A 57,347-nucleotide genomic window follows, 5' to 3' on the forward strand; every position below is an offset into this window, starting at 1 on the left:
CCCGCCCGCGCCGCGGCCGCCCTGTTCGCCGGAGCCGGCGACACCCGCCGGGCCCACGGGATGCGCCTGCTGGACGCGCTGCTGCACGACGAGGAGCTCGAGGACGGCCGTCGCGTGCGCGTGCTCGCGACGCGGGCTCGGCTCCACGGCGTCGCCGAGGAGTTCGCCGACGGTGCGGCCGCCGCCGATGAGGCGGCACGGGTCGCGGTGTCGATCGGCGTGGACGACGCGATGGTCTCGGAGATGTTCCTGCTGGCGGCCATGCTGCACGAGGACGACGGACAGCCGGCCGCCGCGGTGAGCCGCTACCGCGTCGCGGCCGAGCGGCGCGACGCGGTAGGTCTCTCGAGCGTCGACGTGCGTTTCCGCCAGGGCCGCGCGATGCTGGCCGCCGGCTACGCCGCCGAAGCGGTCGACACGCTCAACGAGGTGCTGCGCGAAGAGAGCGGGAGCGGCGTCGAGCCGGGATCGCGCGCCCTGACCGCGGTGCTGCTGGCCCAGGCGCTGCACGCCGCCGAGGAGTACGGCAACGCCGTCGGCGCGTGGGCGTACGCGGCCGACCTCCGAGAGGAGGCCGAGGATGCCGTGGGACGCGCGTACGCACTCGTACAGCAGGGTCGCCTGCTCGCACGCTTCGGCGCCACGGACGACGCCATCGAGGTTCTCACCGAGGCGGTCGGCCTCGTGCGCGGCAACGACGATGAGGTGGGGCTACTCGCCGACGGGCTGCACGTGCTCGCGCAGGCGCATCAGCAGCGCGGCGACGAGGCGGCGGTGACGCTCATCGACGAAGCGCTGGAGCTCGGCCGTCGGCACGAGGCGACGTGGTTCGTGGCCGACGTCCTCGACACGCGCGCCCGGCTGCTCGTCGGTCAGGGACAGACGGATGCCGCCGTGGCCACCGCGCTGCAGGCCGCCGACACCTTCACGGATGCCGGCGATCCGGCATCCGCGGGAGGCTCCGAACTGCTGGCGGCACGGGTGCTGCGCGAAGCCGAGCGCGCCGACGACGCCGTTGCGCTCTATCGCGCGGCGTTCGAGCACGCCAGCGACGCGGAGCCGCTGCGGCAGGCGGTCGCGCTCGAACTCGGTGACCTGCTCGAGGCGCTCGGTCGTCACGGCGAAGCCGCCGCGGTGCGCGCGGTGCTGCCGGCCTGAGCCGGGCCGGCAGCACCGCGGCGTCAGCCGGCGATGCGGATGAGCTTCTTGTTGACGAACTCCTCGGCGGCGAGCAGACCCATCTCGCGTCCGGTGCCGCTGCGCTTGATGCCGCCGAAGGGCAGCTCAGGCGAGTCGGCGAGGACGATGTTGACGTAGACCATGCCGGCCTCGATGCGATCGGCGACGCGGGCCGCCTGCTCCTCGTCGGTGGTGAAGAGATAGGAGCCGAGTCCGAACTCGGTGCCGTTGGCGATCTCGATCGCCTCCTCCTCACCACTGACGCGATAGACGACGCCGACGGGTCCGAAGAACTCCTCACGGTATGCGTCCATCTCCGCCTTCACGCCCGTGATGACCGTTCCGGGGAAGAAGGCCCCGTCGCGCGAGCCGCCCGTGACCACCGTCGCTCCCTGCGCGACGGCGCGATCGACCTGGTCCTGCAGCCGCTCGGCGGCGGCGAGCGAGGACAGCGGCCCCAGCACGGTGTCCTCGGCGAACGGATCGCCGACCTTCGCCGCGTCCATCGCGGCGGCGAACTTCTCGACGAAGCCGTCGTAGAGGTCGTCGGCGACGAGGAAACGCTTGGCGCCGTTGCAGGACTGCCCGTTGTTGTCCAGGCGTGCGTCCACGGCAGCCTGCACCGCCGCGTCGAGATCGTCGGTGGACAGCAGGATGAACGGGTCGGAGCCGCCCAGCTCGAGAACGACCTTCTTGAGGTTGCGCCCCGCGATCTCGGCGACGGCGGCGCCCGCGCGCTCGCTGCCGGTCACCGAGACGCCGTGCACACGCCGATCGGCGATGACCTCGGCGGCCTGGTCGTTGGTCAGACGGACATCGACGTACGCGCCGACGGGGAAGCCCGCATCGGCGTAGATCCGGGCGATCGCGGCGGCCGACTGCGGGCACTGCGGCGCATGCTTGAGCAGGATGGTGTTGCCGATCGCAAGGTTCGGCGCCGCGAATCGCGCGACCTGGTAGTACGGGAAGTTCCACGGCATGATGCCCAGCAGCACGCCCAGCGGCGAGCGGCGGATCACCGCGGTGCCCTCCCCGAGGATGTCGATCGGCCGGTCACCGGTGATCTCGCCGATGTGATCGGCGTAGAACTGCGTGATGTCCGCGGCGAAGTCGACCTCGCCCTCCGCCGCGGCGAGGGGCTTGCCCATCTCCCGCACGATGATCGCGGCCAGCTCGTCGCGCCGCTCGCGGTGCAGCTCGGCGACGCGGCGCAGCAGTGCCGCACGATCGGCCGGCGTCGAGGTGCGCCCCCACGTCTGGGCCGCCTCGTGCGCGGCCGCGACGGCGGCCTCGACCTCGGCGGTCGTGAAGTCGGGGTAGGTGGCGAGCGTCTCGCCGGTGGCGGGGTTCACAACCGCATACGTCATCGTCGTTCTCCGTTCGTGTCGACCGAGGGTCGGGTGGCGTCAGGGGCAGGGATCAGGCGGGGATCAGCGTGTACTTGGTCGAGAGGAACTCATGGATGCCTTCGAGGCCCCCCTCACGGCCCACTCCGGACTGCTTGACACCGCCGAACGGCGCCGCCGCGTTGGAGACGACGCCCGCGTTCAGGCCCATCATGCCGGTTTCCAGACGGTCGATCATCCGCATGCCGCGCGCGAGATCCTCGGTGAAGACGTAGGACACCAGACCGTACTCCGTGTCGTTGGCGAGGCGCACGGCCTCCTCCTCGTCGCTGAACGTGGCGATCGCCAGCACCGGGCCGAAGATCTCCTCGCGGAGGATGTCGCTGCCGCCGGCCACGTCCGTGATCACGGTGGGCTCGAAGAACGTCCCCGGGCCATCGATGGCCGATCCGCCGGTGAGCAGGCGTGCACCGCGCGCGACGGCATCCGTGACGAGCGCCTCGGCGCCCTCGACGGCCTTGCGGTCGATGAGCGGACCGATCTGCACGCCGTCCTCGGTTCCGCGGCCCACGCGCATCGCGGCGACCCGCTCGGTGACGCGACGGGCGAACTCCTCGGCGACGGACGCGTGCACGATGAAGCGGTTGGCGGCGGTGCACGCCTGGCCGATGTTGCGGAACTTGGCGAGCAGCGCGCCGTCGACGGCCTTGTCGAGGTCGGCGTCGTCGAACACGACGAACGGGGCGTTGCCGCCCAGCTCCATCGACACGCGCAGTACGCCCTCGGCCGCCTGGGCGATGAGCTTCTTGCCGACCGGCGTCGAGCCGGTGAAGGAGAGCTTGCGCAGGCGCGGGTCGGCGATGATCGGCGCCGAGAGCGCCCCCGAGCGGGTCGTGGTGACGACGTTGACGACCCCCGCCGGAAGGCCCGCCTCGACCAGGATGTCGACGAAGGCGAGCGTCGTCAGTGGGGTGAGCTCGGCCGGCTTGATGACCACCGTGCAGCCGGCGGCGAGCGCCGGGGCGATCTTGCGGGTGGCCATCGCGAGCGGGAAGTTCCACGGGGTGATGAAGAAGCACGGTCCGACGGGGCGCTGGCTGACGATCATGCGTCCCGTGCCCTCGGGGTTCGAGCCGAACCGGCCCGAGATGCGCACCGCCTCCTCGCTGAACCAGCGCAGGAACTCGCCGCCGTAGGTGATCTCGCCGCGCGCCTCCGCGAGAGGCTTGCCCATCTCGAGGGTCATCAGCAGGGCGATCTCGTCGGCGCGCTCCATCAGCAGGTCGAATGCCCGCCGGAGGATGTCGCTGCGGCGCCGCGGCGCGGTCGCCGCCCACTCCTCCTGAGCCGCGACCGCCGCGTCCAGGGCGCGGATGCCGTCTTCGGGCGACGCGTCGGCGATCTCGACCAGGGTCTCACCAGTCGCGGGATCGACGACGGGGAAGGTGCCGGCCGAGCCGGCGACCCACTCGCCGCCGATGAACAGCCCGCGGGGAACCTTCTCGAGCAGTGCGCTTTGCGTGATCAACGTGCGGCCTCCTTCAGGCGACGGGTGCTGGCAGGGGCGTCCGTGGCGAGGGTCTCGCCGCGGAAGAACGCGGGACGTGTCACCGACTGCCAGATCATGAGGGCGATACCCACCACGATGATGAGCATGCCGAGGATGAAGACGATCCCGACGCCGCCGACGTTGGCGCCGGAGCCGTACTCGGGTTTCATGGAGTCGATGAGCGTCGTGAAGAACAGGATGCCGAGGATCACGCCGCCCACGAGCGGGAACAGGAACGTGAAGAAGACGGTGCGCACCGAGTCGAACCACTGCTTGCGGAAGTACCAGACGCACGCGAAAGCCGTGATGCCGTAGTAGAAGCAGATCATCATGCCGAGCGTGAGGATCGTGTCCCAGAGGGTGTTCTCACTCACCACGCGCATGACCGCGTAGAACGCGGAGGCGACCACTGCCGACACGATCGTGGCGAAGCCGGGCGTGAAGAAGCGCGGGCTGACCCGCGCGAACGCCGGCGGGAGCGCGCCGTAGTGTCCCATCGACAGGAGCGTGCGCGCCGGTCCCACGAACGTCGACTGCAGCGACGACGCCGACGAGGTGAGCACCGCGAGCGACACGAGGAAGGCGAGTGGCCCGAGGATCGGTCCGGACAGGTGGAAGAACACGTTGCCCTGGATGTCCTCGTTGCCCAGGCCCAGCTCCCCCGTGCCGACCCCGGCGTACATGATCATCGCGACGGCCAGCAGAAGGTAGATCGAGACGATCGTCAGCACCGTGATGGTCGCCGCACGACCCGGCGTCCTCTCGGGGTCCTTCGTCTCCTCGTTCATCGTGAGGGTGACGTCCCACCCCCAGAAGATGAAGATCGACAGCGACAGGCCCGCGGCGAACGCGCTGAACGAGCTGACGGCGAACGGGTTGAACCAGCCGATGTCGAACGGCTGGACGTCGAAGCCCTTGCCGCTGACGGCCTCGACGATGGCGGCGATCGCGAAGAACAGCAGCACGGCGACCTGGAAGGTCACGAGCACGTACTGCAACTTCTGGGTGGTCTGCATGTCGCGGTAGGAGATGAAGGTGGCCGCGAGCACGAACAGAAGACACACGCCCACGTTGATCCACGTGTTCGACGCGAGGTCGGCGATCTCGGCGTTGCCCGTCACCTGCGACAGCAGCAGGAAGAGGAAGTCCACGGCGACGCCGGCCAGGTTCGACAGCACGAGGATCGTGGCGACCACCAGTCCCCACCCGGCCATCCAGCCGACCCACGGTCCGAAGGCGCGCGCCGCCCAGGTGAAGCTGGTGCCGGCATCCGGCATGCGGTTGTTCAGCTCGCGGTAGCCGAAGGCGACCAGGAGCATCGGGATGAATCCCACGAGGATGATCGCCGGGATCTGCGCGCCCACCGCGGATGCCGTGGGGCCGACGGCCGCCGTGAACGTGTACGCCGGGGCGATGCAGGAGATCCCGATGACGACGGCGCCGATCAGGCCGATCGTGCCAGCGCTGAGCCCCTTGCTGGAGAGGGCCCCGGTCGTGGAGGCGGCGTCGGTCGTGGAGGGTGTGCTCATCGTCGAGACTCCTCGGAGTGGGTTCGGGGCACGACGATCACCGGCACGGTGATCTCGTGCAGCATCTTCGCCGCGGTCGAGCCGAGGAACAGGCGGCGCGGCTGCGCGAGTCGGCTCGATCCGACGAGCACCACCTCGCCCGGCTGCCAATCGAGGTAGGACACCGCCTCCTCGATGCTCTCGCCGGCGGCCACCGCGACGTCGGTGTGCAGGCTGCCAGGAAGCTCCGCCCGAGCCGCCGCGAGCACCTCATCGGCCTTCGTCGTGCCGGCGAGGCGGATGGCACCCGTGTCGGCGGACGGCGGAAGATCGACCGGCAGCAGGGAGAGCAGTCGGACGGGCACGCCGAGGGTCTCCGCGAGCGCTGCGGTCTCGGCGATGAGGGCGTCGGCCCCGGGCCGCGTGCCGATCGCGACCGTCAGCCGGGTGATGCCGGTCTCGGGCGCGATCTTGCGTGCCCCCCGCGGGACGAGGACGACCGGCACATCCGATGAGTGGAGCAGCTCGCTCGTCGTCGAGCCGAGGCGGTGCCGGCCGCGCGAGGCGCCGTCGGCGGCGCCGACCACGATGTACGAGGCACCCAGCTCGTCGGCGATCTCGATGAGGCCCTCGGCGAACGACTCGGCCGGGCGCACATGGGCGTGCGCGACGACGTCGGCGGGGATCCGGTCGATCGCCTGGGCGATCCAGGTCTGCGCCTGCGCGTGCAGGTGCCGTTCGTACCCGGCATCCGGGGGCGTGATGACGCTGCGGTCGGAGCTGGGCAGGATGATCGCGACGTCGAGCACGGCGTCGAGGGCCGCCGCGAGCCGCGCGGCGAACGCGACGGCGTCGCGTCCGGGCTTGGTCGCGGTGTATCCGACGACGACGTGCCCGCTCATGTGTGGATCTCGTCCAGGATCTGCTGCGCCGCGAGGCGCCCCATGCGGATGGCTCCGTCGACGTGCTGGTAGCCGGCGCCGGCCATGTCGCTGCAGGCGAAGTGGATCGGTCCGACGGGGGTGCGCAGGTCGGCCCCGTAACGGTGCAGGCCGCCGAGGTCGAACGATGCCGCGTACGCGCCGCGCGTCCACTCCTCGCTGCCCCAGTCGCTCTCGTAGTAGACGACCGGATCCTTCGCCTCGGGTCCGTAGTAGTGACTGAGGGACTCGAGGATGCGCTCCTTGCGCTCCTCGGCGCTCAGACGGAACAGGTCATCGGCGGTGCGGTCGGAGACGAAGCCCACGAGGGTTCCGCGCTCGTCGCCGTGGTTCGTGTTGTCGTACGCCTCGTGCGACAGCTCGTACGGGCTGAACGCGGTGCCGGACAGTCCCTTGTCGCGCCAGAAGGGCGTCTCGTACACGGCGTGGACCTTGATGACGAAGCCCATCGAGATGTGCTGGTGCATCTGGTGCTGAAGGCGCGGCAGCGGCGGCACGAACGAGATGCGGTTGTACAGCACCGGCGCGAGCGCGAGGATCGCGTGGCGGGCGCGGACGGTGACACCGTCGGCGACGGCCACGACACCCTCCCCCTCGGTGTATTCGAGGGTGCGCACCGGCTGACCGAGGAAGACGTCGTCGCCCAGGCGCTCGGCGAGCAGCAGCGGGACCTGCTGCAGGCCGCCGACGACGCGCTTGTCGAGGATGAAGTCGGCATCGACGAGGTGGGTGTAGCTGCCGGCGGATGCCGCCATCAGCAGCGACTGCAGCAGGGAGAAGGCGTGCGTCGGCTTCGTCAGCATCGCCGACCCCGTCGGGAATGCGAGGTTGCGGATGGCCTCGTCGTCGTCGGTCTGCTCGCGCAGCCAGGCATCCCACGAGACGGTGTCCCACTCCGCGGCCTTCGGGTGTGCCCACGGGCGGTCGGGATCGATCTCGGCGACCATCGCGTCCAGGCGCGCGGTGACATCCGCGATGACCTTCTCGGTCTCGGCGCTCACGGGGAACATCTCGCCGGTGTAGCGGTGGGCGATGCCGTCGGGGCCGATGTACACGCTGTCGCCGTCGCGGTAGCGGTCGAAGGTCTCCAGCCCCAGCTCCGCGATGGTCTCCTTGAGAGCATCCTGGTCGGGCGAGACCCACTGGCCGCCGATCTCGAGCATCGCGCCCTCGATCGTGTCGGTCCACAGCCGCCCGCCCACGCGGTCGCGGGCTTCGAGCACGGCGACCGACAGGCCCGCCTTCTTGAGCTGGTTGGCGGCGGTCAATCCCGCCGCACCGGCGCCGATGACGACGACGTCGCGCGTGATCTCGGTCATTGTGTCTCCTCTATCGTGAATCCGGATGCGTGGTGCTCCCGCAGCATGTCCCGATAAGCGCTGTCAGAGTGGCCTCGAGGAGACCGAAAGTGGGACATCGCCGGGCGCAAGTGGGACATGGGGCGGGGTGTGGGTGGGATGCCGGGGCGGGGTCAGTGGGCGGCGAGGGCGGCGGCGACGACGTCGACGCCCTCGGTGAGCAGCTCGTCGGAGATCGACAGAGGCGGCAGGAAGCGGATGACGTTGCCGTAGGTGCCGCAGGTGAGGACGATGACGCCCTCCGCGATCGCCGCCTTCGCGACGGCGGAGGTCAGGGCGGCATCCGGGGCCTTCGTCTCGGGGTCGACGAACTCGACCGCGATCATCGCGCCGGCTCCGCGCACCTCGCCGATGCGCGCATCGGACTGCTGCAGGGACTCGAAGCGGGCGCGGAGGATCCCCCCGATCTCGCGCGCCCGCTCGAGCATCCCGTCGTCCTCGAAGGCGTCGATCGCGGCGATCGCCGCCGCGCAGGCGACCGGGTTGCCGCCGTAGGTGCCGCCGAGGCCTCCGCCGTGGGTGGCATCCATGATCTCGGCGCGACCGGTGACCGCCGCCAGCGGCATGCCGCCCGCGATGCCCTTGGCCGTCGTGATGAGGTCGGGAACGATGCCGAACAGCTCGCTTGCGAACATCGCGCCGGTGCGGGCGAAGCCGGTCTGCACCTCGTCGGCGATGAAGACGACGCCGTTCGCACGGCACCAGTCCACGACCGCCGGCAGGAATCCCTCCGCGGGGACGATGAAGCCGCCCTCGCCCTGGATCGGCTCGATGATCACGGCCGCCAGGTTGTCTGCGCCGATCTGCTTCTCGATGAGCGAGATGGCCTTCGCCGCGGCATCCGCGCCGCTCAGGCCGTCGCGGAAAGGGTAGGAGGCCGGCACGCGGTAGACCTCGGAGGCGAACGGACCGAATCCGCTCTTGTACGGCATCGACTTCGCGGTGAGGGCCATCGTGAGGTTGGTGCGGCCGTGGTAGGCGTGGTCGAACGCGACGACGGCCGGGCGGCCGGTGGCCTTGCGGGCGATCTTGATCGCGTTCTCGACGGCTTCGGCGCCGGAGTTGAACAGCGCCGACTTCTTCGCGTGGTCGCCGGGGGTGAGGCGGTTGAGCTTCTCGGCGACGGCGACGTACGACTCGTACGGCGAGATCATGAAGCACGTGTGCGTCATCTGCGCGACGGCGGCCTGCACCGCCGCCACGACGCCCGGGTGGGCATTTCCGACACTGGTGACGGCGATGCCGCTGCCGAGGTCGATGAGCGAGTTGCCGTCGGCGTCGACCACGACGCCACCGCCGGCCGCGACGGCTTCGATGGGCACCGTGTGAGCGACACCCGATGCGACGGCGGCGCTCTTGCGCGCCAGCAGTTCCTGCGAGCGGGGGCCGGGGATCGCGGTGACGAGGCGGCGCTCCTGCGCCAGGGACGGACCGCCGATGACGGCGCTGTCGATGATGCTCATGCCGGGAGCGTATGAGCCGCGGATGCCGAGCCACACCCTCCGCCGTGTACATTCTGTGATCAGGCGCATACGCGGCGTACAGCCACGTCGTGCCCGTCGTCGGGCACCCGCCCCGGATCGACCGAGGACCGCGCCGAGGAGGAGGCCGCCGCCCATGACCGAGACGCAGCCGACTCTGCGCGCGCTTCTCGCGCGCCGCGACCTCGAGCTGCGGCTCGCCTCGAGCGCCGACGATCTCGACGACGGCGCGCTGGACGCTCCGCTGCGCTGGGTACACAGCTCCGACCTCATCGACCCCACGCCCTTCTTGGCCGATGACCTGCTGCTGCTGACGACGGGCACGCAGTTCGTCGGGCCGGCCGGCGACGGCGAGTCGGGCGAGGACGCCGCCGCCGCCTACGTGTCGCGCCTGCGCGCCCGCGGCGTGCGCGGGCTGGGGTTCGGCACCGAAGTGGTGCGCGACGGCATCCCGCCGGCCCTCGTCCTCGCCTGCGCCGCGCAGCGGATGCCGCTGTTCGAGGTTCCCTATCGCACCCCGTTCATCGCGCTGGCACGGGCCAACGCCGAAGCCATCGCCGCTCAGGCCTACGCCCGGCGTACCTGGGCGCTGTCGGCGCAGCGGGCGATCTCTCTGGCCGCACTGCGTCCGGACGGGCTGGCGGCGACCGTCGCCGAACTCGCCGCTCAGCTCGGTGCGTGGGTCGGGCTGTTCGACGCCGCCGGCACGCTGACCCAGAGCGCCCCCGCCGACGCCCTCGACGACGGAGCCGTCGCCGCCGTCACGACAGAAGCCGGTGCCGTGCTGCGCCGCGGGGCGCGTGCGGCGTCGACGCTCGAGATCGATGATCGACGCGTCACGATGCAGACCCTCGGCCGTGGAGGGCACCTCCGCGGACTCATCGCGATCGTCGGCGCCGACCTCGACCTGGAGGGACGCAGCGTCGTGACGTCGGTCATCGCGATGGCCGGCCTCGCCCTCGAGCAGAACGTGGGACTCGGCCGCGCCCGCGCGGCGCTGCGAGCCGGACTGCTGCAGACGCTCCTCGACGACGACCCGCACCTGGCGCGGCGCGTCTCGCGCGAACTGTGGGGCCCGTTGCCGGCGAGCCCTGTCGTGGTCGGGGTCGCCGCCGTCGCCGCCAACCGCACCGACGCCGCCGTCGACTGGCTCGAGCTGCAGGCCGCCGAACGCGGCGGCCTGTTCTACGCGCGCAGCGCCGACGGCCTCGTCCTCGTCGTCTCCGCCGCCGACGAGGGTGCGCCGACCGCGCTCGCGGGTCTGCTGGATGCCGCGGTGGGGCTTTCGGAGCCCACCGACTACAGCGGATTCTCCCGCGCCCACGCGCAGGCCCTCACCGCGCTGCGCACCGCCGTGAGCGGCACCGTCGCGCGCTTCGCGGATGCCGCCGGCGTGCTGTCGAGCCTCGACTCCCCTGCCGCCCGCGCCCTCGCCGACGCGCGGCTGCGCCCGCTGCGGGCGCACGACCAGGCCCAGGGCACAGCGCTCGTGGAGACCGTGCGCACCTGGCTCACCCACGACGCGCGCATCGACGAGGCCGCGCGGGCGCTCGGCATCCATCGCCATACGGTGCGCGCCCGGGTGGCGCAGGCGCAGCAGCTGCTGGGTGTGGATCTGTCGAGCTTTCCGGCGCGTGCGGAGCTGTGGGCCGCGCTCGTCGCCGCCGGGTGATGCGGTCTTGGCGGATTCTTGGCGCGGATGTGGGTGAATGGTGGCGGCGAGGATCGGAGGAGCGATGACCCGCGACGGTGCACGGCCACGCCTGCTCTACGTCGAAGACGACCCGACGATCGCGGGGATGACGGTCGAGGTGCTCTCCGAGGTCTATGACGTCACGCACCTGACCGATGGCCTCGCCGCACGGGAGCGCGTGCTCGCCGAGCGCTTCGACGTGCTGGTCGTCGACCGGCGCCTGCCCGGGCTGGACGGCGTGGAGATCGTTCAGGCGATGCGCACCGCACGCCTCACGACGCCCGTGCTGCTGCTGACGGCTCTCGGTGCCGTCGCCGACCGGGTCGACGGCCTCGACAGCGGCGCCAACGACTACCTCGTCAAGCCGTTCGACTTCGAGGAGCTGCTCGCGCGACTGCGCGCCCTCGTGCGCGGTCACCACGCCGAGGGACGTCGGCGCCACCTCGGCGACTGGACCTTCGTCGCCGAGTCGCGCACCCTCTACGGCGACGGCGGCGAACGCGTCACGCTGACGGCGACCGAGGCGCGCCTGGTGGCGCTGCTGAGCGAGAGCCCCGAGCACGTCTTCTCCCGCGACGAGATCCTCCGTGCCGTCTTCTCCTCCGATGATGCACTGAGCTCGGTCGACACCTACGTGCACTACATCCGCCGCAAGGCGTCGCCCGAGATCATCGAGACCGTCCGTGGGCGCGGCTACCGTGCGGGGAGCCCGTCGTGAGCGACGAGGCCGACCGCCGGCGCGTTCGTCGCGCCGCGGTCCACGTCGGTCTGCTCGTCGGTGCCGCGTCGGCTGTGGTGGTGACGGCGGGCGTGGCGATCCTGGTGGCCGTGCTGCTGCTGTCCGCCCGCCCCGAACTGCACCGAGACAGCGACGGCGGGGGGCGCCTCGGGCCGCTGGACGGCGACCGCATCGTGGTCGACGTCGACCGCATCCTCCCCTGGGTCGTCGCGCTCGGTCTCGCCGGGGTGGCGCTGCTCGCCCTCGTCGCCTGGTTCGCCGCCCGCCGCGCGGTGGCCCCGTTGGCCGGTGCCCTGCGGCTGCAGCGCCGCTTCGTCGCCGACGCGAGCCACGAGATCCGCACGCCGCTGACGGCTCTCACGAGCCGGACGCAGATCCTGGAGCGCCGCCACCGGCGCGGCGAAGACCTCACCGACACGCTCGCGGCGCTGCGCGCCGACGCGTCGGTCATGGACGCCGTGCTCACCGACATGCTGCTGACGGCGGAGGGAACGGCGACGGATGCCGAGCCCGCCGTCGTCGACGCGGCGCTGACGGCCGCGGCGGCCACGGTGGCGCCGCTGGCCGAGGAGGCGGGCGTGCTCGTCCGCGTCGGTCAGGGCGACGGCGCCGGCCTGCGGGTGCGCCTTCCCCGCGTCACCCTCGACCGGCTCTGCGTCGCGCTCCTGGACAACGCAGTGCAGCACACTCCCGCCGGCGGCGAGGTCGCACTGTCGGCGCGATCCGACGGACGGGGCGTCGCGATCCGGGTGCGCGACGGCGGTAGCGGCATCGCCGATGCCGATCGCGAGCGCATCTTCGAGCGCTTCGCCCGCGGCCCGGAGTCGGGGCGGCGGCGCGGCTTCGGCCTGGGTCTCGCGCTCGTGCGCGAGGCGGCCGAGGCGGCCGGGGGCCGGATCGAGATCGAGCGGACGTCGGCGGCCGGTACCACCATGCTGCTCTGGCTGCCGCAGGCTGCGTAGCGACCCCGGGCCGCGAGGGCTACTTTACTTATGCGCATAACCTCCGTCAAGACGTGGCCCCCGCCTCCCGACCGCCCGCGAGTCCGCCCGCCCGCGAGACACCGCCTGCGCACCGAAACACCGGTGCACAGCGGCAGTCTCGGTGCAGGGACGGTGTCTCGCGGGGCGTACGCTCGGCGGGGTCGGCCGGCGGACGGGCGGGGTCAGCGGGGGGATGCCGCAGCGCGCGGTGCCCGCAGATAGCCGCGAACGAACTCGTCGAACAGGGCGGTCATGTCCACGGTGGCATCGAGTAGCCACTGCTGCAGGATGCCGTCCATCACGGCGCTGATGAGGCGGGCCGCCGCGTCGGGATCGATGTCGGGCGCGATCTCGCCGGAGCGCTGGCCTGCGCGCAGGAGCGCCGCCGTGTCCGCGGCGCGCTTGCGATATCGCCTCGCGAAATCGTCGTGCAGCGGATGGTCGGGGTCGGCCGCTTCCGCCACCACGGTCGAGTAGAGGGAGGTGAGGCCACGCGTCGTCTGGTTGTAGGCGACGACCTCCCGCAGCGCAGCACGACTGAGCCGAAGCGCACCACGACCGGGGAGGACCGCCCTGCCCGGCGAGATCGCCCGGCGAGATCGCCCGGCGCGATCGGCCGGCGCGGTCAGGCGGTGCCGTCGTCGAGGTTGTCCGACAGGATGCCGAGCACGTGCGCCCGCACGATGCGGGCCCTCTCCCCCAGCACGCCCGCGACGGCATCCACGAACGCCTCCACGAACGCGGCGTGTGCGACCCGCGAGGTGTGGGCCAGCTCCTCGCGGAAGCTGACGCCGGTCGGGGTGATCACGAGCGAGCGGTCGGCACGGTCGGCCAACGGGCTGGACGCGAAGGAGGTCAGGGCCAGCACACGCGCACCGGCGCTGCGGGCCGCCTCGGCCGCCCGCACGCTCGCGGCATTCGCTCCCGAGCCGCTCACGACGATGCACACGTCGGCGGCCGACAGCTGACGCGCCGCGATCTGCTGCGCGATGGCATCCGCGATCACCTCGGCGGGACGACCGACCGCGGTCAGGCGCATCGCCAGATCGCTCGCGACGGGAGCCGACAGGCCATTGGCGACGACCAGCAGGCGTGAGGCACCGGCGACATCGGCGACCGCGGACGACACGTCGTCGGCGCTCATCAGGCTCACCGCCGTGGTCAGCGACTGCGCGGTGCGGGCGAGGGCGGCGCGCAGCTCGCCGAGCGGGCCGTCGCCGTGATCGGCGTCGCGGGGCGGCTGGGCGCCGAGTTCGGCCGCCAAGGCGACACGCAGCTGCGGGTAGCCCCGGTAGCCCAGCGACTGGCACGCCCGCACGACCGATGAGCGCGCAACGCCGGCGCGGTCGGCCAGCTGCTGCGCGGTGAGCTCCACGACCGCGTCGGGCTCGGCCACGATGAGGTCGGCGACCCGCCGTTCGGTGGGCTGCAGGCCGTTGCGCATCGCGGCGATGCGCACCGTCGTCGGTGCGTCAACGGGCACGCGGACCCTCCATGATTCGCCGGCGGAGCGCTCCACTCGCCGCGTCGATCGCCATCGTGACGACGATCACCACGATGAGCAGCATCCCCACGGTGGACCACTCCCGGTACTGGGTGTAGGACGTCAGCATATCGCCGATGCCGCCGACCCCGATGAGACCGAGAACGGCAGACGAGCGCACGTTGATCTCGAAGCGATAGAGCCAGAACGACAGGAACACCGGCTGCGCCTGCGGCCACACGCCCCAGCGCAGCACCTGCGCCGTCGAGCCGCCCGCGGCACGCGCCGCCTCGATGGGCCCGGGAGGTACGGCCTCCACCGCTTCGTAGCCCCATTTGCCGAGCGTGCCGATGCCGTTGACGGCGAGGGCGAGCGCACCGGTCAGCGGCGTCAGCCCGGTGACCGAGAGGATGATGATCGCGATGATCAGCTCGGGCACGGCGCGGATGACCGAGAACACGAGTCGCAGCACGCCGCGCAGCCACAGCGGCCCGAAGCCGCGGGCGGCCACGAGACTGAGCGGGGTCGCCAGCAGGATGCCGAGCACGGTCCCCACCCACGCCATCTCGATGCTCCGCCAGGTCTGCCAGAGCGCTTCGGGCAGCTTCGACCACTCCGGCGCGGAGAACATGAGCCAGAGGTAGCGGCCGATGTCGGCGGGAAGGTCGGCGAGACGACCCCACGAGATCTGGACCGACCAGAAGGCGGCGACCACGACGGCGGTGACGACGACGGCCGACACGGCCCGCCACGGCGAACGACGGCGGACGGGAACGGCGAGGGCGCTCACACGAGCCTCCGTCTGATGGCGTCGCTCATCATGTCGATCACGACGACCACGACGAGCACTTCGAGGATGATGAGGGAGAGCTGGTCGTAGCGGTAGAACGTGCGGACCGCGTCGATGAGCAGCCCGATCCCTCCGGCGCCGACGAGCCCCAGCACCGTCGAGGCGCGCACGTTCAGCTCGAACACGTACAGGGTCTGCGACACGAATGCCGGCCACGCATCGGGGAGGGCGACGGCGCGGTTGATCTGCGCCTGCGTGCCACCGGCGGCCCGACCGGCTTCGATGGCACCGGCATCCTGCGCGTCGATCGACTCGGAGACGAGCTTGACGATGATGCCGATGTTGAAGATCGCGAGAGCGAGGATGCCGGGAAGCGCGCCGACGCCGACCATCGCGACGAGCACCGCCGCGTAGACGAGCTCGGGAACCGCGCGGATCGCATTCAGCAGGGTCCGCACCGCACCGCGGAAGGCGGGGTGCGGATTGGTGGGCCGTGCCGCCCAGAACGACAGCGGCAGCGAGATCGCGGCCCCCACGACGGTTCCGAGCACCGCCATCTGCAGCGTCTCGAGCATCGGCGCGACGGTGCGCGGAAAGAACGACCAGTCGGGCGTGAGCAGTTCGACGATCTTCGTGGCACCGTTTCGCCAGTTCGCGACGATCGGCGCGACATCCAAGCCCACGCCGATGCCCGGAAGGCACGTGACCACCGTGATCACGACGACGACCGCCAGCGCGATCCAGGTTCCGGCGCGGCGTCGAGGCCGCTCGGGCACCACCGGCGCGGATGCCGCGGGCGCGACGCTCATCGATCGAGCCGATCGTCGCCGGTCAGCGACCGTCCGTAGATGTTCTCGAAGTCGGCATCCGTCGCGCTCGCGGCCGGCCCGTCGAAGACGACCTCCCCGGCGCGCATGCCGATGATGCGCGCGCCGTACTGTCGCGCGAGATCGAGCAGGTGGATGTTGACCAGCACCGTGATGCCGAGGTCGGCGTTGATCCGCCGCAGATCGCCCATGACGCCGTGCGCGGTGGGCGGGTCGAGGCTCGCGACCGGCTCATCGGCGAGGACGATCCGCGGCTGCTGCGCGAGGGCGCGCGCGATCGCGACGCGCTGCTGCTGGCCGCCCGACAGGGCCGAGGCCCGATCCCACACCTTCGACAGGATGCCGACGCGATCGAGCGCCTCGAAGGCGATCTGCTTGTCGGCGTCGCGGTAGGCGCCCGCCAGGGTGCGCCAGTACGGCGTGTGGGTGAGACGCCCCACGAGCACGTTGTTCAGCACGGTCGTCCGACCGGCGAGGTTGAACCCCTGGAACACCATGCCGATCTGTCCGCGGAGGTGGCGAAGGCGCTTGCCCCGTGCGTTGTCGACGCGCTCGCCGCCGACGGTCACGGTACCCTCCGTCACGGGGACGAGACCGTTGATCGTGCGGATCAGCGTGGACTTTCCCGACCCGGAGAGGCCGACGATGCAGACCATCTCGCCCGGCGCGATCTCGAGGTCGACGCCGCGCAGGCCCACGGTGCCGTTGGGGTAGCGGACGGTGACCCCGTCCAGACGGATGCCCCAGGGCGCCGAGGCCGCAGCCTCGGTGCCCTGGGCGACGATCGGATCCGTCACTGCAGTCCGAGCTGCTCGGCGGCGCGCGCGACGACGTCGAGGGAAGCGGGGTTGGCGGGTGCGAGCTTGGTGATGGAGTAGATGCTCTTGAGCACCTTCGAGCCCTCGTCGGTGTTGGAGTAGGACTCCAGCGCCTGGGTGATCTTGTCCTGGAGGGCCGGCGAGAGCTTCGACGAGACGGCGACGCCGTCGTTGGGGATCGGGTTGCTGAGGGCGAAGACGACGACTTTCTGGCCCACGTCGGGGGTGTCCTTCTTCACGAGCGTGCGTGCGTCCCAGAAGCTGAAGCCGACCTCGGCATCGCCCTTGTAGACGGCCATCACCGAGGCGTCGTTGGCGGTGACGGGGATCTTCTGGAACCCGTTGTCGATATCGATGCCATTCTCCTTGAGGGCGAGCATCGGGTAGATGTAGCCGGCCGGCGAGCCGGGGCCGAGCACGGCGACCTTCGCACCGGCGATCTTGGTGATCGCGTCCAGGCCGCTCGGCGTCGCGAGCTTGTCGGTGCCGTTGCAGTACAGCATCCCGTCCTTGTCGACGGGGGTGTCGGAGCAGTACTTGCTCGGGTTGTTCGTCATGAACTGGGCCGGGTAGGTGATCGCGCCGTTACGCTCGGTCTGCAGCACGACCTTCGCACCGTAGCGGTCGCTGGCCTGCCACAGCTGCAGCGAGGGGAGGAAGCCGATCTGCGCCTGGTCGGCACCCATCGCCTCCACGGCGGCCTGATAGTCCTTCGACACGACGCCCGTGACGGGGATGCCGAGTTCCGAGCTCAGCATGTCGGTCAGGGGCTTGGCCGTGTCGACGAGGCCGCCCTGGTCCTGCGAGGGCACGAGGGCGAGAACGAGCGAGCTCGGGTCGGCGGCCGGCGCGGCGGAGCCGGAGGCGTCGGAGGTGCCGGAGCAGCCGGCGAGCGCGACGGTGGCGGCGAGCGCCGTCGCGGCGACCGCGGCGAGTCGGAGGCGGGTGATGCGCATGAGGTGTCCTTCGGTGTCGGGGTGGATCGAGGAGTGGTCAGCGGGTACGCGCGCGGGCGCGAACCCATTCGGTGAGGGCGGGCAGGAGTTCGGGAAGCGTGTCGGCGCGGAAGTCCGGGGCGGCGTCGGGGTCGGGATAGCCGCCGACCAGCGCCGTCGCGTGGCCGCGGGCGTGGGCCGGAGCCAGGTCGTTGCGCCAGATGTCGCCGACGGCGAGCACCTCGGCATCCGCGTCCAGCTCGTCCAGCAGCGCGGCGAGCCCGTCGGGCTTGCCCGCGTCGACGACGACGCGGTCGAAGAGCCCTTCCAGCGCGAGCGCCGTCAGCGCCTCCGGAATGCGCACGCCGGGCGCGTTGGTGACCAGGATGCGCTCCGCGTCGACCGTCGCGAGGAAGGTGGCGAGGCCCTCGGGGGCGAGAACGGGAGCGTCGTCGGACGCGAGCTGTGCGCGGCTGGCGGCGTAGCCGCGCGCGAGGTGCTCGGGGGCGGCTCCGGCCGCGAGGGCGCGCACCCGCACGAGGTCGTAGGCGTCGATGGCGTCGTCGTCGCCGTCGGCGAGGCCGGTGGCGATCTCATCGACGAACGACGGCGACAATCCGGCCTCGGTGGCGACGGCGCGGGCGTACGCGCGCACCGGCCCGTCGCCGAGGGCGACGGTACCGTCGAAGTCGAAGATGAGAATGGGACGAGGCACGGATCTCCCTGCGGGTGACGAACGCGTCCGTGAGGCTGGACGCTTTGTCCATAGTGAAGGACATGTGTGGACGTAATGACCACGGCAGATGAACATCCGGTAAAAAGTGGCGGGGAGCTCTCGCGACTCGACGCCGCGGCCGCGCTCGCCACGGGCGATCCCGCGGCCGCCTTCGACCTCCTCCCGTGGCTCGGCACCTCGATCGACGCCGACGCCGCCGCGCGCCGATTCGAGGCATGGGGGCTGTCCACGGTCATCGACGAGAACACGGGCACATCCGTGATCGCGGCGTCGGTCTTCAGGGCGCTCCACGAGCGCGCCGGCATCGACGCCCGCTTCCCCGTCGGCAACGCCGGCCTGCTGCACGTCTACGGCTACCTGCTGTCGACGACACCGACCCCCTACGGCCTCAAACGCGAGCGCTGGCTGGACGGCGAGCTCGCCCGCGCCTACGGGCTGGCCGCCGACGCCTTCCTCCCCTGGGCGCTGCCGACGGGCGAGACCCTGCTGGCGCGGGTCGCCGCGGCCGCCACCGCACTGGTGGAGCGCACTCCGGTGCGCCGTCAGCGGGTGCACGACACGGAAGCCGTCATCGCGGTGGGGCGCGCCGCGGCATCCGGCCCTTCCGCCCTCGCCTACGCGCTGATCAACGGCGGCATCCAGCGACTGATCACGACGTTCCCGGTCGCCTCGCCCGCGGCCGTCCTCGACGAGGTGGATGCCGCCACCCCGCGTCTGCGCTGGAACGCCGTGGTCTGAGCGGCCCACACCCCACCACAGCGCAGCGCAGCGAGCACCTCAGCCGCGCGGCGCGTGCGCCTCGAGGAACTCGTACAGATCGGTCGTGTCGACGCCGGGGAACGCACCGGTCGGCAGGGTCGCCAGCAGCGTCCGGGGCGTGCGCACATTCGGCCACGCCTGATCGCGCCACTGCGACTCCAGCTCGGCGGGAGCGCGCCGGCAGCACACCTCGACCGAGTGACGGGAGACGCTGCGGTTGGTGGTCTCGCGCCCGACGAACCACTTCGTGTCGTCGAAGCGCACGCCCACCGACACCGAGTGCGCACCCTCACTGGAGGTCTCCACGCGGGCCGTGCACCAGAACGTGCCGTTGCCGGTGTCGGTGTACTGGTAGTACGGGTTGAATTTGTCGGGAATGTCGAACACGGCGCGGCTCGTCCAACGCCGACAGCACAGCTGCCCCTCGATCGAGCCGAGCCGATCGGCCGGGAAGTTCACGTCGTCGTTCTCGTACGCCTTCGTGATGGTGCCCGACTCGTGCACCTTCAAGAAGTGCACCGGGATGCCGAGATGCCGCGTCGCCAGATTGGTGAAGCGGTGCGCCGCGGTCTCGTACGACACCGAGTACGCATCGCGGAGGTCTTCGATCGACAGCGCGCGCCGCGACTTCGCGTCGTGCAGCACCGGGACGGCGTGATCTTCAGGGATCAGGAGAGCCCCGGTCAGGTAGTTCGTCTCCACCCGCTGACGCAGGAACTCGGCGTAGGAGCGCGGCTCGGCGTGCCCGAGGATGCGGCTGGCGAGCGCCTGCAGCACCGCGGTGCGGGAGTCCCCCTTCGCGGGCACCGTGCTCGACAGGTACAGCCGGCCGTGCTTGATGTCGGCGACCGAGCGCGTCGAGGCCGGCAGATCGGCGACATAGTGGAGGGAGAATCCCAGGTGAGCGGCGATATCTGATGCCGTGCGCTGCGTGAGCGGCCCGCCCGGGTGGTCGACGGCGCGAAGGATGGCGCGGGCGTGCTCCTCGAGCTCGGCGAAGTAGTTGTCCTGGCGACGCATGAGGTGGCGCAGCTCGACGTTCGCCCGACGCGCCTCCTCGGGAGTCGCGGAGCGCTCGTCGCCGAGCCTTTCGATCTCGCCCTGCAGCGCGAGCAGCGCGCGCAGGGCGTCGTCGGGGATCGTCTTGCCGATGCGGAACGGCTCGATGCCGAGGGCGCGGAACGTCGAGCCCTTCATGGCGCGCTCGAGCGCGATCTCGAGCGTGGCGCGCTCATCGAGGGGCTCCGCCTCCAGGAGTTGGTCGACCGTCGCACCGAGCGCCTTGGCGATGGCGCGGAGGAGAGTGAGCTTGGGTTCGCGCTTTCCCGTCTCGATCATCGACAGCTGACTCGGTGCCCGCTCGACAGCTGCCGCGAGCTCGTCGAGGGTCATCCCGCGCGCCGTGCGCAGCTGACGGATGCGCCGGCCGATCGTGAGCGCATCGGCCTCGTCCTCGGGCTCTGTGGTCGTCGCCGTCAACGGAACATCGATGTTCGTCATGTCCGGGATTGTGTCACAGAACGTGAAGTTCGATCAATCTTCACTCCCGATTTGGTTACTCCTGGCCTCGAACTTCACCCAAAGTGGAGACACGAGCCACCGCCGGCATCGCCCCGGCATCCGATGAAGGAGAGCACCATGACGATCCAGGCCACCCCCGGTCAGCCGCCACTGCGCGCCGGCGACCAGACGCAGACCGCCGCTGAGCTGCAGGAGATCTGGGACACCGACCCGCGCTGGGACGGCGTTCAGCGCACCTACACCGCGGAGGACGTCATCCGCCTGCGCGGGTCGGTGCGCGAGGAGAACACCCTCGCCCGCCGCGGCGCCGAGAACCTCTGGAACCTGCTGCACACCGAGGACTACATCCGCGCGCTCGGCGCCTACACCGGCGGCCAGGCCGTGCAGCAGGTACGTGCGGGCCTGAAGGCCATCTACCTCTCGGGGTGGCAGGTCGCCGCCGACGGCAACCTCGCCGGACAGACCTACCCCGACCAGAGCCTCTACCCGGCCAACTCCGTGCCTGCCGTCGTCCGCCGCATCAACAACGCCCTGATCCGCCAGGACCAGATCGAGCACGCGGAAGGCACCCTCACGCAGGACTGGCTGGCCCCCATCGTCGCGGATGCCGAGGCGGGCTTCGGCGGCCCCCTCAACGCGTACGAGCTCGCGCAGTCGCTCATCCAGTCGGGTGCCGCCGGCATCCACTGGGAGGACCAGCTGGCCAGCGAGAAGAAGTGCGGCCACCTCGGCGGCAAGGTGCTGGTGCCCACGCAGCAGCACATCCGCACCCTGAACGCGGCTCGGCTCGCCGCCGACGTCGCCGGCGTGCCGACCGTCATCATCGCCCGCACCGACGCGCTGGCGGCCGACCTGCTCACCAGCGACGTCGACCCGCGCGACCAGGAGTTCACCACGGGAGAACGCACGAGCGAGGGCTTCTACCGGGTGCGCCCGGGCCTGGAGGCGGTCATCAGCCGCGGCCTCGCGTTCGCGCCGTACGCCGACCTGCTGTGGGTGGAGACCGGAGAGCCCGACATCGAGCTGGCCCGCGCGTTCGCGAGCGCGATCCACGAGCAGTTCCCCGGCAAGATGCTCGCCTACAACTGCTCGCCGAGCTTCAACTGGAAGCGTCACCTCAGCGACGAGCAGATCGCCACCTTCCAGCAGGAGCTGGCCGACCTCGGCTACAAGTTCCAGTTCATCACGCTGGCCGGCTTCCACGCCCTCAACTACTCGATGTTCGATCTCGCCTCCGGCTACGCCGAGCGCGCCATGAGCGCGTACGTCGAGCTGCAGGAAGCCGAGTTCGCTGCGGAATCGCGCGGCTACACCGCCACCAAGCACCAGCGCGAGGCGGGCACCGGCTACTTCGACTTCGTTTCCACGGCGCTCAACCCCGACAGCGCGACCCTGGCTCTGGTGGGATCCACTGAGGCCGAACAGTTCCACTGAGCACCACCCCGCGACCCACCGACACAGAAAGAGCAGGGCCATGACTCCCACCGCCACGGGCACCGCGCCCGCATCGACCATCACCGTCACGGGACCGATCCGCGACCGCTACGAGGAGATCCTCACCCCCGCGGCCATCGCGTTCCTCGCCGAGCTGCACGTCCGCTTCGCCGGCCGGCGTCACGACCGCCTCGCCGACCGGATGCGGCGCCGTTTCGAGATCGGCAACGGGCACGACCCGCAGTTCCGCTCCGACACGGCCCACATCCGCGAGGATGCCGAGTGGCAGGTCGCCGGGGCAGGTCCGGGACTGGAGGATCGCCGCGTCGAGATCACCGGCCCCACCGACCCGAAGATGACGATCAACGCGCTCAACTCGGGCGCGAAGGTGTGGCTGGCCGACCAGGAGGATGCCACGAGCCCCACCTGGCGCAACGTCATCGAAGGTCAGCTCTCGCTGTTCGACGCGATCCGCGGACAGCTGTCGTACACGAGCCCCGAGGGCAAGGAGTACCGCGTCACCGCCGAGCAGACCCCCACGATCGTGATGCGTCCCCGCGGCTGGCACCTGGTCGAGAAGCACATCCGCTACACCGACCGCGCCGGTCGCGACCTCGCGGCATCCGGTTCGCTCGTCGACTACGGCCTGTACTTCTTCCACAACGCGCAGCGTCTGATCGACAACGGCGTGGGCCCCTACTTCTACCTGCCGAAGATCGAGTCGGCGGAGGAGGCGAAGCTGTGGGACGACGTCTTCACCTTCAGTGAGAACTACCTCGGCATCCCGCACGGCACCATCCGTGCCACCGTGCTCATCGAGACGCTGCCGGCGGCCTTCGAGATGGAGGAGATCCTGTTCGAGCTGCGCGATCACATCGCGGGCCTGAACGCCGGCCGCTGGGACTACATCTTCTCGATGATCAAGAACTACCGCGGCCGGGGCGCGCGGTTCGTGCTGCCCGACCGCAGCCAGGTCACGATGACGGTGCCGTTCATGCGGGCCTACACGGAGCTGCTCGTGAAGACGTGCCACAAGCGCGGAGCCTTCGCGATCGGCGGCATGAGCGCCTTCATCCCCAACCGACGCGACCCGGAGGTGACGGCCCAGGCGTTCGAGAAGGTCGCCGCCGACAAGAAGCGCGAGGCCGGCGACGGCTTCGACGGGACGTGGGTGGCCCACCCCGACCTGATCCCCGTCGCGCAGGCGGAGTTCGACGCCGTGCTCGGCGAGCGCCCCAACCAGATCGACCGCCAGCGGCCCGAGGTGAACGTCCAGGCCTCGCAGCTCATCGACGTGCACATCGGACTGCCGGTCACGGCGGCGGGCGTGTACGGCAACGTGTCAGTGGCGATCCGCTACATCGAGGCATGGCTGCGGGGTCTCGGCGCCGTCGCGATCGACAACCTCATGGAGGATGCCGCGACCGCCGAGATCAGCCGTAGCCAGGTGTGGCAGTGGATCCACCAGGACCGCACGACGGACGACGGCACGCGCATCACGCGCGAGTACATCGAGGGCCTCATCGCGCAGGTCCTGGCCGAGGTCCCGCGCCAGGACGGCGACCGCTTCGACGACGCGGCGGCGATCTTCCGCGACGTCGCCCTCGGTGAGGACTTCCCGACGTTCCTGACGCTCGGGGCCTACGCCGACTACCTGACCGACTGACGGTCCGCGTCGCACAGTGGGGGTGGATGCCGCGGCATCCACCCCCGCTGTCATGCGCTGCAGGAAGGACGTTGACAGAGTTAGCTAATGCCATTAGCTTTATGGCTATGACAACCACATCGTCTCCTTCAGCTGCTTTCGCCCGGCTGGATGTCCATCACCTCGATCGGCCGGAAGGCCGCATCGCGTACCGCGTGACCGGTGACGGTCCGCTCGTGGTGTGCGTTCCCGGCATGGGCGAGATCGCCGCGAGCTACCGCTACACCGTCCCCGCTCTGCGTGAGGCCGGTTTCCGCGTCGCCGTCATGGACCTGCGCGGTCACGGCGAGTCGGATGCGACGTTCACGACGTACGACGACGTCGCGGCCGGCACCGACATCCTCGCGCTCATCGCGCATCTCGGCGGCCCCGCCGTCGTCGTCGGCAACTCGATGGCCGCCGGTGCGGCCGTCTGGGCGGCCGCCGAGGAGCCCGCCGCCGTCAGCGGCCTGGGTCTGGTCGGCCCGTTCGTCCGCAACGCGCCGACCAACCCGTTCGCCGCCGCAACGTTCCGCCTGCTGATGCTCCGGCCGTGGGCCCGCGCGGCCTGGCTTGCCTACCTGCCCCAGCTCTACCCCGGCCGCCGGCCCGCCGACTTCGCCGAGCACCGCGCGGCGGTCCGCGCGGCGATGTCGCGCCCGGGCGCCACCGCCGCGTTCGCGCGCACGACCCGCACCGACCACAGCCTCGCCGAGAAGCGGATCCCCGAGGTGTCGGCACCGGCGCTGGTCATCATGGGCACCGCCGACCCCGACTTCAGCGATCCGAGGGAAGAAGCGGAGTGGATCGGCGAGCAGCTGCGCGCGCGCGTGACGCTCGTGGAGGGCGCCGGCCACTACCCGCAGGCCGAACAGCCCGAGCAGGTCGGTCCCGCCCTGGTCGCGTTCTGTCGCGAGGTGGCCGGTGCCTAGGGCCGGCCTCACCCACGATGCCGTGGTGACGCTGGCGTTGGAGACGATCGACGAGCTCGGGCTCGACGGCCTCACCCTCGCCGAGATCGCCGGCCGCGCCGGCGTGAAGGTGCCGAGCCTCTACAAGCACATCGCCTCGCTCGAGGTGCTGCGTTCCGCTGTGGCCACCGAGGCGACGCGTGAGCTCGCCCAGGAACTGCGGGTCGCGGCCATCGGGGTGTCCCGGACGGCGGCGCTGGAGAGTCTTGCGCACGCCTATCGGGGGTACGCACTGCGACATCCGGGACGATATGCGGCCACCCAGCGCGCACCGCTGCCCGGTGAGGCGCGCGAGGAGGCGCATGCCCTCGCCGCCGCGCAGGTGCAGCAGGTCGTCTCGGCGACGCTGCGCGGCTATGACATCGCCGACGATCAGCTGATCGACGCCACACGTGCTCTGCGCGCCGCCCTGCACGGGTTCTGCGCACTCGAGAACGGGGGCGGCTTCGCCCTTCCGGTCAACGTCTCCGACAGCTTCTCCCGCATGCTCGACGGCCTGGACCGCATGCTGTCGAGCTGGCCGGCTTGAGCCGCGGACTACTCGCGACCCGGGTCGATCGGCGCGAAACGACGCAGGCCGCCGCCGGTCGTGAGACGGGATGCCGCGAGCGAGCCCGCCACGGCGAGGAAGATCGGCAGCAGCAGCGTGAGGCCGGTGCCGGTGAACTCGATGATCAGCGCGATGGCCGTGAACGGTGCTCGCATGTTCGCGGCGAGGAATGCGCCGGCGGCGACGACGGCGAGCGCGGTACCGTCCGCTCCCGGCCAGATGAGCGCCCAGCCGGCGGCCGCCGCCGCGCCCAGGGCCGCGCCGATCGCGACCGAGGGCTGCAGCGTGCCGCCGATCGCCCCGGAGCCGAGCGAGACCGCGGTGGCGACGTACTTCATGACGGCGAGCGCGATCAGCAGCAGCGCCGGCTGGGCGTGGTCGAAGCCGGCCGTCGCCAGGGCCCGACCGTTGCCGAGGACGAGGGGGAAGAACGCACCGAGAACGCCGACCGCGGCGAACGTCACGGGCAGGACGAGGAGCAGCTTCCACCCGGTGGGCCGCCGTCGTGACAGGCGGGCGGTGACGGCCGAGAAGCTCGTCGCCGTCCAGCCCATGAGCGGGCCGATGAGCACAGCGGCGACGAGCAGCGACGGCGTGACGCTCACGTCGTCGACGTGGTACAGGGAGTCGTCGGCGACGAGCGGTCGGGCGACGAACGTCGCGATCGCGCTGATCGACAGGGCGACGACGGCGGCCCCGGCGCTGAAGCGGGCGAGCAGGATCTCGATCGCGAACAGCGCGCCGGCCAGCGGCACGTTGTAGACGGCGGCGAGTCCGGCGCCGGCCGCCGAGGCCACCAGGATCATCGACCAGCGCGCATCGATGCGGAACCAGCCGACAATCTTCGATCCGGCCACCGCGGACAGCTCGCGCGGGGCGACCTCCTTGCCGATCGACGCACCGAGTGCCACCGACGTCACCTGGATCACCGTGTCGGCGGCGGTCTCCAGCGCCGGCATCCGCTTTCCGGCGACCCCTTCCTCGACACTCGAGATCCGTCGGCCGAACCGGCGCAACAGATACCAGCCGATCGCCGCGATCACGCCGGCTGCGCTCAGGGTGACGATCGGCAGCCACCAGGGCGACGGCAGGGCGAGCCCGTCGAGGAACGGCCCCTCGGCGCTTCCCCACACCAGGTGCTCCACGGAGTGGACGATCCAGACGAGCAGCAGCACCGCCAACCCCGTCGCGGTGCCGACGCAGAGCGTGGCCAAACCCAGGCGCGCCAGCCCCCAGAGACCGGAGAGACGGCGAGGCGGGCGGGCACGGGCATCTCCGGTCACGTCGTCACGTTAGCGCACCTGCGCCGCGTCGTTCCGTGCGAGCCAGGTCCGTGCCGCCGGTGGCCGGGACCACTACGCTTTTGCCTGTGACCGAACGCGCTCCCCTGTCCCGCAAGCTGTCTGCCATCGCCGAGTCCGCGACCCTCAAAGTCGATGCGAAGGCGAAGGCCCTGCAGGCCGCCGGCCGCCCCGTCATCTCCTACGCGGCCGGGGAGCCCGACTTCGCGACGCCGCAGTTCATCGTGGATGCCGCCGCGCACGCCCTCCACGACCCCGCCAACTACCGCTACACGCCCGCCGCCGGCCTGCCCGTGCTGCGCGAGGCGATCGCCGCGAAGACCCTCCGCGACTCGGGCCTGGAGGTCGCCCCGTCGCAGATCATCGTGACCAACGGTGGCAAGCAGGCCGTCTACCAGGCCTTCCAAGCGGTCGCGAACCCGGGTGACGAGGTGCTCCTGCCCGCGCCGTACTGGACGACGTATCCCGAGGCGATCGCGCTGGCCGACGGCATCCCGGTCGAGGTCTTCGCCGGCGCCGACCAGGACTACAAGGTCACCGTGGACCAGCTCGAGGCCGCCCGTACCGACAAGACGACGGTGCTCGTCTTCGTCTCCCCCTCCAACCCGACCGGCTCGGTCTACACACCCGAGGAGACGAAGGCGATCGGCGAGTGGGCGCTCGCGCACGGCATCTGGGTGATCAGCGACGAGATCTATCAGAACCTCGTCTACGAAGGCGCGCGGGCCGTCTCGATCGTCGACGCGGTGCCGGAGCTGGCCGGACAGACCATCCTCGTCAACGGGGTCGCCAAGACCTATGCGATGACCGGCTGGCGTGTGGGCTGGATGGTCGGCCCCGCCGACGCGATCAAGCTCGCCGGCAACCTCCAGTCGCACCTGAGCTCGAACGTCAACAACGTCGCGCAGCGCGCCGCACTGGCCGCGCTCACCGGACCGCAGACCGAAGCAGAGGACATGCGTCAGGCCTTCGACCGCCGGCGCCGGCTGATCGTGTCGGAGCTCGCGAAGATCCCGGGGGTCACGGCGCCCAACCCGCTCGGCGCGTTCTACGTCTACCCGGACGTGACGGGCCTGCTCGGACGGGAGTGGAACGGCACCCGTGTCGACACCTCGCTCGAGCTCGCCGACCTCATTCTCGACCAGGCCGAGGTCGCGGTCGTTCCCGGTGAGGCGTTCGGCCCGTCGGGATACCTGCGTCTTTCCTACGCGCTGGGCGACGACCAGCTGCTGGAGGGCGTCCAGCGCCTGCAGAAGCTGTTCGGCACCGACTGATCCGACGCCCACGCACACTCAGAAAGCACATAGCCGGACGGAGAACGATCGAACTCCATGCGCCCGTCGACATCCTCCCTCCTCGTGGCGTCGCGCAGATCGCGCCGCCGCCGCAACGCGCTGCTCGCACCGTCAGAGCACCCGGCGACCACGCTGGTCGTCGGGCTGGCGGCGATCGTGTTCCTCATCAGCGCCGGACTGGCTCTGCGCGCCGCGCCCATCGACGCGGATCTGTCACGGGCGATGAACGGGTGGCACATCAACGGCCTCGGCCAGGTCACCGCCCTCGTGTACGACCTGTTCTCTCCTGTGCCGGCGATCGTCATCACCGTGATCGTCACCGGCATCGTGTGGGCGTTGAGCGGGCGACTGGCGCTGGCGATCGCCTTCGCCGGCACGATTGCGCTGACCTGGATCCCGTCCGACATCGTCAAGATCGCGGTCGGCCGCCCGCGTCCGGACGCGACCCTGCTGCCGCACCCGGTGGCGCAGATGCCGGTCGATCCGTCGTATCCCAGCGGGCACGTGGTCTTCGTCACCGCGCTGGTGCTCGCCCTGGTGCTCATGCTGAAGGGCACACGTTGGCACCGGCCTGCGATCGTGCTCGGCACGATCGCCGTCGTCGTGGTCGTGTTCTCCGTCGCGATCCTCGGCGTGCACTACCCCACCGACGCGCTCGCATCGGTGGGGTGGGCGCTGGGCGTCTTTCCAGCGGCCCGCATCGTCTGGGTGCGCATGCTCATGCCGCTCGTCCCGTTCCTGCGGGAAGTGCCGCGACCCGAGCCAGCAGAGGCCGCGCCGGGACCCCGCCGCCACGGCGGGCCCGGAGAGATCTAGAGTTCGACGCCCACCAGCACCGGTTCGGGCTGCAGCAGCAAACCGAACTCGGACTGCACCCGGTGCTGGATGTAACGCGCGAGTTCGGCGATCTCGCCCGCGGTCGCCCCGCCACGGTTCGTGAGGGCGAGCGCGTGCTTCGTCGACAATCCGGCTCGAGAGCGTGGCAGCCGGAAGCCTTTGCCGAGACCGGCGTGCTCGATCAGCCAGGCGGCGCTCACCTTGACGTCGGGCTGAACCGAGACCGGCGGAGGCACGACGCCGTCGAAGGCGGCCAGGGGGATGACGGTGACCGGTTCGATCTCCACGGCCATCGGCCAACGAGGGCACTCGGGCGGGAGGGTGCGCGCGAAGGATGCCGAGACGATCGCGTTCTGGAAGAACGACCCGGCGCTGTGGGTGTCGGGGTCGGCGTCATCGGGCACCATGCCCTTGGCGGCGCGTGTCGCCAGGACCGTCTCGCGGATCCACCGGAGCGACACCGCGGCATCCGGAGCCAGGCGCAGCGCCTGACGCAGCTGAGCGCCGCGCACGGGAATGTCGCCGGCACCGACGTCCTGCAGTTCGAGGGTGATCGAGACGATGACGCCGGAGCGTTCGGCGCCCCGACCGTAGTGCTGCTTGAGCACCGACGTGCGAAAGCCCAAGCCGAGTGCGTCGGCCGAGACGGTCTCCACCTCGCCGGTGGCCTCGTCGAGCAGTTCGACCTCGACGAGCGTCTCGACGATCTCCTGCCCGTATGCGCCGACGTTCTGAATGGGCGCCGCACCGGCAGAGCCGGGGATGCCGCTCATGGCCTCGATGCCGGCCAGCCCGGCCGCGACCGTGTACTCGACGAGGGCGTCCCAGTTGTGACCGGCTTCGACGCGCAGGCGGACGTGACCCTCCCGAGCGCCCTCGACACGCTGGATGCCGGAGGTGCGCACCAGCACGACGGTGCCGTCGAAGGGCTCGTCACCGGCGAGCAGGTTCGAGCCGCCGCCGAGCACGAGCCACGGCTCTCCCTGCGACCACGCCTCCTGCAGCGCCGAGATGAGCTCGTCGCGGGTGCGGGCCTCGACCATGCGCAGGGGCGTGCCGCCGACACGCAGGGTCGTCAGGTCGGCGAGCGGGACCGGCGTGATCTCGGCCATCAGGACTGGTGGCGCACGCGCACCTGCGCCTTGCCGAGCACGGTCGTGTCGCCGAACGTGACGGTGAGGTCGATGCGGGCGGCCTCGTCGTCGAGGGCGCCGACTTTGGCCGAGACGAAGAGGTCGGCACCACCCTCGGCATCCACCACGACGGGACGCGTGAAGCGCACGCCGTAGTCGACGATGCGTCCGGCGTCGCCGAGCCACTCGACGATGGTCTCGACGGCGAGGCCCATCGTCAGCATGCCGTGCGCGAGCACGCCGGGCAGACCGACGCGTTCGGCGACGTCGTCGCGATAGTGAATGGGGTTGAAGTCACCCGATGCGCCCGCGTAGCGCACCAGCGACTCGCGGGTCAGGTGCACGGTGCGCTCGGCGACGACGGTGCCGACCTCCAGGGCTGCGGATGTCATGAGACCTCGCCTCCGATGAGCAGAACGGATGTCGCGGTGACGACGTGGGCGCCGTCGGCGTCGGTGATCTCCGCCGCGCTGGTCACCATCGCTCCGGCGCCGAACGGGCGGATGCCGGTGATGCTGAGCTGCGCGGTGAGCTCGTCTCCGGCGACGATGGGACGGCTGTAGTGGAAGCGCTGCTCGGCGTGCACGGTACGTTCCAGAGCGATGCCGGAGTCCTCGACGGCCAGCAGCTGCTGCATCGTGAGGTCTTGGACGACCATCGCGAAGGTGGGCGGTGCGACGACGTCGCGGTAACCCAGCGCCTGAGCGGCGGCGGGGTCGAGGTGCTGGGGGGCGTCGGCGAAGACGGCCCGCGCGAATTCGCGCACCTTTTCGCGGCCCACGAGATAGGAAGCGGTTGGCGGGAAGACACGACCCACCAGCTCAGGATTCACTGACACAACTCGATCCTATCGACGGCGCTGCCCGCTCGTCCGTCCGCAGGCGCCGCATCAAACCCGCCGTGGCGACGGTTCGGGACGGATGAACGCGTCAGCGCGCGCGACGAGCGCGGATGGCCCGCGCCGCCATCTGCGCGGCGATGAAGGTGAGGAAGCACGCGAAGAGGATGTTGGCGACCAGGGGCGACAGCAGCGTGGCAATCCAGGCGCCGAGAGCCGTCGTGGTGCACGCCGCGACGCCGACGAGCGCGGCGGCGACCAGGTCGACGTTGCGGCGCTTGACGTTGCCCACGGTGCCCGAGATGGCGGTCGGGATCATCATGAGCAGCGAGGTTCCCTTCGCGATGAGGTCGCTCGTACCGAAGAGGAAGATGAGCGCGGGAACGACGATGACCCCGCCGCCGACACCCAGCAACCCCGCCATCACGCCCGTGAACAGCCCCAGCACCGCCAAGCCGATGCCGGATGCGACCGTGAGCTCGAGCGCGGCATCGCGCGAGGGGACGACGATGAACAGCATCACGATCACGATGACGAGGAAGCCCACGAATCCCCAGCGCAGCGCGTTCTGCGGGATGCGGGCGAGCAGCCACGAACCGATCTGCGCGCCGACGACGGCTCCGGCGGCGAGGATGAGCGCGGGGATCCAGGCGACGGACCCGTGGATCGCGTAGGAGACGACGCCGACGGATGCCGTGGGCACGATGGCCGCCAGCGACGTGCCCGCCGCGAGCCGCTGGTCGAAGCGCAGCAGGAGCACCAGCATCGGAACGATGACGGTGCCACCGCCGACCCCGAACAAGCCCGACAGCAGACCGGCGGCGAGGCCGACGCCGATGCACGACAGCACGAAGCGAAGGTCGCGACGCCGGGCGGGCGTCGCGGCTGCGGCCGGGCTCACGCGTCGGCCCCGGTGCCGACCTCGGGGGCGGGGTCGTCGGCGCCGGCGGCGGCCTGCTCGAACTGCGAGCGGTAGAGGCGCCAGTAGGCACCCTCCGCGGCGATCAGCTCGTCGTGGCTGCCCTTCTCGACGATGTCGCCGTGCTCCATCACGAGGATGAGGTCGGCGTCGCGAATCGTCGACAGACGGTGGGCGATCACGAAGGACGTGCGCCCTTCGCGCAGCGCCGACATCGCGTGCTGCAGCAGCAGCTCGGTGCGGGTGTCGACCGAGCTCGTCGCCTCGTCGAGGATGAGCACGCTCGGCTCGGCGACGAACGCGCGCGCAATGGTGATGAGCTGCTTCTCACCGGCCGAGACGTTGGCGGCGTCCTCGTCGAGCACGGTGTCGTACCCGTCGGGAAGGGAGTGGACGAAGCGGTCGACCCGGGTCGCGACAGCGGCTTCGACGATCTCGAGGTCGGAGGCCTCCTCGTTGCCGTAGCGGATGTTCTCGCGGATCGTGCCGGCGAACAGCCACGGATCCTGCAGCACCATGCCGGTGCGCGAGCGGACGTCGTCTCGGGTGAGCGCGGAGATGTCCTGGCCGTCGAGGAGGATGCGTCCGCCGTCGAGCTCGTAGAAGCGCATCAGCAGGTTCACCAGCGTCGTCTTGCCCGCGCCGGTCGGACCCACGATCGCGACGGTCTGGCCCGGCTCGACGCGGAAGGACAGGTCGCGGATGAGCGGCTTGTCGGGACTGTACGAGAACGCGACGTTCTGGAACTCGATCACGCCGCGTCCCTCGCGGAGGGCGGGCGCGTCTTCGGCATCCGGCTCCTGCTCGTCTTGGTCGAGGAGCTCGAAGACACGTTCGGCCGAGGCCGTTCCGGACTGCACGACGGCGGCCATGCCGCCGAGCTCCGACAGCGGCTGGGTGAACTGCTGCGAGTACTGGATGAACGCCTGCACGTCACCGAGCCGCAGCTGGCCGGAGGCCACCATCAGACCGCCGAGCACGGCGATGCCGACGTAGGAGAGATTTCCGATGAACATCATCGCCGGCATCATCAGGCCCGACAGGAACTGGGCTTTGAACGCGGCCCGGTAGAGCTCTTCGTTCTCCTGCTGGAACTTCTCCCGCGAATCCTTCTCGCGGCCGTACACGCGCACGAGCGCGTGACCGGAGAACGACTCCTCGACGCGTGCGTTGAGCCGGCCGACCTTGCGCCATTGCGTCGCGAAGGCCTTCTGCGACTTCGGGCCGATGACTCCGAAGATGACGCCCATCAGCGGCAGGGCGATGAGGGCGACGATCGCGAGTTGCCACGAGATCGAGAACATCATGATGAGCACACCGACGACCGTCAGCACGTTCGTGACGGCGGTCGACAACGACTGCTGCATGGTCTGGGTGATGTTGTCGATGTCGTTCGTGACGCGCGAGATGAGCTCGCCCCGCTGCACCCGGTCGAAGTACGACAGGGGCAGACGGTTGATCTTCGCCTCGACCGACTCCCGCAGGCGCCACATGGTGCGCACCATGATCACGTTGATGACGTAGCCCTGCAGCCAGGTGAGCACGGCCGACACGACGTAGATCGCGAGAACAGCGACGAGCACCGACTTCAGACGCTCGAAGTCGACGCCGGCGCCGACCTGAAAGTCGTGCATCGCGGAGACGATGTTGGCGATGTCGTTCTGCCCCGCGGAGCGCAGGGCGTCGACGACCTGGGTTTGGCTCGTCCCCGCGGGGAACTGCGCAGCGAGGGATGCCGAGACGACGCCCTCGAAGAGGATGTTGGTCGCCTCACCGAGAACCTTCGGTGCGATCACGGCGAGGACGACGCCGACCGCGCCGAGGACCGAGACGAACCCGAATGCCCACTTGTACGGGGCGAGCAGGCCGATCATCCGCACGAAGCTGCGACCGAAGTTGGCGGCCTTGCCGGGGGCGACGGAATCCCAGGATCCGGAGTTGAGCCGCGCCTGTTCGGCGAGCTCGAGTTCTTCGCGCTCCTCTTCGGAGAGGGCGGCGGTGTTCGGCGCGCTCATGCGTCCACTCCCAACTGCGATTCGACGATTTCTCGGTACGTGTCGTTTGCGGCGAGAAGCTCCTCGTGCGTGCCGATGCCGACCATGCGCCCGTCGTCGAGGACGACGATGACGTCGGCATCCGCGATGGTCGAGATGCGCTGGGCGACGACGATCTTGGTCACCTCGGGAAACGCGCGCCAGAGAGCTTGGCGTAGCCGGGCATCGGTCGTGACGTCGAGCGCCGAGAACGAGTCGTCGAACACGAGCACGTGCGGGCGGTGCACGATGGCGCGAGCGATCGACAGGCGCTGGCGCTGACCACCCGAGACGTTGGTGCCGCCCTGCGCGATGCGCGCATCGAGGCCGCCGTCCATCTCGGCGACGAAATCGCGCCCCTGGGCGATCTCGAGCGCCTGCCACAGCTCGTCGTCGGTCGCGTCCTCGCGTCCGAAGCGGAGGTTGCTGGCGACCGTGCCCGTGAACAGGAACGCGCGCTGCGGGACGTAGCCGATGCCCCGCCACATCTCGTCGAGGTCGGCCTCGCGCACGTCGACGCCGCCGACGCGCACGGTGCCGCCGGTCACGTCGAACAGTCGCGGGATGAGGGAGACGAGCGTCGTCTTGCCCGAACCGGTCGATCCGACGATGGCGACGGTCTGGCCGGGGGCGGCGCGGAACGAGATGTTCTCGAGGACGGGCGCCTCGGCGCCGGGGTAGCTGAAGGTGACGTCGTCGAACTCGACGGCGCCGAGATCGGGGAACTGCGTGACCGGTCGCGCCGGGCGGTGCAGCGCATCGGTCGAGTCGAGCACCTCTCCGATGCGATCTGCGGAGACCGCGGCGCGCGGGATCATGATCGTCATGAACGTCGCCATGAGCACGCCCATGAGGATCTGACCGACGTACTGCATGAAGGCGAAGAGGGTGCCGATCTGCACGTCACCGGCATCCACCTGGATGCCGCCGAACCAGATGACGCCGACGACGGTGAGGTTGAGCACCAGCATCGCCAGCGGGAACATGAGCACGAACAGCGAGCCGACCTTGCGTCCGACGACCATGATGTCGGTGTTCGCGACGCGGAACCGGGCCTCTTCGATGCGTTCACGCACGAACGCGCGGACGACGCGCACGCCGGTGAGCTGCTCGCGCATGACGCGGTTGACGCCGTCGAGCTTGCCTTGATACTCGCGGAACAACGGCACCATGCGGCTGATGATGAAACCGGCGATCACGAGCAGCGTCGGCACCGCGACGGCGATGAGCCAGCTGAGCGCGGCATCCTGCTGGACGGCCATGATGACGCCGCCGATAGCCAGCAGCGGCGCGGTGACGAGCATGGTGGCGCCCATCATCGCGAGCATCTGCACCTGCTGGACGTCGTTGGTGTTGCGAGTGATGAGCGTACCCGCCCCGAACGACGAGACTTCACGCTCGGAGAAGCCGCTGACCTTGTCGTAGACGTCGCGGCGGATGTCGCGTCCGGCGCTCATAGCGGCGCGCGCGGCGAAGAACGTCGCGATGACCGAGGCGACGATCTGCCCCAGCGCGATGAGCAGCATGAAGCCGCCGCGCGACCAGATGTAGCCGGTGTCGCCCGCGGCGACACCCTTGTCGATGATGTCGGCGTTCAGGCGCGGCAGGTAGAGAGACGCCATCGCCGAGGCGAACTGGAAGACGAGCACGCCCAGCAGCCACCACTTGTACGTCCAGAGATATCGGACGAGGAGTTTTCCAAGCATGAAGGGCTCCGTCTACGGGCCGGGTGGGAACGGGTTCATGCTATCGCCGGGCTCGGACATGCACTCGTCGCGTGCTGCGAACCGTGCCTCGGGGCGGCGTACGAGCCCCACCGCCCAAAACGCAAAACAGCCCCGGACTGTCCGGGGCTGATCTGGGTTTTTGGTAGCGGGAGCGGGGCTTGAACCCGCGACCTCACGATTATGAGTCGTGCGCTCTCACCAACTGAGCTACCCCGCCGCGCCGCACCCACACGGCGAGATGTGGATGCTGCGAGCCCCGAGTCAGGATTGAACTGACGACCCCTTCCTTACCATGGAAGTGCTCTGCCACTGAGCTATCGGGGCGTGCCACCCCTCGCGGGGCAACCAGAAAAGAATATCAGAGCCGGGGCGTCCGACAGAATCGGCTCAGCCGACGGTGTGGCCGGGCTTGGTGTGCTCGGCCAGCCACGGCATCGGGTCGATGCGGGTGGTGCCCCCCAGCAGCACCTCGAGGTGCAGGTGGGGTCCGGTCGACTTGCCGGTCTGTCCGACGCGGCCGATGACCTGTCCGGCGGTGACCTTGTCGCCCACCTTCACCTGCAGCGAGCCGTACTGCATGTGGCCGTAGCGAGTGGAGACGAGCTGGCCGTCGATGATGTGGTCGATCAGCACCGTCACACCGTAATCGCCACCGGACTCGGTCGCGATGCGCACGGTGCCCGCGGCGACAGCGTGGATCTCCGCGCCCTCACCCGGGGTCAGGTCGACGCCGTTGTGGGGGGTGGCGAACTCCGAGAGGTACGCGATGGACCCGAAGGCGGCCGAGATCGGCACCCCGACGGGGAACGGGTACTGGATGGGCGACGAGGGGTCGTTCACCCACGTGTTCGCGAACAGGCGCACGCCCGACTCGGCCGCAAGCTCCGACATCGACGTGACGTTGTAGCTTTCGGGTCGATCCAGCGCGGTCGGAGCATCGGTTCCCGAAGCGACGAACGCCTGGATCTGACCGGCATCCGAGCTCTTCGTCAGCTTCTGGCTGGCGGCGACGACGGTGGGCTGCGTGGCGGTGTTCGACGAGTCGGATGCCGAGGCGATCGCAGCCGCCGGCGTGGTCGTGCCCACGGCAAGCAGGCCGACGACCGCCATGACGCCCACCGAGAACGACGCCGCAGCCATTCGCTTGGCGATCGCCGCGCCACGCGGGCGGCGACGTGCGGCGACATGGACGACGGCCTCGGCAGCGGAAACCGGCTCCGCCGGCTCGGCAACGGCGGTCGAGGGACGCTGCACGGGCGTCTCCCCCGTGAAGGAGAACAGGCGGGCAGCGAACTCGAACTCGTCGAGGTCGCAGCTCTCGGATGCCGCGACGAACGCGGAATCGCTCGGGAGCTGGTCGGCGACCGGAGCGGGCACGGCATCCGCTTCGTGGTCCACGGCGGCGGCCGCCGTCACGGCGACCGCGGACGCATCTTCGGTGGCGACCGATTCGAACACGGCTCGCGCGGCACGGCGCAGACGCCGACGGGAGGCTTCGTCGGGCTGTGCGCCGACGACGGTTTCGGCGACGATCGCCGCAGCGACGTCGGCGACGACCGACTCGGCGAGGGAGGGCTCGGCGGGCGCGGACTCGACAGGCGCCTCGGGCTGCGTCACCTCGGCGACGGCGGCAGAAGCGACAGGGAGAACGTCGTCCGCGGGAGCGGCCTCGGCGGCGGCCTGGGCAGCCAGGCGACGGTATTCAGCGCGGGTCAGTGCACCCGGCCCGGTCGGCGTTGCGGCCGACTCGGTTCGTCGGCTGGCACGCCGCGAGGGCGTCGCATCGGCCGCGGGGGTGTCGGGGGTCAAATCACACAGGCTCTCGTCAGGCCGCGCGGAAGGGTGCTCCGCACGACGACGTACTACGGGCTTCGGATCGCTTCGCCGTTCGGGCCGGCAAAGATAACGATCGGGTAAACACTACATCGTGGTCGCTGGGAATGCCATGGACACACGGTCCACGTTCCTATCAACCCGCGGACGCCTCACACCTCCAGCAGCTCGCGCATCCGCGGAAACAGCTCCGGACCGGCCGCGATCGTCATCTCCGCACCGGGCGCGCCGCCCGGGCGACCGCCGACGATGCCGCCCGCCTCCGTCACCAGCAGCGCTCCCGCCGCGTGGTCCCACGGCTTGAGCCCGCGCTCGAAGTACCCGTCGAGCCGCCCGGCGGCGACGTAGGCCAGGTCGAGCGAGGCCGCGCCGGCGCGACGCAGGTCGCGGGCGAGCACCATCATCCGGCGCACCCGCGCCAGGTCGCCGTCGTGGGTGGCGGGGTCGTATCCGAAGCCGGTCGCGAGGAGGGCCCCGGCGTCCGTCACCGTCGACACGTGCAGAGGCTGATCGCCGAGCCAGGCCCCTCCACCGCGGTGCGCGTGGAAGAGCTCGTCGACGGCGGGGCTGTAGACCGCCGCGGCCTGTGCGACCCACGTCTCGGGCGTCGCCTCCCCGGTCACGGCGGCGATGCTGACCGCGTACTGCGGAATGCCGTAGGCGTAGTTGACCGTGCCGTCGATGGGGTCGACGATCCAGGTCACACCGCTCGTGCCGGGCTGCGGGTCGGACTCCTCCCCGAGAAAGCCGTCGTCGGGCCGGACTGCGGCCAGCCGGTCGCGGATGAGCTGCTCCACCTCGCGGTCGGCCTCGGTCACGATGTCGGCGAGGGTGGACTTGGTCGCCGCCACCGCGACGCCCTCGGCCCGGCGACGCCGCGCGAGCGCGCCGGCCTCCCGTGCGATGTCGACGGCGATCTCTTCCCACTGCGCGGCATCCACCATGCCTCCACGCTACGCGCACTACCGTGGCCTCATGAGCGCGCACTACGACGTCGTGATCGTGGGCGGCGGCCACAACGCCCTCACCGCCGCCGCCTACCTCGCCCGGGCGCGCAAGCGCGTCGTCGTGCTGGAACGGCAGGACCGCGTCGGCGGCGCCGCGGTGTCGGAGCAGCCCTGGGCGGGCGTGGACGCGCGCCTGTCGCGCTACTCGTACCTCGTGAGCCTGCTGCCCCGCACGATCATCGACGACCTCGATCTGCGCCTCGACCTGCGACGGCGCCGCTACTCGTCGTACACCCCCGACCCCGCCGACCCGTCCCGCGGCATCCTCATCGACAACGCGGATGCCGCGGCCACCACCGCGAGCGTCATCCGCACGACCGGTGACCTCCGCGAGGCGGAGCGCTTCGAGGCGTTCACCGACCGCCTCCTCCCGCTCGCTGCGACCGTCTTCCCCTCGGTGACAGAGCCCCTGCGCCGCGCGGGCGAGATGCTAGCGGAGGTCGCCGACACCGCGCTCTGGGACGCGCTCACGACGCGACCGCTGGGCGGCCTGCTGCGCGACGGGCTGGGCACCGACATCGCGCGCGGCATCGCCCTCACCGACGGTCTCATCGGCACCTTCTCCTGGGCCGACGATCCCTCCCTGCGCCAGAACCGCTGCTTCCTTTACCACGTGGTCGGCGGCGGCACCGGCGACTGGGACGTCCCCGTCGGCGGCATGGGCCGAGTGAGCGCCGCGCTCGAGAACGCGGCGCGCCGCGCGGGCGCCGAGATCCGCGTCAACGCGACCGTAAGCGCGGTCGCGCCCGGCGGCACCGTGACGCTCGCCTCGGGCGAGATCCTCACCGGACGCCTGGTTCTCAGCGGCGTGGGCCCCGCGGTGCTCGATCGGCTCCTCGGCGACGCGGCGGACCCCGCGGACGACGCGGCACCGGAGGGCGCGCAGCTGAAGGTCAACATGCTGCTGTCACGTCTGCCGCAGCTGCGTGACACGACGGTCTCGCCCGAAGCGGCCTTCGCCGGCACGTTCCACGTCAACGAGACGATGACCCAGCTCGACGACGCCTACGCGGCCGCGGTGGACGGCGGCATCCCGCGTCCCCTTCCCGCCGAGATCTACTGCCACTCCCTCACCGATCCGTCGATTCTCGGACCGGCTCTGCAGCAGTCGGGCGCGCAGACGCTCACCCTGTTCGGACTGCAGGTTCCGCACCGATTGGCTGCCGGTGTCACGAGCGCCGACTACCGGTCGACGCTCGTGGATGCCGCGACCCGCTCGCTCGACGCGGTGCTCGCCGAACCGCTCGCCGACTGCCTGTACGTCGCGCCCGACGGCTCGCCGTGCATCGAAGCGCGGACGACCACGGACCTGGAGGGATCGCTCGGCATGACCGCCGGCGACATCTTCCACGGGCCGTTGTCGTGGCCGTGGGCGGGCGACGACGAGCCGCTCGAGACGGCGGCCGAGCGCTGGGGCGTGGCGACGGCGCACGAGCGGGTGCTGATGTGCGGCTCGGGCGCGCGCCGCGGCGGCGCCGTCAGCGGCATCGGCGGCCATAACGCCGCGATGGCGGCGCTGGAGATGCTCGACTGACCCTCAGCTGTGCTGCTGGGGCGGCAGCGGCGGGGCCGGCGGGTACCCGTCGTGCCCCTGCGCGGCCGGAGCCGTCGGGGCGCTTGCGCCCTCCGTGAACCAGAAGCGTGCGCCGGGCGAGGGCTGACCCGTGTAGTAGGCGTTCCAGTCCGGCGAGCCGTCGGGGAACACCGGCAGCGGCGTGACGCCGTCGGCGAAGGTGGGCCACGGTGCGGATGCCGCCGGAGCGGGTGCCGGTGCCGGCGCGGGCGGCTGAGCCGGGGCAGCGGGCGCCGCCACGGGGAGTGGGGCCGAACCGTAAGGAGCCGCACCGTAGGGGGCGGCGAGGTGCGGGCGCGGACGCTTCGGGGCGAAGAGGGCGTTGACCAGCGGCAGGAGCGCCGTGCCCACCGCCGACAGGATCGCGAGCGCGACGACCACGCGCCAGTAGAGCGGACGGTAGGTGACGAACTCGTCGGTCATCAGCGGCAGCACGAGCATGACCATGAGGATGACGACGAGCCCGATGGTCACGTAGGTGACGATCGAGGTGAAGGTCGTCTGGTGCCGCTGGAACGCTTTGAGGAAGAGGCGTGCGTGCAGGAGAGCCCCCTGGATGATGAGCGCGATGACGATGAACTTGAACACGCGCTCGGCGCCGGCGCCGAAGTAGCCGCTGGTCGGCATCCAGATGAGGAACGCTCCCACCAGCAGGATGAGCACCCACGAGATCATGCTCGTCAGCGCGAGCCAGGTGGGCCGGTTCTGGGCCATGTTCGACTCGGCGATCGAGACGCCGGCGAAGCCGGCCAGCAGCAGGATCGTCAGGAACGCCTTACCCACGATGCCGTTCGAGTCGCCGATCAGTACCCACACCACGCACACGAGGGCGGCGGCGATCAGAGCGCCGATCGCGACCCAGATCGTCGCTCGCAGGATCTTGTTCGACTGCGGTGAACTCGTCGGTTCGGTCATGTCTCTCCCCTTCGTCGGGCATCCAGCCGTGCACCCATCCTGTCACGCGGGTGCGACGGCGCGAGAGTGTCGCTGCGCACGCGGGAAAGCGAAAGGCCCCGCATCTGCGGGGCCTTTCGGTGGGTGGCGAGTGAGGGATTCGAACCCCCGAAGTCGAAGACGGCTGATTTACAGTCAGATCCCTTTGGCCGCTTGGGTAACTCGCCAAGTGCGCACCCGCCCGGCTTTTGCAGTCGACCGGAGGCGCGATCAACCATCTTACCCGGCCGCACGCGTTCCGAAAAACCACGGGCCGCATCGCGCGCGTCAGAGCGGGGCCACGACCCGCTCCACGAAGGCCTCCACGCGATGGCGCGTCCCGTCGATGCGGCGGTCGACGCTGGCACGCACCTCGCTCGGCGCGAGCGGCGCCGCAAGGCGGACGTTCTCGTGGCAGCCCAGATCGGCGCAGATGTAGGTGCCGACGCTGTCGCCGCGATCCCCGGCATCCCCCGCCCGTCGCGCCGTGAACAGGGCGACCTGATTGCCGGGCTGCATCGTGTGGCAGAGGTTGCACATCGCCGCGCGCGGACGGGATCCGGATGCCGCGCGCAGCACGATCCCCGTGGGCACGCCGTCACGCTCGACGATCATGTAGCCCCGACCTCGGAAGTCCGGATCGGACCACGCGAGGAAATCGAGGTGATCCCAGTCCGCGAGCACGAGAGAGAGCGGAACGCCCACGCGGTCGAGCTCATCGGGTGTCGCGTTGACGAGGGCGGCGCGCACCTGGTTCTCCGTGAGCGGCTGCATCCGTCCAGTCTACGAAAGAGCCCGGCCGCGGGCGCGGGCTCGGCATCCGCTCGGCGTCCTGGGCCTGCTCGCACGGCCGCGGCTAGACTGCCACGCATGGCTGACTCCTCTTTCGACATCGTCTCCAAGATCGACCGCCAGGAGGCGGACAACGCGCTCAACCAGGCCCGCAAAGAGGTCGAGCAGCGCTACGACTTCAAGGGCACCGACGCGTCGATCGACTGGAGCGGCGAGGCGATCCTCATCAAGGCCAACAGTGAAGAGCGCGCGAAGGCCGTGCTGGACGTGTTCCAGTCGAAGCTGATCAAGCGGGGCATCTCCCTGAAGTCGCTCGAGTCGGGTGAGCCGCAGGCCTCCGGCAAGGAGTACCGCATCACCTCCACGCTCAAGGAGGGGATCTCCTCCGAGAATGCGAAGAAGATCACCAAGCTCATCCGCGACGAGGGACCCAAGTCGGTCAAGGCGCAGATCCAGGGCGACGAGCTGCGCGTGCAGTCCAAGTCGCGCGACGACCTGCAGGAAGTGCAGCGGATGCTGAAGGCGGCCGACCTCGACGTCGACCTGCAGTTCGTCAACTACCGGTAAGCCGGGCACCGGGGCGAAGCGGCTTGCTCGGCGCAGGCGATCTGCCGAGAACAGGCCGATCTGGGCCGTCTTTGCCTGCGCCGGGCAGATTGCCTGCGCCGGGGCGACGAGGCACCGGGGCGATGAGGGCGAGGGCACTCACCGGATTCATCACCGGGAACCGTAAGGTTTCGGCGTGCATGACATCCGACGACGCTCACGCCGCCTGGTAGCGGCGCCCGCGGTGACCGCGGTGACCGCCGCGAGAATGCTGCTTCTCGCAGGCTGCGGGTCTCAGGCCGCGGCCGCCCGAGGCCCTACCCGCGACCGAGACCGGGCACCAGCACCGGGGTGCGCTTCTTGTACTCCTGATAGGCCGGCTCGTCACCCCAGCGCGCGTCGGCGCGCTTCTCCAGCATCGGGAGACCGCTCACCCGCGTCAGCAGAAGGATCACGAACAGCGGCGAGATCACGGTGACCCACTGCCAGCCCACGGCCGCCGGCAGCGCGACGATCGCGACGCCGACCCAGACGAGGATCTCGCCGAAGTAGTTCGGATGCCGTGACCACGCCCAGACGCCCGAATCGATGAAGCGCCCCTTGTTGGCGGCATCCTTGCGGAACGCCGCCTTCTGCCCGTCGGCGACGACCTCGATGAGCAGGCCCACGAGCCACACCACGGCACCGACGATGATCCACACGTCGAGCCCGTCTGCCGTTGCGGCGGTGATGCCGACCCACGCGGCCGACGACGTGACGGCGACCCACAGACCCTGGATGATCCAGACCCGCAGGAACGCCAAAGGGTTGATCTTGATGTCATCGAAGCGGCCGTCCGCGCCCTGCGCGTGCACCCGCACGTACAGGAACACGGACAGCCGCACTCCCCACACGACGATCATGACGGCCAGCACCCACGCCCGCACCGAGGCCGGCGCGACCGCCGCCAGCAAGACGATCGCGACCAGTGCGAACGTCAGGCCTCCCGTGAGATCGAAGAACTTCTCGGTACGCAGCAGCGCCGCCGGAATGTAGGCGACGACCTGGATCGCGAATGCCACGACGACCGCGAGCGCGAACAGCGGGATGCCGCCCCACGATGCGCCGGCGCTTCCGCCGGCGACCGCGAGTGCTGCGCCGATGCCGAGCACGACGAGGATGGTGACGAGGATGGCGCCCGGGCGCTGTGACATGGGAGTTCTCCGGTTGAGGGGCGTAGGGCGGATCAGAGGTAGAGGGCGTCGATGGTGCCCGACTCGCGGTCGAGCAGCTGACGACGCCGGATCTTCAGCGTCGGTGTCACGATCTCGCGATCCTCGGCATCCGCGAAGACGAGCGCGAACCGTCGCACCTGCTCGCTGCGCGAGACCAGCGCGTTGGCTTCGTCGACGGCCCGCTGCACCTCTGCGCCGAGGTCGGGGTCATCCAGCGCCACGGCGCTGCCGCGTGCGGCGGTGACCGCATCCTGGTCGAGCACGATGAGTGCGGTCAGATACGGCCGCCCCTCCCCCACGGTCACCGCCGAAGAGATGACGGGGTGCTCTTCGATCGCCGCTTCCCACCGCGCGGGGGCGACGGTCTTGCCACCCGACGTCGTGACGACGTCCTTGACGCGTCCCTCCAGCACGAGACGGCCGCGCTCGTCGAGTCTGCCGAGATCACCGGTGCGGAAGAAGCCGTCGACGAAGGCGTCACGGTCATCGTGCGCGTTGCGATAGCCGGCGAACACACCGACACCCTTCGCGAGCACCTCGCCGTCGTCGGCGATGCGCACGGTCGAGCCGGGAAGCGGCACCCCGACGGTGCCCGAGCGGATGCGACCGGGAAGGTTGCCGGTGAGAGGCGCGGTCGTCTCGGTCAGCCCGTACCCCTCGATCACCGGAATGCCCATGCCGCGAAACAGCAACGACAGCCGCGACGGCAGCGTCGCACCGCCCGAGAGCACGTAGCCGATGCGCCCGCCCATGAGGCCGCGGATGCGACGGTAGAAGAGGGCGTCGAACACGCGGCGACGCAGCTCCAGGCTCCACGACGACGCGGGCCTCTCGCCGTCGTCGATCTGCTCCTCACGCCGTGCAAGCTCTGTGGCGGTGCGAACCGCGGCATCCCAGACCCGCCCGAGGTGCTTGTCGGCGGCCTTCGCCCCGGCCGCCGCGGCGATCTTCTCGAGAATGCGGGGCACGACCACGAGGAAGGTCGGGCGCAGCTCCGCGAGCGAGGCGACGACCTCCGACGGCTCCGAGAGATGAGCGATGCGCATGCCGCTGGCGAGACAGATCAGCTGCAGCCCCCGGGCCAGCACGTGCGCCAGGGGAAGGAAGATCACCGTGCTGCCGTCCGCGCGCACGATGTCGGAGTACGCGGCGGCGATGTTGAGCACCTGCCCGAGGAAGTTCTCGTGGCTGAGGACGACGCCCTTGGGCGTGCCGCTCGTGCCCGAGGTGTAGACGATCGTCGCGGGCGAGGTGGGGCCGGCATCCGTGCGGGCACGCTCGAGCGCGGCGTCGTCGACGAGGCCGCCGCGAGCGGCGAGGTCGGCCAGGCCACGCGTCAGGGACAGGACGGTCGGCACCCCGGCCGCCGTCAACGCGGACCGGGAGCGCTCGTCACCGAAGAAAGCGACACGCACGCCGGCGTCGGCGACGATCGCCGCGACCTGGCTCGGCGCGGAGGAGTCGTACACGGGCACGACGACGCCTCCCGCGAACCAGACGGCCAGGTCGGCGACGGCCCACTCGTAGCGCGTCGGGGCCATGATCGCCACGGCGTCGCCGGGTCGCAGGCCGTCGGCCAGCAGCCCCTTGGCGACCGCGCTCACTTCGGCGGCAAAGGCCGCTGTGGTCACCGGCCGCCACCGTTCTCCTTCGCGCACGTCGAAGGCGACGTGGTCGGGAGCCTCGTCGACCCGACGCGTCAGCAGGTCGGTCACATTGCGGTACGCCGACAGGTCGGCAAGCGGCGCAGTCGAGACTTCTCTCACGGACGGAGCTCTCCTTCGGGATGGGCGTAGCTGCCTCTTGTTCGGAGCCGTGGCCCGATCGGATCGGGTGTCCGCTCCAAGATCCTGCCACGCTCGCGCCCGACGCCCGGATGGGTTGCCGAAACGCCCGCCGACACGGTATGGAGGCTCTCGCCGCGTGCGCGACCGGATACGCTCGCAGAGTGAGCTCCTCCGCTGTCATGCCGCGGCTCCCGGCGCGCGCCGTCACCAGACGGGGAGGCCGATGACCATGCCGCACGACGACGGGCTCGAGGACTTCGCCGACCTGATGGCCTCGGCCCCCAGCGGTGCGCCGCACGTGTCGTTGTCCGCCGAGGATGCCGAGCGCCTGCGCCGGCGTCGGCGCCGCCGCCGCCGTGGCTGGCTGATCGCCGCAGGTGTCGTGCTCGCGATCGTCGCCGGCGCCGGCGGCTACACGGCGTGGGCCCTCTCGGCGCCGTTGCCCGCGCTCGAGACGACGACACGCGTTCCGACCGTGGCGCCGGGCGCCCCGGCAGCGCTGGCGATGCCCTCCGGACGGGCCGCCGCGATCTCGGTGGTCGGCGCCGCAGGCGATCTGGGGGCGGCGGGACTGCACGCGGTGAGCGGTGACGACCAGCCCCGACCGATCGCGAGCATCAGCAAGCTGATCACCGCGCTCGTCGTGCTCGACGCTCATCCGCTGCAGAGCGCCGACGACCCCGGTCCGACGATCACGTTCGACAAGGCCGACCACGACCTGTACGACCAGTACTACGTGCTCGGCGCGACCGTGGCCGCCATGCCGACCGGCAGCTCCATGTCGCTGCGCGACGCCTTGACCACCATGCTGCTGCCGTCGGCGAGCAACTATGCCGACGCGGTGGCGATGTGGGCCTTCGGCTCCCGTTCGGGCTACGTCTCCGCGACGCGCACGTGGCTCCAGGCTCACCAGCTGAACGGAACGACGATCGTCGAGCCCACCGGCATCGATGAGCGCAACACGAGCACGCCGAGTGATCTGCTCGCCATCGGACAGCTCGCCGCGGCCAACCCCGCCCTCGCCCGGATCACGTCGATGCCGTCAGCCACCGTCCCGACGGTCGGAGAGGTGGACAACACCAACGATCTGCTCGGCAGCGACGGTGTGACCGGGCTGAAGACGGGCAACCTCGGCGCCGGGACGTTCGCACTGCTCTACACCGCGACGAGCAACCCCGGACTGGGCGAACCGCTGAAGATCGTCGGTGTCTCGCTCGATGGACAGTCGCGGGAGCAGGTGGATGCCGATGTCACCACCGCGCTGCGCAGCGTCGCCGCCGGCGTGCACCTGGTGCCGGTCGCGAAAGCGGGAACACCGGTCGGCACGGTGACGAGCCCCTGGGGCGGGGAGGCGCAGTTGGTGCTGTCACGCGACGAGAGCCTGCTCACGTGGTCCGATACGCCGATCACCGCATCGATCACGCTGACGATTGCGCCGACCGGCCAGGACGGCCAGCAGATCGGCATCGCGACGTGGACCTCCGGCGGCCGCAGTGCCAGCGTCGCGGTGGCCGTGCGCGGAACGATCGCCCCTCCCGACGGCTGGTGGAAGCTGACCCATCCCTCGCTGATCGGCGGCCCGTCGCCGTCGCCGTCGCCGAGCGTGAGCCCGTCCCCGACTTCCACGCCCGGCGGCTGAGCGGACGGGTCAGCCGAGCGCGCCCGAGACGAGCCAGCGGCGCAGTGCGCCGTACGCGGCATCCCTCGGCTCCGGCGCCGACAGGAACACGTCGTGGATCGCGCCGTCGATGTGCGCGATCGTCACGAGCGGCCCCAGTCGCGTCGCCGCGCGGGCGATGTCGGCGACCACCAGCACGCTGTCGGTGGAGGTCATCTCCGGCGCCCACTGCAGCGGCGTCGTCGACGCGGCGGAGAGCAGGGTGAGCACCGGGGCGTCGATCGTCAGGCCGCCGGCGACCGCGGCATGACCCCGCATCACGGCGGCGAGCCAGCCCGGATGGGTGGGAAAGCCCCGCTCGGGACGCCAGCCTTCGGGGCTGTCGGGCAGTGTCCCCAGTTCGCGCTGCGCGCGCGTGTAGAAGCCGAGATCGACGACTGGGTGCGCGCCGAGAGGGTCGAAGCGTGCCCGCATCGCGATGATCGGGGCGATGGCCTGACGCCCGATCGCGCCCGTCTGCAGCTCCAGCCACGGACTGTTGAGCACGACGGCGGAGGCCGCGCCGCGATGCCGTGCCGCCCAGAGGCTCAGGGTGAGTCCTCCCGTCGAGTGCCCCAGCAGCACGAGCCGCCGGCCGCGATCGTGCGTGCCCATCGCGGCGAGGGCGGCGGCGATGTCGGGATCGTAGTCGTCGAGCGTCGTGACGTATCCGGGGATCTGCCCCGGGCGCAGGCTCCGGCCGTATCCGTGCAAGTCCAGGGCGTAGAACCGGGCACCGAGGCCCGTCCAGAAGCGCGCCAGCTCCGTCTGGAAGAAGTAGTCCGACCACCCGTGCACGTACAGCACGTCCACACCGTTCAACGGTCGCAGCCACGGCATCCGCGGGAGCGAGCGCACGAGGGTGGCGGGATCGGCGTCCGCGCCGAGCTCGAGCGTGAGCTGTTCGAAGCCCGGCCCGAGGATGTCTGCGACCCACTCGCCCGCCATGTCGCCAGCCTATCCGCGGCCCCTCTGTGGGGGGCGACGGTGATAGCGGAGGAGATTTCCGTTCGGGAGGACGGATGCCGCGGCAGCGACCTCCCGACGCGACATCTCCTCCCGGGCGGTTCAGCGCGCGAGGTGGAGTCCCTGGGCGACCGCACGCATGAGCACGTCCTGCACCTGCTCCCACTGATGGATCACCTGTCGATAGCCGACGCGGATCACGTGATACCCGAGCAGCATGAGGGCGGCATCGTGCGCGTTGTCGGCATCGCGCTGCGCTCCGACATGGTGGCCGCCGTCGATCTGCAGGACGAGCCGCTCGCCGATGAGCAGGTCGACGCGGTGGCCGGCGATCCAGATCTGGCGCCGCAGCGACAGACGCATCCACCGCAACCGGGGCACGACGATCGTCTCCAATCCCGAGTCGGACCAGACCTCCGCCGCCGCGAGCACACGGCGCGCACAGGCCGGAAGGCGAAGCCGTGCCAGCGCCGGGGCGCTGACCTCTTCCTTCCGCAGAGCCGACTCCCACACCGCCAACGCGACCTCGAACGGTTGGCACGCGGCGACCGCAGCGAGCACGTTCTCGGGAGCATCGACCAGTGCATCCGGATGCCGCGGCACCACCGGCCGCACCCAGTGCACGACCGCGGTGGCCGTCGGCGCCCTCCCGGCGTGAGCGTGAGCGGCGACGTGAACGCGCGCGTCGTCGTCGTGCACCCACCAGCCGCGCCGGCGCGCCTGCGTCACGCACGAGATCACCACGCCCGACCGTGCCGCCGCGGTCAGGTGCGGGTCGGCATCCGGTACGGCCAGCCAGCCGCGAGCCACGCGCACCAGCTCCCGCCGCGCCACCGCGCGGTCGAGCGCACCGCGCCCGTATCCGGCTCGAGCGATCCGATCGCTGCGGACCACGCCTCCGCGTGCACGGGCCCACGTCGCGGCATCCATGTGCGACATCGTGACCCGAGCCACAGCCGGCGACCCCGCGCGCCGCGGCATCCGTGCACAACCTGTCGCCTCGCCCCGCTGGGGAGGAGTCGAAGCAGGCCCACCCGTGCGCGCCAGCGGAGGAGATTTCCGTTCGGGAGGACGGATGCCGCGAAAACGACCTCCCGACGCGACATCTCCTCCCGAACCGACGGCTTACTCGCCGCGCGAGACCCGGACCATCTCGTCCCGGTCGACGACCTTGATGCGCGCACGCTCGTGCGGGGCGCCGAGAGCGACCTCGTGCTCGTCGAGGCGGTGCCACCCGTCCAGATCCGTCCAGGCGACGCCGCGCTCGGCCAGCAGGGCGGGGATCGCCTCCGGCGACGGGTCGGCGGGCTGCCACCACGACGCCTGGTCATTGATGAGGTGGCTGATCGTCTCCATCGCGTCCGACTTCGTGTGCCCGATGAGTCCGACCGGGCCGCGCTTGATCCAGCCGGTCGCATAGACGCCGGGCACGCGCTCGTTGGAGTCCTTGTGCAGCACCTGACCCTCGTGATTGGGGATCACGCCGTGCTTCTTGTCGAACGGCACGCCCGGCAGGGGCGATCCGAAGTAGCCGACGGCGCGGTACAGCTGCTGGATCGGCACCTCGCGCAGCTCGCCGGTGCCGATGACGCCGCCCTGACCGTCCGGACGGGTGCGCTCGTACACGAGAGCGGCGACGCGGCCGCTGTCGTCGGTCTTCACCTCGACGGGCTTGGCCCAGAAGTGCAGGTGCAGCCGGCGCGACGCCTCGCCGCCCGCGTTGTTGACGCCCGGCCGCTGACGCCACGACTGCAGCACCCGGTCGATGACCATGACCTGCTTGTTGCTGGCGACCGCGGTGCGCGACGCCTCGTCGTAGTCGAAGTCCTCGTCGTAGACGACCATGTCGACGTCGCGCAGCTCGCCGAGCTCGCGCAGCTCCAGCGGCGTGAACTTCACCTGGGCGGGGCCGCGTCGACCGAACACGTGCACGTCGGTCACCTGCGAGGCCTCCAGACCCGCCTGCACATTCGCGGGGATCTCGGTGACGAGGAGGTCTTCGGCGTGCTTGGCGAGCACACGCGCGACGTCGAGCGCGACGTTGCCGTTTCCGATCACGGCGACGGATGCCGCATCCAGCGGCCACTCGCGCGGGAAGTCCGGGTGGCCGTCGTACCAGCTGACGAAGTCGGCCGCGCCGAACGAGCCGGCCGCATCGATGCCGGGGATGTCGAGGTCGGCATCCTTGATCGCACCGGTGGCGAAGATGACGGCGTTGTAGTGCTGCTTCAGGTCGTCGAGGGTGAGGTCCTGACCGAAGCGGACGTTGCCGAAGATGCGGATGTCACCGCGATCGAGCACGTCGCGAAGGGCGGTGATGATCCCCTTGATGCGGGGGTGGTCGGGGGCGACGCCGTAGCGCACGAGTCCGTAGGGAGCGGGAAGGTGGTCGAACAGATCGATCGAGACGTCGAACTTGCGCTCGGCCTTCAACAGGATGTCCGCCGCGTAGATGCCGGCGGGGCCCGCGCCGACGATGGCCAGCCTCAGCTTGGTCATGGGTGTGTCCTTCGTGTTCATCCGGTCGTGGGGCGAGGGCCGGCAGGCCCGGGTCGAGACGCGATCAGCTGGAGCGGTCGACGATGACGTGGGCGAGTTTGACCAGCGCATCGCGCACGGGACCGGCCGGAAGCGGATCGATCGCCGCGATCGCGGCATCCGCCCACTCGTACGCCTTCGCACGGGTCTCGGCCGTCACGGCGTGCGTACGCAGCTGCTGCATCGCCTCATCGAGGATCGCGGGGTCTGCCCCGTCGGCGATGCGCGCCACGCCGTCGTCGATCGTGGCCTTCAGCGCGCGCGAGGCCGGGTCGGCGGCCCGGGCGAGAAGCAGGTAGGGCATGGTCGGCACGCCGGCGCGCAGGTCGGTACCGGGGACCTTGCCGGTCTCGGTGGGATCGTCGGAGAGGTCGATGACGTCGTCGAGCAACTGGAAGGCCACGCCGACCTTCTCGCCGTACTCCAGCGCGGGACGGCGGTACTCCGACGGCGCGTCCGAGAACAGGATGCCGGCCTGAGCGGATGCCGCGATCAGCGATCCGGTCTTGTCGGCCAGCACCTGGAGGTAGAAGTCGACGGGGTCCTCACCGGCCTGAGCGCCGACCGTCTCGTGCATCTGTCCGAGGACGAGACGCTCGAACGTGTCGGCCTGCAGACGGATCGCGCGTTCGCCGATCTGCGCCATGAGCTGGCTGGCGCGCGAGAACATGAGGTCGCCGGTGAGGATGGCGACGTTGTTGCCCCAGACGGCGTGGGCGCTGGGCACCCCGCGACGCACGTCCGCGCCGTCCATGACGTCGTCGTGATAGAGCGAGCCCAGGTGGGTCATCTCCAGGGCCGTGGCACCCGTGATGACGTTCTCTGTGGTGCCTTCGCCCAGCTGCGCGGTGAGCAGGGTGAGCATGGGCCGCACCCGCTTGCCGCCTGCCTCGTAGAGATAGCGGGTCGTGGCATCGGCGAGGGCGTCGCTGACGCGCAGCTCACGGGCGAGGGTGTCCTCGACGCGGTCGAGGCCGTCCTCGACGACGGCGAGCAGTTTGCGCATCCGGGGACCGGCGAGCACACGCTCGGCCAGACCGAGGTTGGCCGTCAATCGCGCACCGGCAGCGGAGGAGCTCGCAGTCACCCTCCCAGCCTACCCGCGGCCGTCGCACCCGCGGTCGCGGAGGCCGTTTCGACTCGGGTGCTGCGCGCCCTCGCTCAACGACCGGGAGTCGCTGTCTCGCCCGCTCGGTGAGCGAGGGCAGCGAGTCGAAACGGGGCTCAGACGAGCGGCTTGACCGCGCGGTGCAGCGCGACGATGCCGAAGGTGAGGTCGCGGTGGGCGACGCGGGTCCAGCCGGCGTCGCGGATCCACGACGAGAGCGTCACCTGGTCGGGCCAGTCCTTGATCGACTCGTTGAGGTAGTCGTACGCGTCGGCGTTCGAGCTCACGCTGCGCGCCACCGTCGGCAGGATCCGGTCGTTGTAGAACCGGTAGAGGCTCGCGAACGCGGGGTTCTGCGGGTGCGAGAACTCGCACACCAGCAGCATGCCGCCGGGGGCGGTCACCCGCAGCATCTCGGCGAGCGCCTTCTTCGGGTCGTTGACGTTGCGCAGGCCGAACGAGATGGTGACGACGTCGAACTCGCCGTCGGCGAACGGCAGCGCCATCGCATCGGCTTCGACGAAGGTGACGTTCGGCACGTGGCCGTGACGACGGCGGCCCTCGGCGATCATGCCCGGCGAGAAGTCGCCGGCCACCACCTCTGCGCCGCTGCGCGCCAGGGCGACCGAGCTCGCGCCGGTTCCGGCGGCGAGGTCGAGGATGCGCTGGCCGGGCCGCGGGGCAATGGCACGCGTCGTGGCGATGCGCCACAGCCGGTCGTTGCCGAGGCTCAGCACGGTGTTCGTGCGGTCGTAACCGGCGGCGACCTCGTCGAACATGCCGCTCACGCGGGACGGATCCTTGCCCAGGTCGGCGCGGTGTTCACTCACCCTTCGATCCTAGGCGCGCTCGCGGCAGCGCGGCAGCGCGGCGGCGCGGCAGCGCGGCGGCTCTCAGCGATGAGGCAGCGCCGCGAGAACGGCGAGCCAGCGCGCCGCCGTCGCCTGGTCGTACGGCGCCCGCTCGGCACGGACCTCGACCTCGAGCTCGAGGGCGACGCGTTCGAGGCGCTCGACGATGTCCAAGGGATACCCGTACTGCACGCGATGCTCGTCCCACTCGTCGCGGTCGTCGATCCAGATGCCGCGGCCGTCGCGGGCACGCACGACGTCGAGATCCATGTCGATGCCCGTGGGGCTCGGGATGCCGGCGGGGTCCGCCGCGGCATCCCACCGCAGATCCCACGCCACATCGATGTAGATCGCGATGCGCGGGTGGGTCGCGTTGAGGGTGGCGGCGTATTCGCCGCTCGGCGGGATCAGGGTGACGTTGTCGCCGTCGCTGACCGTGTCGACGCCCGGTCGGGCACTGCGCCAGCCGTCGCGCTGACCGACCCAGTCGCCGTGGACGTCGCTGCCGAGATACACGCACTCGTGCTCCCAGTGCGGCGCGCCGTCCCACTTGCGCCAGCGGAAGACGAGCGGGGTGCCGGGCGCGGGTCGATCGGTCATGGCGGGAGCCTAACCCGCCCTCACCTTCGGCGCCCGGCTGCGGCGTGCGCCCGGCGGATTAGGCTGATCGGGTGAGTTCCGCGCCGCTCTTGCCACCCCGCCTGCGCATCGTGAGCCGGGAGATCGCCGCGATCGACGACCTGCTCGAATACGCCGACCCGGCCAACCCCCTGGTGTGGGCGCGACGGGGATCGTGGCTCGTGGGCGTCGGCTCGGCGCTGCGCATGGAGGTGCCGGCGGCGGATGCCGCGACCCTCGCCGACCGCTGGCGCGCGGTTGCGGCGGCGGCGACGGTGGACGACCACGTCGGCGTTTCCGGCAGCGGCCTGATCGCCTTCGGCGCGTTGCCGTTCGACGTGCAGTCGGCCGCGACCGCGGTGCTGACGGTGCCGCGGATGACGATCGGCACGCGCGACGGCCGCACCTGGGTGAGCTGGGTGCTGCCCGACGACGGCGCCCCCGAGCCCGACGAGCCCCGCGCGATCGGCTACGGCCCGCACTGGTCGGCCGCGGTGGGACCCGGCGCGCTGACTCCGGAGGGCTATCAGGATGCGGTCCGTGCCGGGCTCGCCGCCATCGCCGCCGGAGAGGTCAGCAAGGTCGTGCTCGCTCGGGAGCTGGCCGGCACGGTTCCCGCCGGCGCCGACCTGCGCCGACTCGCACGCTCGCTCGCCTCCGCGTACCCCGACACGTGGGTCTACGCCGTGCACGGGCTCATCGGCGCGAGCCCCGAAACGCTCGTCACCGTCTCGGGCGGCCAGGTGACCGCGCGCGTGCTGGCCGGCACCGTCGCGCGGGGGTCGGGACCGGATGCCGATCGCGAGGCGGCGCTGCGCCTGGCGACGAGCGCCAAGGACCTCGCCGAGCACCAGTACGCCGTGCGCAGTCTCGTCGACGCCCTCTCGCCGCACGCGAGCGCGCTGGCGGCCGCGGAGCAGCCGTTCACTCTCGCGCTGCCGAACGTCTGGCACCTCGCGACCGATGTGGAGGCCACGACCGCCCCCGAGACCTCCGCCCTCGACCTGCTGGGGGTGCTGCACCCGACGGCGGCCGTCGCGGGAACGCCGACGGCCGCCGCCCTGGCCGCGATCCGTCGCATCGAGCCGTTCGACCGTGGCCGCTACGCCGGACCCGTCGGGTGGGTCGACGCGAACGGCGATGGCGAGTGGGCGATCGCGCTGCGCGGGGCCCAGTTCGATCTCGCGGCGGCGGATGCCGACGGCATCCCGTTCCGCGCGCACGCCGGCGCCGGGATCGTCGCCGGCAGCGACCCCGAGGCCGAGATGCTCGAGACCCGCGTGAAGTTCCGCCCGATCGTCGACGCCCTGGCGTAGGGCGCGCCCGGGGTCAGCTGTCGGCGAGGCGTTTCTTCTCGGCCGCGACGTCGAAGTCGGCGGCGGGCCAGTGCGGATCGATGTCTTCGAGGGCATCCAGCAGGAGCGCCTGGACGGCCAGACGCGCGTACCACTTGCGGTTCGCGGGCACGACGAACCACGGGGCTTCGGGCGTCGAGGTGCGCTCGAACACCGTCTGGTAGGCCGCCATGTACTCGTGCCACAGGCGGCGCTCATCGACGTCACCGGGGTTGTACTTCCAGTGCTTGTCGGGCCGCTCCAGCCGCTCCCCCAGCCGGCTCTTCTGCTCGTCGGCGGAGATGTGCAGCATCACTTTGACGATGCGGATGCCGCGATCGACGAGCCCCTTCTCGAAGGCGACGATGGCGTCGTAGCGGCGCTCGATCTCGTCGGCAGGCGCGAACGCCCGCACCCGGCCGATGAGGACGTCCTCGTAGTGCGACCGGTCGAACACCCCGATGAAGCCGGGTGCGGGCACACGCTTCTCGATGCGCCACAGGAAGTCGTGCGCGAGCTCCTCGGGCGTCGGCTTCTTGAACGCGGCGAGCGCGACGCCCTGCGGATCGACCGATCCGACCACGTGGCGGACGATGCCGCCCTTGCCCGCGGAGTCCATCGCCTGCAGCACCAGCAGCACTGCCGGAGCGCCCTCTTCGACACGGCTCTGCGCGTAGAGGCGCTCCTGCAGCTCATCGAGCTCGTCCGCACCCGCCTCGAGGTCGCTCTGCCCCTGGTCTTTGTCGCCGTCGTAGCCCGGAGTGGATGCCGGATCGAGGTCGGCGAGACGGAAACCCGGGTCGGCGCGCAGGAGGTCGGCGGGATCGGCGTTCCAGTTCTTCTGGCTTTTCGCGGTCATCCCCACATCATGGCGCGGGCAGGCGGAGAGGGCCAGGACGTTCAGCGCGCGAGGGCGACTTCGATGATCTGTCGCCCGACGACGCGGGCGGTGAGGGCCTGGTCGAGCTCGGCGCGCGTGGCGACGCGCACGTACTCCCAGCCGTACGCGGCGGCCAGCGGGGCCAGATCCACGTCCTGCGGCGTGTAGAGCACGCGTTGCATGGCGTCGGGCCCGGCGATCTCGGCGACCTCGAGGCCGTCGAAGATCGTGCCCCCGCCGTCGTTGCCGACGACGACCTGCAGCCGCGGCGCCGTCTCGCCGACCGGCAGCAAGAGCGCCCCCACGTCGTAGAGGAACGCGAGATCTCCGGTCAGCACGCGGGTCACGCCGACGTCGCCGCCGGCCTGGCTCGCGATCGCGATCCCCATGCCGGTTGCGATGGTGCCGTCGATGCCGGCGAGACCGCGGTTGGCGTGGACCGGCACCTTCTTGCCGGCGAGCACGCCGTCAGCCACACGCACGAGGCGCGACGAAGCGAAGAACAGGCGGTCGTGCGGCCAGGTCGCCCGCCACACGGCATCGACGAGTCCCGCGCGGTCGATCCGGGCGCGCGCGACGGCGAGCTCGGACGCGATGGCGCCGAGGCGTTCGGCCGGCACCGCGGACGACAGCGCGGCGGCATCCGGAGCCGGCGGGGCGAGATCGACGGCCGCCGCGCGCGAGGCCCGCATCCAGGCGCCGAACCAGTCGCGGTCCATGTCGCCGACGGCGGCCACGACGGCGTCGACGGATGCCGAGACGCCGTTGAGGTTCAGGGGCTCTCCCGGCCCGCGCACGGCGAGCACCTCGACCTCGGCACGCGACAGCAGCGCCGTGACCTCGCGCGTGAGCGTCGGATGGCCGAAGACGACGGCGCGCTCGATGCGGCCGCCGAGCTCCGGGTCGCGCAGCAGCCCGCGGTAGCCGTGGACGACGTTACGGCCGAAGCGGGCGCCGCTGACGATCTCGGCGATCAGCGGCCAGCCGCCCGCGTGCGCGAGCGCCTCGGCAGCGGGGCCGGCATCGGCCCCGGCGATCACCACGGTGCGGGGGCCACGCACCAGCACGTGCGGATCGACCTCCGGGTCGGCGGGATGGTTCGCCTCGCCGATGCCGCCGCCGCCCTGGTAGAGCGCTCCCGACGGCTCGGTCGCGCTCAGCTCGTCGCCGGCGACGTCGGGGCCGAGCGCGGGTGCGGGAAGGTCGAGCTCGGTAGTGCCCAGCCACGACGGCAGCACACCGGCGAGGGGCTCACGCAGCGGCAGGTTGAGGTGCACCGGTCCGGCCTGCCTCGTGCCCGCGCCGAGGGCGGCCGCGACCGCGTCCTCCGCGACCCGGCGGAGTATCATCGACTGCTCGCCGGTACCGTCCGCATCGAGCGCGTCGGGCACGGGCAGGTCTTCTTCCAGACGCATGTTCGGCGCGAACATTCCGGGCTGGCGCGTCGTCTGATTGGCGCCGACGCCGCGCAGCTCGGGAGGACGGTCGGCCGTGAGCAGCAGCAGGGGCACGCCGGCGTGATGCGCTTCGAGAGCCGCGGGCAGCAGATTCGCGACCGCGGTGCCGGAGGTGCACACGACGGCGGCGGGCATGCCGGACTCGCGGCCGATGCCGAGCGCGGTGAAACCGGCGACGCGTTCGTCGATGCGCACGTGCACGCGTACGTCGCCGCGACTCTCCAGCTCGGCGGCGACCAGGGCAAGCGCCTGAGAGCGCGAGCCGGGGCTGACGACGATGTGGGCGACCCCGAGTTCCGCCAGGCGTCCGAGCAGGGCGGCCGCGGCATCCGTCGCCGGTGCACGACCGGCGAGAGCGCTGTCGTCCATGTCAGGCGACGCTGCCGCGACGGTGCTCGTCCGGGTCGTCGTCGCCGCTCACCGGCGGATGCGGCCGCGGGCCGCGGTCGGGATCGGGCCCCTCGGCGTCGAGGGCGGCGAGCTCCTCTTCGAGGCGACGGATGCGCTCGTCCTGATCAGCGATCGAGACGCTGCGCAGGCTCCCGAGGAAGTCGGGGTTGTCGTCGGGTGCGCGGAAAGCGTTCTGGGGCCGCGCTCGGCCGCGACCGACCACGAACCACATCAGGCCGCCGATGACCGGAAGCAGCACGACGATGACGATCCACAGCGGCTTGCTGACGCCGCGGTGACGCGTGGGCGGCTGCAGGGCGCAGTCGACGATGCTGTACACCCAGAAGGCGATCAGCAACAGCGCCAGAGGCAGCAGAATGCGCACCACCCTTCCATCTTAGGCGGCGCGAACACTGCGAGATCCGAGGTCGGCGGCGCGACGCCGCGCGCGTAGGCTGGACGTATGCGTGTCCGTTCGGCCCTCGTCTACACCGT

52 protein-coding genes and 3 tRNA genes (1 of these 55 running past the window's edge) are annotated in these 57,347 nt (G+C 70.8%); 16 read left to right on the forward strand and 39 right to left on the reverse strand.

Translation table 11 applies throughout. From position 1 onward, the window contains the following. Positions 1 to 1,158, forward strand: a 1,158-nt coding sequence (locus tag AS96_RS06660; protein WP_036287293.1) for a tetratricopeptide repeat protein, incomplete at its 5' end; no start/stop codon positions are given. Positions 1,159 to 1,181: 23 nt separating this feature from the next. Here AS96_RS06660 and AS96_RS06665 read toward each other — a convergent pair. The 6 genes from AS96_RS06665 to gabT form a co-directional block, all read right to left on the reverse strand. After that, on the reverse strand, positions 1,182 to 2,546 hold the full coding sequence (locus AS96_RS06665) for an NAD-dependent succinate-semialdehyde dehydrogenase (protein WP_036287296.1): 1,365 nt from the start codon (positions 2,544 to 2,546) through the stop codon (positions 1,182 to 1,184). A 52-nt stretch (positions 2,547 to 2,598) separates the two neighbouring features. Continuing rightward, a complete protein-coding gene (locus AS96_RS06670; RefSeq protein WP_036287299.1) occupies positions 2,599 to 4,053 on the reverse strand; it encodes an NAD-dependent succinate-semialdehyde dehydrogenase in 1,455 nt (484 codons plus the stop codon). Beyond that, positions 4,050 to 5,603, reverse strand: a complete 1,554-nt coding sequence (locus tag AS96_RS06675; RefSeq protein ID WP_036287301.1) for an APC family permease — start codon at positions 5,601 to 5,603, stop codon at positions 4,050 to 4,052. The genes AS96_RS06670 and AS96_RS06675 overlap by 4 nt, the downstream gene beginning before the upstream one ends. Next, entirely contained in the window at positions 5,600 to 6,484 is an 885-nt protein-coding gene (locus tag AS96_RS06680) for a universal stress protein (protein WP_036287304.1), read from the reverse strand. Before AS96_RS06680 ends, AS96_RS06675 begins: the two co-directional genes overlap by 4 nt. Continuing rightward, the gene (locus AS96_RS06685) at positions 6,481 to 7,842 is read right to left on the reverse strand and encodes a flavin monoamine oxidase family protein (RefSeq protein ID WP_036287307.1); all 1,362 of its coding nucleotides are present in this window, start codon (positions 7,840 to 7,842) and stop codon (positions 6,481 to 6,483) included. Before AS96_RS06685 ends, AS96_RS06680 begins: the two co-directional genes overlap by 4 nt. A gap of 152 nt (positions 7,843 to 7,994) precedes the next feature. After that, positions 7,995 to 9,344 carry a 4-aminobutyrate--2-oxoglutarate transaminase gene (gene gabT, locus AS96_RS06690; RefSeq protein ID WP_197017269.1) on the reverse strand — a complete coding sequence of 450 codons (1,350 nt, stop codon included), beginning with the start codon at positions 9,342 to 9,344 and terminating at the stop codon, positions 7,995 to 7,997. A 154-nt stretch (positions 9,345 to 9,498) separates the two neighbouring features. Between gabT and AS96_RS06695 the strand changes: the two genes are divergently transcribed. The 3 genes from AS96_RS06695 to AS96_RS06705 all read left to right on the forward strand — a co-directional run bounded on the left by AS96_RS06695 (position 9,499) and on the right by AS96_RS06705 (position 12,756). Then, the gene (locus AS96_RS06695; protein ID WP_036287310.1) at positions 9,499 to 11,034 is read left to right on the forward strand and encodes a helix-turn-helix domain-containing protein; all 1,536 of its coding nucleotides are present in this window, start codon (positions 9,499 to 9,501) and stop codon (positions 11,032 to 11,034) included. A 64-nt stretch (positions 11,035 to 11,098) separates the two neighbouring features. Continuing rightward, complete coding sequence (locus AS96_RS06700) at positions 11,099 to 11,773, forward strand: response regulator transcription factor (RefSeq protein ID WP_036287313.1); 675 nt, start codon at positions 11,099 to 11,101, stop codon at positions 11,771 to 11,773. Next, on the forward strand, positions 11,770 to 12,756 hold the full coding sequence (locus AS96_RS06705; RefSeq protein WP_036287315.1) for a sensor histidine kinase: 987 nt from the start codon (positions 11,770 to 11,772) through the stop codon (positions 12,754 to 12,756). Before AS96_RS06700 ends, AS96_RS06705 begins: the two co-directional genes overlap by 4 nt. Before the next feature lie 203 nt (positions 12,757 to 12,959). Here AS96_RS06705 and AS96_RS06710 read toward each other — a convergent pair whose 3' ends face one another. The 7 genes from AS96_RS06710 to AS96_RS06740 are packed head-to-tail and all read right to left on the reverse strand — an operon-like array spanning position 12,960 to position 18,345. After that, entirely contained in the window at positions 12,960 to 13,406 is a 447-nt protein-coding gene (locus AS96_RS06710; protein ID WP_081767991.1) for a TetR family transcriptional regulator C-terminal domain-containing protein, read from the reverse strand. Next, entirely contained in the window at positions 13,403 to 14,260 is an 858-nt protein-coding gene (locus AS96_RS06715; protein WP_036287318.1) for a MurR/RpiR family transcriptional regulator, read from the reverse strand. Before AS96_RS06715 ends, AS96_RS06710 begins: the two co-directional genes overlap by 4 nt. Further along, positions 14,250 to 15,050: a phosphonate ABC transporter, permease protein PhnE gene (gene phnE / locus AS96_RS06720; protein WP_036287321.1), complete on the reverse strand. Its 801-nt coding sequence runs from the start codon at positions 15,048 to 15,050 to the stop codon at positions 14,250 to 14,252. Before phnE (AS96_RS06720) ends, AS96_RS06715 begins: the two co-directional genes overlap by 11 nt. After that, positions 15,047 to 15,859, reverse strand: a complete 813-nt coding sequence (phnE, locus tag AS96_RS06725; RefSeq protein WP_036287324.1) for a phosphonate ABC transporter, permease protein PhnE — start codon at positions 15,857 to 15,859, stop codon at positions 15,047 to 15,049. The genes phnE (AS96_RS06720) and phnE (AS96_RS06725) overlap by 4 nt, the downstream gene beginning before the upstream one ends. After that, the gene (phnC, locus tag AS96_RS06730) at positions 15,856 to 16,674 is read right to left on the reverse strand and encodes a phosphonate ABC transporter ATP-binding protein (RefSeq protein WP_036287327.1); all 819 of its coding nucleotides are present in this window, start codon (positions 16,672 to 16,674) and stop codon (positions 15,856 to 15,858) included. The genes phnE (AS96_RS06725) and phnC overlap by 4 nt, the downstream gene beginning before the upstream one ends. Next, entirely contained in the window at positions 16,671 to 17,651 is a 981-nt protein-coding gene (phnD, locus tag AS96_RS06735) for a phosphate/phosphite/phosphonate ABC transporter substrate-binding protein (protein WP_036287330.1), read from the reverse strand. Before phnD ends, phnC begins: the two co-directional genes overlap by 4 nt. A 37-nt stretch (positions 17,652 to 17,688) precedes the next feature. Further along, positions 17,689 to 18,345, reverse strand: coding sequence for an HAD family hydrolase (locus AS96_RS06740; protein WP_036287332.1), 657 nt, complete (start codon positions 18,343 to 18,345; stop codon positions 17,689 to 17,691). Positions 18,346 to 18,420: 75 nt separating this feature from the next. On the opposite strand from AS96_RS06740, the gene AS96_RS06745 reads away from it, so the two are divergent. Continuing rightward, a complete protein-coding gene (locus AS96_RS06745; protein ID WP_231477145.1) occupies positions 18,421 to 19,104 on the forward strand; it encodes an amino acid deaminase in 684 nt (227 codons plus the stop codon). A gap of 39 nt (positions 19,105 to 19,143) precedes the next feature. Here the strand turns inward: AS96_RS06745 and AS96_RS06750 are convergent, their stop codons facing one another. Continuing rightward, positions 19,144 to 20,625: a helix-turn-helix transcriptional regulator gene (locus AS96_RS06750; protein WP_036287338.1), complete on the reverse strand. Its 1,482-nt coding sequence runs from the start codon at positions 20,623 to 20,625 to the stop codon at positions 19,144 to 19,146. A gap of 138 nt (positions 20,626 to 20,763) precedes the next feature. Here AS96_RS06750 and aceA point away from each other — a divergent pair, with 138 nt between their 5' ends. The 4 genes from aceA to AS96_RS06770 all read left to right on the forward strand — a co-directional run bounded on the left by aceA (position 20,764) and on the right by AS96_RS06770 (position 25,264). Next, a complete protein-coding gene (gene aceA, locus AS96_RS06755) occupies positions 20,764 to 22,080 on the forward strand; it encodes an isocitrate lyase (protein ID WP_036287574.1) in 1,317 nt (438 codons plus the stop codon). A 40-nt stretch (positions 22,081 to 22,120) separates the two neighbouring features. After that, entirely contained in the window at positions 22,121 to 23,746 is a 1,626-nt protein-coding gene (gene aceB / locus AS96_RS06760) for a malate synthase A (protein WP_036287341.1), read from the forward strand. Between the two features lie 107 nt (positions 23,747 to 23,853). Further along, positions 23,854 to 24,696, forward strand: coding sequence for an alpha/beta fold hydrolase (locus AS96_RS06765; protein ID WP_051498779.1), 843 nt, complete (start codon positions 23,854 to 23,856; stop codon positions 24,694 to 24,696). Positions 24,697 to 24,721: 25 nt separating this feature from the next. Beyond that, a complete protein-coding gene (locus AS96_RS06770) occupies positions 24,722 to 25,264 on the forward strand; it encodes a TetR/AcrR family transcriptional regulator (RefSeq protein ID WP_231477147.1) in 543 nt (180 codons plus the stop codon). Between the two features lie 8 nt (positions 25,265 to 25,272). Here AS96_RS06770 and AS96_RS06775 read toward each other — a convergent pair whose 3' ends face one another. Beyond that, positions 25,273 to 26,568, reverse strand: coding sequence for a chloride channel protein (locus AS96_RS06775; RefSeq protein WP_036287346.1), 1,296 nt, complete (start codon positions 26,566 to 26,568; stop codon positions 25,273 to 25,275). 86 nt (positions 26,569 to 26,654) lie between these two features. Here AS96_RS06775 and AS96_RS06780 point away from each other — a divergent pair, with 86 nt between their 5' ends. Then, on the forward strand, positions 26,655 to 27,860 hold the full coding sequence (locus AS96_RS06780; protein WP_197017270.1) for a pyridoxal phosphate-dependent aminotransferase: 1,206 nt from the start codon (positions 26,655 to 26,657) through the stop codon (positions 27,858 to 27,860). Positions 27,861 to 27,917: 57 nt separating this feature from the next. Beyond that, positions 27,918 to 28,697, forward strand: coding sequence for a phosphatase PAP2 family protein (locus AS96_RS06785; protein WP_036287352.1), 780 nt, complete (start codon positions 27,918 to 27,920; stop codon positions 28,695 to 28,697). On the opposite strand, the gene AS96_RS06790 is transcribed toward AS96_RS06785, so the two are convergent. From AS96_RS06790 to AS96_RS06835, 10 genes are all read right to left on the reverse strand, one after another. Further along, positions 28,694 to 29,830 (reverse strand): UDP-N-acetylmuramate dehydrogenase, encoded by a 1,137-nt coding sequence (locus AS96_RS06790; protein WP_036287355.1) that lies wholly within the window; start codon positions 29,828 to 29,830, stop codon positions 28,694 to 28,696. The two genes, AS96_RS06785 and AS96_RS06790, sit on opposite strands and share 4 nt — an antisense overlap. Next, entirely contained in the window at positions 29,830 to 30,243 is a 414-nt protein-coding gene (locus AS96_RS06795) for a MaoC/PaaZ C-terminal domain-containing protein (protein WP_036287357.1), read from the reverse strand. Before AS96_RS06795 ends, AS96_RS06790 begins: the two co-directional genes overlap by 1 nt. Beyond that, complete coding sequence (locus AS96_RS06800; RefSeq protein WP_036287359.1) at positions 30,240 to 30,689, reverse strand: MaoC family dehydratase N-terminal domain-containing protein; 450 nt, start codon at positions 30,687 to 30,689, stop codon at positions 30,240 to 30,242. Before AS96_RS06800 ends, AS96_RS06795 begins: the two co-directional genes overlap by 4 nt. Before the next feature lie 91 nt (positions 30,690 to 30,780). Further along, a complete protein-coding gene (locus tag AS96_RS06805) occupies positions 30,781 to 31,590 on the reverse strand; it encodes a sulfite exporter TauE/SafE family protein (protein WP_036287362.1) in 810 nt (269 codons plus the stop codon). Next, a complete protein-coding gene (locus AS96_RS06810) occupies positions 31,587 to 33,623 on the reverse strand; it encodes an ABC transporter ATP-binding protein (RefSeq protein WP_036287365.1) in 2,037 nt (678 codons plus the stop codon). The genes AS96_RS06805 and AS96_RS06810 overlap by 4 nt, the downstream gene beginning before the upstream one ends. Further along, the gene (locus tag AS96_RS06815; RefSeq protein WP_036287368.1) at positions 33,620 to 35,347 is read right to left on the reverse strand and encodes an ABC transporter ATP-binding protein; all 1,728 of its coding nucleotides are present in this window, start codon (positions 35,345 to 35,347) and stop codon (positions 33,620 to 33,622) included. The genes AS96_RS06810 and AS96_RS06815 overlap by 4 nt, the downstream gene beginning before the upstream one ends. Before the next feature lie 161 nt (positions 35,348 to 35,508). Continuing rightward, positions 35,509 to 35,585 (reverse strand) — tRNA-Met (locus tag AS96_RS06820). A gap of 35 nt (positions 35,586 to 35,620) precedes the next feature. Then, a tRNA-Thr gene (locus AS96_RS06825) sits at positions 35,621 to 35,692 on the reverse strand. Positions 35,693 to 35,755: 63 nt separating this feature from the next. Then, the gene (locus tag AS96_RS06830; RefSeq protein ID WP_036287371.1) at positions 35,756 to 37,177 is read right to left on the reverse strand and encodes a M23 family metallopeptidase; all 1,422 of its coding nucleotides are present in this window, start codon (positions 37,175 to 37,177) and stop codon (positions 35,756 to 35,758) included. 176 nt (positions 37,178 to 37,353) lie between these two features. Next, entirely contained in the window at positions 37,354 to 38,145 is a 792-nt protein-coding gene (locus AS96_RS06835; protein ID WP_036287374.1) for an inositol monophosphatase family protein, read from the reverse strand. 31 nt (positions 38,146 to 38,176) lie between these two features. Here AS96_RS06835 and AS96_RS06840 point away from each other — a divergent pair, with 31 nt between their 5' ends. Continuing rightward, positions 38,177 to 39,742: a phytoene desaturase family protein gene (locus AS96_RS06840; protein WP_036287579.1), complete on the forward strand. Its 1,566-nt coding sequence runs from the start codon at positions 38,177 to 38,179 to the stop codon at positions 39,740 to 39,742. Positions 39,743 to 39,745: 3 nt separating this feature from the next. Here AS96_RS06840 and AS96_RS15460 read toward each other — a convergent pair whose 3' ends face one another. From AS96_RS15460 to AS96_RS06855, 3 genes are all read right to left on the reverse strand, one after another. Then, positions 39,746 to 40,696, reverse strand: a complete 951-nt coding sequence (locus tag AS96_RS15460; RefSeq protein ID WP_036287377.1) for a hypothetical protein — start codon at positions 40,694 to 40,696, stop codon at positions 39,746 to 39,748. 124 nt (positions 40,697 to 40,820) lie between these two features. Then, a tRNA-Tyr gene (locus AS96_RS06850) sits at positions 40,821 to 40,902 on the reverse strand. A 100-nt stretch (positions 40,903 to 41,002) separates the two neighbouring features. Further along, a complete protein-coding gene (locus AS96_RS06855) occupies positions 41,003 to 41,488 on the reverse strand; it encodes an FBP domain-containing protein (RefSeq protein ID WP_036287381.1) in 486 nt (161 codons plus the stop codon). Between the two features lie 96 nt (positions 41,489 to 41,584). On the opposite strand from AS96_RS06855, the gene AS96_RS06860 reads away from it, so the two are divergent. Then, complete coding sequence (locus AS96_RS06860) at positions 41,585 to 42,073, forward strand: YajQ family cyclic di-GMP-binding protein (protein ID WP_005049876.1); 489 nt, start codon at positions 41,585 to 41,587, stop codon at positions 42,071 to 42,073. 296 nt (positions 42,074 to 42,369) lie between these two features. On the opposite strand, the gene AS96_RS06865 is transcribed toward AS96_RS06860, so the two are convergent. Then, positions 42,370 to 43,245, reverse strand: coding sequence for a DUF1295 domain-containing protein (locus AS96_RS06865; protein ID WP_036287383.1), 876 nt, complete (start codon positions 43,243 to 43,245; stop codon positions 42,370 to 42,372). A 32-nt stretch (positions 43,246 to 43,277) separates the two neighbouring features. After that, a complete protein-coding gene (locus AS96_RS06870; protein WP_036287386.1) occupies positions 43,278 to 45,032 on the reverse strand; it encodes an AMP-dependent synthetase/ligase in 1,755 nt (584 codons plus the stop codon). Positions 45,033 to 45,276: 244 nt separating this feature from the next. On the opposite strand from AS96_RS06870, the gene AS96_RS06875 reads away from it, so the two are divergent. Further along, the gene (locus AS96_RS06875) at positions 45,277 to 46,692 is read left to right on the forward strand and encodes a D-alanyl-D-alanine carboxypeptidase family protein (RefSeq protein ID WP_051498781.1); all 1,416 of its coding nucleotides are present in this window, start codon (positions 45,277 to 45,279) and stop codon (positions 46,690 to 46,692) included. A gap of 9 nt (positions 46,693 to 46,701) precedes the next feature. Here the strand turns inward: AS96_RS06875 and AS96_RS06880 are convergent, their stop codons facing one another. The 6 genes from AS96_RS06880 to AS96_RS06905 form a co-directional block, all read right to left on the reverse strand. Beyond that, a complete protein-coding gene (locus AS96_RS06880) occupies positions 46,702 to 47,658 on the reverse strand; it encodes an alpha/beta hydrolase (protein WP_036287390.1) in 957 nt (318 codons plus the stop codon). A gap of 120 nt (positions 47,659 to 47,778) precedes the next feature. Then, on the reverse strand, positions 47,779 to 48,606 hold the full coding sequence (locus AS96_RS06885) for a type IV toxin-antitoxin system AbiEi family antitoxin domain-containing protein (protein ID WP_036287395.1): 828 nt from the start codon (positions 48,604 to 48,606) through the stop codon (positions 47,779 to 47,781). A gap of 195 nt (positions 48,607 to 48,801) precedes the next feature. Beyond that, positions 48,802 to 50,175, reverse strand: a complete 1,374-nt coding sequence (locus AS96_RS06890; RefSeq protein ID WP_036287397.1) for an FAD-dependent oxidoreductase — start codon at positions 50,173 to 50,175, stop codon at positions 48,802 to 48,804. A 64-nt stretch (positions 50,176 to 50,239) separates the two neighbouring features. Further along, complete coding sequence (locus tag AS96_RS06895; protein ID WP_036287399.1) at positions 50,240 to 51,301, reverse strand: polyprenyl synthetase family protein; 1,062 nt, start codon at positions 51,299 to 51,301, stop codon at positions 50,240 to 50,242. A 137-nt stretch (positions 51,302 to 51,438) separates the two neighbouring features. Then, positions 51,439 to 52,152 (reverse strand): class I SAM-dependent methyltransferase, encoded by a 714-nt coding sequence (locus AS96_RS06900; RefSeq protein ID WP_036287402.1) that lies wholly within the window; start codon positions 52,150 to 52,152, stop codon positions 51,439 to 51,441. A gap of 63 nt (positions 52,153 to 52,215) precedes the next feature. Further along, positions 52,216 to 52,773, reverse strand: coding sequence for a hypothetical protein (locus AS96_RS06905; protein ID WP_036287405.1), 558 nt, complete (start codon positions 52,771 to 52,773; stop codon positions 52,216 to 52,218). A 71-nt stretch (positions 52,774 to 52,844) separates the two neighbouring features. On the opposite strand from AS96_RS06905, the gene AS96_RS06910 reads away from it, so the two are divergent. Beyond that, positions 52,845 to 54,107, forward strand: a complete 1,263-nt coding sequence (locus AS96_RS06910) for an isochorismate synthase (RefSeq protein WP_036287408.1) — start codon at positions 52,845 to 52,847, stop codon at positions 54,105 to 54,107. Between the two features lie 13 nt (positions 54,108 to 54,120). Here the strand turns inward: AS96_RS06910 and AS96_RS06915 are convergent, their stop codons facing one another. The 3 genes from AS96_RS06915 to AS96_RS06925 are packed head-to-tail and all read right to left on the reverse strand — an operon-like array spanning position 54,121 to position 57,240. Next, on the reverse strand, positions 54,121 to 54,984 hold the full coding sequence (locus tag AS96_RS06915; protein WP_036287411.1) for a polyphosphate kinase 2 family protein: 864 nt from the start codon (positions 54,982 to 54,984) through the stop codon (positions 54,121 to 54,123). A gap of 41 nt (positions 54,985 to 55,025) precedes the next feature. Then, complete coding sequence (gene menD, locus AS96_RS06920; protein WP_036287414.1) at positions 55,026 to 56,831, reverse strand: 2-succinyl-5-enolpyruvyl-6-hydroxy-3-cyclohexene-1-carboxylic-acid synthase; 1,806 nt, start codon at positions 56,829 to 56,831, stop codon at positions 55,026 to 55,028. 1 nt (position 56,832) lies between these two features. Continuing rightward, entirely contained in the window at positions 56,833 to 57,240 is a 408-nt protein-coding gene (locus AS96_RS06925) for a PLD nuclease N-terminal domain-containing protein (RefSeq protein ID WP_036287418.1), read from the reverse strand. A gap of 75 nt (positions 57,241 to 57,315) precedes the next feature. Here AS96_RS06925 and AS96_RS06930 point away from each other — a divergent pair, with 75 nt between their 5' ends. Next, on the forward strand, positions 57,316 to 57,347 hold the start of the coding sequence (locus AS96_RS06930) for a DUF4229 domain-containing protein (protein WP_036287421.1). The gene runs 247 nt beyond the window's last position; 32 of the gene's 279 nt are visible here — the first part of the coding sequence; its start codon is at positions 57,316 to 57,318; the stop codon falls past the right edge of the window.

This window comes from Microbacterium sp. MRS-1 (assembly GCF_000585455.1).
GTDB classification, from domain to species: domain Bacteria; phylum Actinomycetota; class Actinomycetes; order Actinomycetales; family Microbacteriaceae; genus Microbacterium; species Microbacterium laevaniformans.

Coding starts and splice junctions, on each gene's coding strand:
- AS96_RS06765 (WP_051498779.1), top strand. CDS start 23,854: ATGACAACCACATCGTCTCCTTCAGCTGCTTTCGCCCGGCTGGATGTC.
- AS96_RS06865 (WP_036287383.1), bottom strand. CDS start 43,245: ATGTCACAGCGCCCGGGCGCCATCCTCGTCACCATCCTCGTCGTGCTC.
- AS96_RS06915 (WP_036287411.1), bottom strand. CDS start 54,984: ATGACCGCGAAAAGCCAGAAGAACTGGAACGCCGATCCCGCCGACCTC.
- AS96_RS06785 (WP_036287352.1), top strand. CDS start 27,918: ATGCGCCCGTCGACATCCTCCCTCCTCGTGGCGTCGCGCAGATCGCGC.
- AS96_RS06840 (WP_036287579.1), top strand. CDS start 38,177: ATGAGCGCGCACTACGACGTCGTGATCGTGGGCGGCGGCCACAACGCC.
- AS96_RS06700 (WP_036287313.1), top strand. CDS start 11,099: ATGACCCGCGACGGTGCACGGCCACGCCTGCTCTACGTCGAAGACGAC.
- AS96_RS06675 (WP_036287301.1), bottom strand. CDS start 5,603: ATGAGCACACCCTCCACGACCGACGCCGCCTCCACGACCGGGGCCCTC.
- AS96_RS06745 (WP_231477145.1), top strand. CDS start 18,421: ATGACCACGGCAGATGAACATCCGGTAAAAAGTGGCGGGGAGCTCTCG.
- AS96_RS06810 (WP_036287365.1), bottom strand. CDS start 33,623: ATGAGCGCGCCGAACACCGCCGCCCTCTCCGAAGAGGAGCGCGAAGAA.
- AS96_RS06665 (WP_036287296.1), bottom strand. CDS start 2,546: ATGACGTATGCGGTTGTGAACCCCGCCACCGGCGAGACGCTCGCCACC.
- AS96_RS06905 (WP_036287405.1), bottom strand. CDS start 52,773: ATGACCGATCGACCCGCGCCCGGCACCCCGCTCGTCTTCCGCTGGCGC.
- AS96_RS06750 (WP_036287338.1), bottom strand. CDS start 20,625: ATGACGAACATCGATGTTCCGTTGACGGCGACGACCACAGAGCCCGAG.
- AS96_RS06860 (WP_005049876.1), top strand. CDS start 41,585: ATGGCTGACTCCTCTTTCGACATCGTCTCCAAGATCGACCGCCAGGAG.
- AS96_RS06795 (WP_036287357.1), bottom strand. CDS start 30,243: ATGACATCCGCAGCCCTGGAGGTCGGCACCGTCGTCGCCGAGCGCACC.
- AS96_RS06885 (WP_036287395.1), bottom strand. CDS start 48,606: ATGGATGCCGCGACGTGGGCCCGTGCACGCGGAGGCGTGGTCCGCAGC.
- AS96_RS06890 (WP_036287397.1), bottom strand. CDS start 50,175: ATGACCAAGCTGAGGCTGGCCATCGTCGGCGCGGGCCCCGCCGGCATC.
- AS96_RS06695 (WP_036287310.1), top strand. CDS start 9,499: ATGACCGAGACGCAGCCGACTCTGCGCGCGCTTCTCGCGCGCCGCGAC.
- AS96_RS06880 (WP_036287390.1), bottom strand. CDS start 47,658: ATGGCGGGCGAGTGGGTCGCAGACATCCTCGGGCCGGGCTTCGAACAG.
- AS96_RS06855 (WP_036287381.1), bottom strand. CDS start 41,488: ATGCAGCCGCTCACGGAGAACCAGGTGCGCGCCGCCCTCGTCAACGCG.
- menD (WP_036287414.1), bottom strand. CDS start 56,831: ATGGACGACAGCGCTCTCGCCGGTCGTGCACCGGCGACGGATGCCGCG.
- AS96_RS06875 (WP_051498781.1), top strand. CDS start 45,277: ATGACCATGCCGCACGACGACGGGCTCGAGGACTTCGCCGACCTGATG.
- aceB (WP_036287341.1), top strand. CDS start 22,121: ATGACTCCCACCGCCACGGGCACCGCGCCCGCATCGACCATCACCGTC.
- AS96_RS06815 (WP_036287368.1), bottom strand. CDS start 35,347: ATGCTTGGAAAACTCCTCGTCCGATATCTCTGGACGTACAAGTGGTGG.
- aceA (WP_036287574.1), top strand. CDS start 20,764: ATGACGATCCAGGCCACCCCCGGTCAGCCGCCACTGCGCGCCGGCGAC.
- phnE (WP_036287324.1), bottom strand. CDS start 15,859: ATGAGCGTCGCGCCCGCGGCATCCGCGCCGGTGGTGCCCGAGCGGCCT.
- AS96_RS06680 (WP_036287304.1), bottom strand. CDS start 6,484: ATGAGCGGGCACGTCGTCGTCGGATACACCGCGACCAAGCCCGGACGC.
- AS96_RS06790 (WP_036287355.1), bottom strand. CDS start 29,830: ATGGCCGAGATCACGCCGGTCCCGCTCGCCGACCTGACGACCCTGCGT.
- AS96_RS06835 (WP_036287374.1), bottom strand. CDS start 38,145: ATGGTGGATGCCGCGCAGTGGGAAGAGATCGCCGTCGACATCGCACGG.
- phnD (WP_036287330.1), bottom strand. CDS start 17,651: ATGCGCATCACCCGCCTCCGACTCGCCGCGGTCGCCGCGACGGCGCTC.
- gabT (WP_197017269.1), bottom strand. CDS start 9,344: ATGAGCATCATCGACAGCGCCGTCATCGGCGGTCCGTCCCTGGCGCAG.
- AS96_RS15460 (WP_036287377.1), bottom strand. CDS start 40,696: ATGACCGAACCGACGAGTTCACCGCAGTCGAACAAGATCCTGCGAGCG.
- AS96_RS06685 (WP_036287307.1), bottom strand. CDS start 7,842: ATGACCGAGATCACGCGCGACGTCGTCGTCATCGGCGCCGGTGCGGCG.